General features: G+C 73.0%; 50 protein-coding genes and 1 pseudogene. 18 read left to right on the top strand and 33 right to left on the bottom strand.

Translation table 11 applies throughout. The features are described from left to right. Positions 1 to 167: 167 nt before the first annotated feature. From ACFWP3_RS27750 to ACFWP3_RS27735, 4 genes are read right to left on the bottom strand one after another with little or no spacing between them, the layout of a single operon-like run. Positions 168 to 917 carry a dienelactone hydrolase family protein gene (locus ACFWP3_RS27750; protein WP_384226189.1) on the bottom strand — a complete coding sequence of 250 codons (750 nt, stop codon included), beginning with the start codon at positions 915 to 917 and terminating at the stop codon, positions 168 to 170. An 8-nt stretch (positions 918 to 925) separates the two neighbouring features. Then, positions 926 to 2206, bottom strand: a complete 1281-nt coding sequence (locus tag ACFWP3_RS27745) for a helix-turn-helix domain-containing protein (RefSeq protein ID WP_384226186.1) — start codon at positions 2204 to 2206, stop codon at positions 926 to 928. Continuing rightward, the gene (locus ACFWP3_RS27740) at positions 2107 to 3330 is read right to left on the bottom strand and encodes a hypothetical protein (protein WP_384226184.1); all 1224 of its coding nucleotides are present in this window, start codon (positions 3328 to 3330) and stop codon (positions 2107 to 2109) included. Before ACFWP3_RS27740 ends, ACFWP3_RS27745 begins: the two co-directional genes overlap by 100 nt. A gap of 9 nt (positions 3331 to 3339) precedes the next feature. Continuing rightward, positions 3340 to 3732: a hypothetical protein gene (locus ACFWP3_RS27735; RefSeq protein ID WP_384226182.1), complete on the bottom strand. Its 393-nt coding sequence runs from the start codon at positions 3730 to 3732 to the stop codon at positions 3340 to 3342. A gap of 120 nt (positions 3733 to 3852) precedes the next feature. On the opposite strand from ACFWP3_RS27735, the gene ACFWP3_RS27730 reads away from it, so the two are divergent. Continuing rightward, complete coding sequence (locus tag ACFWP3_RS27730; protein WP_384226181.1) at positions 3853 to 4053, top strand: hypothetical protein; 201 nt, start codon at positions 3853 to 3855, stop codon at positions 4051 to 4053. Between the two features lie 296 nt (positions 4054 to 4349). Here the strand turns inward: ACFWP3_RS27730 and ACFWP3_RS27725 are convergent, their stop codons facing one another. Both ACFWP3_RS27725 and ACFWP3_RS27720 read right to left on the bottom strand, forming a co-directional pair. Continuing rightward, positions 4350 to 4730: a toxin Doc gene (locus ACFWP3_RS27725; RefSeq protein ID WP_384226179.1), complete on the bottom strand. Its 381-nt coding sequence runs from the start codon at positions 4728 to 4730 to the stop codon at positions 4350 to 4352. Positions 4731 to 4732: 2 nt separating this feature from the next. After that, positions 4733 to 4978, bottom strand: coding sequence for an antitoxin MazE7 (locus ACFWP3_RS27720; RefSeq protein ID WP_384226177.1), 246 nt, complete (start codon positions 4976 to 4978; stop codon positions 4733 to 4735). Between the two features lie 149 nt (positions 4979 to 5127). Here ACFWP3_RS27720 and ACFWP3_RS27715 point away from each other — a divergent pair, with 149 nt between their 5' ends. After that, positions 5128 to 5433, top strand: a complete 306-nt coding sequence (locus ACFWP3_RS27715; RefSeq protein ID WP_384226175.1) for a hypothetical protein — start codon at positions 5128 to 5130, stop codon at positions 5431 to 5433. Between the two features lie 48 nt (positions 5434 to 5481). Next, positions 5482 to 5970, top strand: coding sequence for a flavin reductase family protein (locus ACFWP3_RS27710; RefSeq protein ID WP_384226173.1), 489 nt, complete (start codon positions 5482 to 5484; stop codon positions 5968 to 5970). A 36-nt stretch (positions 5971 to 6006) separates the two neighbouring features. On the opposite strand, the gene ACFWP3_RS27705 is transcribed toward ACFWP3_RS27710, so the two are convergent. Further along, the gene (locus ACFWP3_RS27705; RefSeq protein ID WP_384226171.1) at positions 6007 to 7101 is read right to left on the bottom strand and encodes a glutamate--cysteine ligase; all 1095 of its coding nucleotides are present in this window, start codon (positions 7099 to 7101) and stop codon (positions 6007 to 6009) included. An 87-nt stretch (positions 7102 to 7188) separates the two neighbouring features. Here ACFWP3_RS27705 and ACFWP3_RS27700 point away from each other — a divergent pair, with 87 nt between their 5' ends. After that, positions 7189 to 7587 (top strand): hypothetical protein, encoded by a 399-nt coding sequence (locus ACFWP3_RS27700; protein ID WP_384226168.1) that lies wholly within the window; start codon positions 7189 to 7191, stop codon positions 7585 to 7587. A gap of 8 nt (positions 7588 to 7595) precedes the next feature. Here ACFWP3_RS27700 and ACFWP3_RS27695 read toward each other — a convergent pair whose 3' ends face one another. Together ACFWP3_RS27695 and ACFWP3_RS27690 are read right to left on the bottom strand one after the other, a co-directional pair. Next, positions 7596 to 8897 (bottom strand): NAD(P)/FAD-dependent oxidoreductase, encoded by a 1302-nt coding sequence (locus ACFWP3_RS27695; RefSeq protein ID WP_384226166.1) that lies wholly within the window; start codon positions 8895 to 8897, stop codon positions 7596 to 7598. A 121-nt stretch (positions 8898 to 9018) separates the two neighbouring features. Continuing rightward, positions 9019 to 10227, bottom strand: a complete 1209-nt coding sequence (locus ACFWP3_RS27690) for an aromatic acid exporter family protein (protein WP_384226164.1) — start codon at positions 10225 to 10227, stop codon at positions 9019 to 9021. A gap of 106 nt (positions 10228 to 10333) precedes the next feature. On the opposite strand from ACFWP3_RS27690, the gene ACFWP3_RS27685 reads away from it, so the two are divergent. Together ACFWP3_RS27685 and ACFWP3_RS27680 are read left to right on the top strand one after the other, a co-directional pair. Continuing rightward, positions 10334 to 10912: a MepB family protein gene (locus tag ACFWP3_RS27685; RefSeq protein WP_384226196.1), complete on the top strand. Its 579-nt coding sequence runs from the start codon at positions 10334 to 10336 to the stop codon at positions 10910 to 10912. Positions 10913 to 10921: 9 nt separating this feature from the next. Beyond that, positions 10922 to 11821 carry an NAD-dependent protein deacetylase gene (locus ACFWP3_RS27680; RefSeq protein ID WP_384226162.1) on the top strand — a complete coding sequence of 300 codons (900 nt, stop codon included), beginning with the start codon at positions 10922 to 10924 and terminating at the stop codon, positions 11819 to 11821. 262 nt (positions 11822 to 12083) lie between these two features. On the opposite strand, the gene ACFWP3_RS27675 is transcribed toward ACFWP3_RS27680, so the two are convergent. The 5 genes from ACFWP3_RS27675 to ACFWP3_RS27655 form a co-directional block, all read right to left on the bottom strand. Next, on the bottom strand, positions 12084 to 12338 hold the full coding sequence (locus ACFWP3_RS27675; protein WP_384226160.1) for a hypothetical protein: 255 nt from the start codon (positions 12336 to 12338) through the stop codon (positions 12084 to 12086). Then, entirely contained in the window at positions 12335 to 13207 is an 873-nt protein-coding gene (locus tag ACFWP3_RS27670; RefSeq protein ID WP_384226158.1) for an oxaloacetate decarboxylase, read from the bottom strand. The genes ACFWP3_RS27675 and ACFWP3_RS27670 overlap by 4 nt, the downstream gene beginning before the upstream one ends. Positions 13208 to 13427: 220 nt before the next feature. Further along, entirely contained in the window at positions 13428 to 14624 is a 1197-nt protein-coding gene (locus ACFWP3_RS27665; RefSeq protein ID WP_384226155.1) for a nitrate/nitrite transporter, read from the bottom strand. A 386-nt stretch (positions 14625 to 15010) separates the two neighbouring features. Continuing rightward, positions 15011 to 15382, bottom strand: a complete 372-nt coding sequence (locus ACFWP3_RS27660) for an MBL fold metallo-hydrolase (protein WP_384226153.1) — start codon at positions 15380 to 15382, stop codon at positions 15011 to 15013. Then, on the bottom strand, positions 15265 to 15864 hold the full coding sequence (locus tag ACFWP3_RS27655; RefSeq protein ID WP_384226151.1) for an MBL fold metallo-hydrolase: 600 nt from the start codon (positions 15862 to 15864) through the stop codon (positions 15265 to 15267). Before ACFWP3_RS27655 ends, ACFWP3_RS27660 begins: the two co-directional genes overlap by 118 nt. Positions 15865 to 16202: 338 nt before the next feature. On the opposite strand from ACFWP3_RS27655, the gene ACFWP3_RS27650 reads away from it, so the two are divergent. The 5 genes from ACFWP3_RS27650 to ACFWP3_RS27630 are packed head-to-tail and all read left to right on the top strand — an operon-like array spanning position 16203 to position 23731. Continuing rightward, positions 16203 to 17516 (top strand): phenylacetate--CoA ligase family protein, encoded by a 1314-nt coding sequence (locus tag ACFWP3_RS27650; RefSeq protein WP_384226149.1) that lies wholly within the window; start codon positions 16203 to 16205, stop codon positions 17514 to 17516. Next, on the top strand, positions 17513 to 18865 hold the full coding sequence (locus tag ACFWP3_RS27645) for an MFS transporter (protein WP_384226147.1): 1353 nt from the start codon (positions 17513 to 17515) through the stop codon (positions 18863 to 18865). Before ACFWP3_RS27650 ends, ACFWP3_RS27645 begins: the two co-directional genes overlap by 4 nt. Then, positions 18862 to 20007, top strand: coding sequence for a GNAT family N-acetyltransferase (locus ACFWP3_RS27640; RefSeq protein WP_384226144.1), 1146 nt, complete (start codon positions 18862 to 18864; stop codon positions 20005 to 20007). Before ACFWP3_RS27645 ends, ACFWP3_RS27640 begins: the two co-directional genes overlap by 4 nt. Then, positions 20004 to 21152, top strand: a complete 1149-nt coding sequence (locus tag ACFWP3_RS27635; RefSeq protein ID WP_384226142.1) for an acyl-protein synthase — start codon at positions 20004 to 20006, stop codon at positions 21150 to 21152. The genes ACFWP3_RS27640 and ACFWP3_RS27635 overlap by 4 nt, the downstream gene beginning before the upstream one ends. Beyond that, positions 21149 to 23731, top strand: coding sequence for an acyl-CoA reductase (locus ACFWP3_RS27630; RefSeq protein ID WP_384226140.1), 2583 nt, complete (start codon positions 21149 to 21151; stop codon positions 23729 to 23731). Before ACFWP3_RS27635 ends, ACFWP3_RS27630 begins: the two co-directional genes overlap by 4 nt. A 68-nt stretch (positions 23732 to 23799) precedes the next feature. Here ACFWP3_RS27630 and ACFWP3_RS27625 read toward each other — a convergent pair whose 3' ends face one another. From ACFWP3_RS27625 to ACFWP3_RS27615, 3 genes are read right to left on the bottom strand one after another with little or no spacing between them, the layout of a single operon-like run. Beyond that, positions 23800 to 25440: a thiamine pyrophosphate-binding protein gene (locus ACFWP3_RS27625; protein ID WP_384226138.1), complete on the bottom strand. Its 1641-nt coding sequence runs from the start codon at positions 25438 to 25440 to the stop codon at positions 23800 to 23802. A gap of 15 nt (positions 25441 to 25455) precedes the next feature. Further along, a complete protein-coding gene (locus tag ACFWP3_RS27620; protein ID WP_384226194.1) occupies positions 25456 to 26259 on the bottom strand; it encodes a class II aldolase/adducin family protein in 804 nt (267 codons plus the stop codon). Next, the gene (locus ACFWP3_RS27615; protein WP_384226135.1) at positions 26256 to 27749 is read right to left on the bottom strand and encodes a sodium:solute symporter; all 1494 of its coding nucleotides are present in this window, start codon (positions 27747 to 27749) and stop codon (positions 26256 to 26258) included. Before ACFWP3_RS27615 ends, ACFWP3_RS27620 begins: the two co-directional genes overlap by 4 nt. Before the next feature lie 143 nt (positions 27750 to 27892). Between ACFWP3_RS27615 and ACFWP3_RS27610 the strand changes: the two genes are divergently transcribed. After that, on the top strand, positions 27893 to 29632 hold the full coding sequence (locus ACFWP3_RS27610; protein WP_384226133.1) for a helix-turn-helix domain-containing protein: 1740 nt from the start codon (positions 27893 to 27895) through the stop codon (positions 29630 to 29632). Here the strand turns inward: ACFWP3_RS27610 and ACFWP3_RS27605 are convergent. The 15 genes from ACFWP3_RS27605 to ACFWP3_RS27535 all read right to left on the bottom strand — a co-directional run bounded on the left by ACFWP3_RS27605 (position 29607) and on the right by ACFWP3_RS27535 (position 44309). Continuing rightward, on the bottom strand, positions 29607 to 30053 hold the full coding sequence (locus tag ACFWP3_RS27605) for a hypothetical protein (protein WP_384226130.1): 447 nt from the start codon (positions 30051 to 30053) through the stop codon (positions 29607 to 29609). The two genes, ACFWP3_RS27610 and ACFWP3_RS27605, sit on opposite strands and share 26 nt — an antisense overlap. 253 nt (positions 30054 to 30306) lie before the next feature. Then, positions 30307 to 30882 carry a TetR/AcrR family transcriptional regulator gene (locus ACFWP3_RS27600; protein WP_384226128.1) on the bottom strand — a complete coding sequence of 192 codons (576 nt, stop codon included), beginning with the start codon at positions 30880 to 30882 and terminating at the stop codon, positions 30307 to 30309. 147 nt (positions 30883 to 31029) lie between these two features. After that, positions 31030 to 31875, bottom strand: coding sequence for an NAD(P)H-binding protein (locus ACFWP3_RS27595; protein WP_384226126.1), 846 nt, complete (start codon positions 31873 to 31875; stop codon positions 31030 to 31032). Beyond that, positions 31872 to 32297 carry a nuclear transport factor 2 family protein gene (locus ACFWP3_RS27590; protein ID WP_384226124.1) on the bottom strand — a complete coding sequence of 142 codons (426 nt, stop codon included), beginning with the start codon at positions 32295 to 32297 and terminating at the stop codon, positions 31872 to 31874. The genes ACFWP3_RS27595 and ACFWP3_RS27590 overlap by 4 nt, the downstream gene beginning before the upstream one ends. A 193-nt stretch (positions 32298 to 32490) precedes the next feature. Next, a complete protein-coding gene (locus ACFWP3_RS27585; protein ID WP_384226122.1) occupies positions 32491 to 33030 on the bottom strand; it encodes a sulfatase-like hydrolase/transferase in 540 nt (179 codons plus the stop codon). A 105-nt stretch (positions 33031 to 33135) separates the two neighbouring features. Continuing rightward, positions 33136 to 34263 carry an LLM class flavin-dependent oxidoreductase gene (locus ACFWP3_RS27580; RefSeq protein ID WP_384226120.1) on the bottom strand — a complete coding sequence of 376 codons (1128 nt, stop codon included), beginning with the start codon at positions 34261 to 34263 and terminating at the stop codon, positions 33136 to 33138. A gap of 11 nt (positions 34264 to 34274) precedes the next feature. Then, the gene (locus ACFWP3_RS27575; protein WP_384226117.1) at positions 34275 to 35690 is read right to left on the bottom strand and encodes an NtaA/DmoA family FMN-dependent monooxygenase; all 1416 of its coding nucleotides are present in this window, start codon (positions 35688 to 35690) and stop codon (positions 34275 to 34277) included. Positions 35691 to 35713: 23 nt separating this feature from the next. Beyond that, positions 35714 to 36916 carry an LLM class flavin-dependent oxidoreductase gene (locus ACFWP3_RS27570; RefSeq protein WP_384226191.1) on the bottom strand — a complete coding sequence of 401 codons (1203 nt, stop codon included), beginning with the start codon at positions 36914 to 36916 and terminating at the stop codon, positions 35714 to 35716. A 259-nt stretch (positions 36917 to 37175) separates the two neighbouring features. Continuing rightward, complete coding sequence (locus ACFWP3_RS27565; protein ID WP_384226114.1) at positions 37176 to 38015, bottom strand: GNAT family N-acetyltransferase; 840 nt, start codon at positions 38013 to 38015, stop codon at positions 37176 to 37178. 43 nt (positions 38016 to 38058) lie between these two features. Continuing rightward, complete coding sequence (locus ACFWP3_RS27560; protein WP_384226111.1) at positions 38059 to 39459, bottom strand: ATP-binding cassette domain-containing protein; 1401 nt, start codon at positions 39457 to 39459, stop codon at positions 38059 to 38061. Next, positions 39456 to 40463, bottom strand: a complete 1008-nt coding sequence (locus ACFWP3_RS27555; RefSeq protein WP_384226109.1) for an amino acid ABC transporter permease — start codon at positions 40461 to 40463, stop codon at positions 39456 to 39458. The genes ACFWP3_RS27560 and ACFWP3_RS27555 overlap by 4 nt, the downstream gene beginning before the upstream one ends. A 159-nt stretch (positions 40464 to 40622) precedes the next feature. Beyond that, positions 40623 to 41732, bottom strand: coding sequence for an aryl-sulfate sulfotransferase (locus ACFWP3_RS27550; protein ID WP_384226106.1), 1110 nt, complete (start codon positions 41730 to 41732; stop codon positions 40623 to 40625). Positions 41733 to 41758: 26 nt separating this feature from the next. Next, positions 41759 to 42763: an ABC transporter substrate-binding protein gene (locus tag ACFWP3_RS27545; protein WP_384226104.1), complete on the bottom strand. Its 1005-nt coding sequence runs from the start codon at positions 42761 to 42763 to the stop codon at positions 41759 to 41761. Between the two features lie 53 nt (positions 42764 to 42816). Continuing rightward, positions 42817 to 43533, bottom strand: coding sequence for an ABC transporter ATP-binding protein (locus ACFWP3_RS27540; RefSeq protein ID WP_384226102.1), 717 nt, complete (start codon positions 43531 to 43533; stop codon positions 42817 to 42819). Next, positions 43530 to 44309: an ABC transporter permease gene (locus ACFWP3_RS27535; protein ID WP_384226099.1), complete on the bottom strand. Its 780-nt coding sequence runs from the start codon at positions 44307 to 44309 to the stop codon at positions 43530 to 43532. The genes ACFWP3_RS27540 and ACFWP3_RS27535 overlap by 4 nt, the downstream gene beginning before the upstream one ends. A 153-nt stretch (positions 44310 to 44462) precedes the next feature. On the opposite strand from ACFWP3_RS27535, the gene ACFWP3_RS27530 reads away from it, so the two are divergent. Both ACFWP3_RS27530 and ACFWP3_RS27525 read left to right on the top strand, forming a co-directional pair. Beyond that, a complete protein-coding gene (locus ACFWP3_RS27530) occupies positions 44463 to 45032 on the top strand; it encodes a helix-turn-helix domain-containing protein (RefSeq protein WP_384226097.1) in 570 nt (189 codons plus the stop codon). A gap of 210 nt (positions 45033 to 45242) precedes the next feature. Next, positions 45243 to 45821, top strand: coding sequence for a rhodanese-like domain-containing protein (locus tag ACFWP3_RS27525; protein WP_384226095.1), 579 nt, complete (start codon positions 45243 to 45245; stop codon positions 45819 to 45821). Between the two features lie 84 nt (positions 45822 to 45905). Here ACFWP3_RS27525 and ACFWP3_RS27520 read toward each other — a convergent pair whose 3' ends face one another. Beyond that, positions 45906 to 46457: a winged helix-turn-helix domain-containing protein gene (locus ACFWP3_RS27520; RefSeq protein ID WP_384226093.1), complete on the bottom strand. Its 552-nt coding sequence runs from the start codon at positions 46455 to 46457 to the stop codon at positions 45906 to 45908. Between the two features lie 813 nt (positions 46458 to 47270). Here ACFWP3_RS27520 and ACFWP3_RS27515 point away from each other — a divergent pair. The 4 genes and pseudogenes from ACFWP3_RS27515 to ACFWP3_RS27500 all read left to right on the top strand — a co-directional run. Continuing rightward, positions 47271 to 48473, top strand: a complete 1203-nt coding sequence (locus ACFWP3_RS27515; RefSeq protein WP_384226091.1) for an acyl-CoA dehydrogenase — start codon at positions 47271 to 47273, stop codon at positions 48471 to 48473. A 127-nt stretch (positions 48474 to 48600) separates the two neighbouring features. Beyond that, entirely contained in the window at positions 48601 to 49059 is a 459-nt protein-coding gene (locus tag ACFWP3_RS27510) for an RrF2 family transcriptional regulator (RefSeq protein WP_384226089.1), read from the top strand. Positions 49060 to 49226: 167 nt separating this feature from the next. After that, positions 49227 to 49298, top strand: coding sequence for a putative leader peptide (locus ACFWP3_RS27505; RefSeq protein WP_362306379.1), 72 nt, complete (start codon positions 49227 to 49229; stop codon positions 49296 to 49298). 299 nt (positions 49299 to 49597) lie between these two features. Further along, positions 49598 to 49845 (top strand): annotated as a pseudogene (locus tag ACFWP3_RS27500) (sulfate ABC transporter substrate-binding protein); the annotation flags it as partial.

Here is a 49845-nt window from a genome sequence, read left to right as displayed (position 1 = left end):
CCCCTTTTTTTATGCCCCGCCCACCCCCGAGACCTACCCCCCCCCACTCGTCGGCAGCGTCCGCTGGGTATACGAGACAGCCCCCCCCCCCGGAGCATGCCTCGGTCCCGGACCCCCGCGGGGGTCCGGGACCGAGGCATGGAACGGGACGAGCTGAGCCGGTTGCGTCAGCTGCCGACGAGGGTGCGGCCGAGCAGCGGGAGCAGGCGGTCCCAGTGGCGTTGCAGCGCGGCGGGGTTGAAGGCGTCGGTGTCGGACATCGTGAAGCCGTGGACGGTGCCGGGGTAGATCTCGGTCGTGTAGCCGACGCCCGCGGCGTCGAAGGCCTTGTTGAGCTCGGCCAGGGCCTCGGGGGTCAGATCGCCTTCGGCGAGACCGAGGTGGACCTGGGCGGTGAGCTCGGAGACCAGGCGGTGCGGGCTGTCGGGCGCGTCGGTGACGAGGAAGCCGGGGTGGAATCCGGCGACGGCGGCCACCCGGTCGGGGTAGGCCGTTGCGGTGCGCATCGCCAGGGCGGCGCCCAGGCAGTAGCCGATCGTGGCGACCGGTCCCTCGGCGACCTCGGGTTGCGCGGCAAGGAAGCGGAGGTAGGCGTCGGCGTCGCGCAGGACGCGTTCGGTGCTGTGCTCCTGCACCAGGGGCATGAGCCTGGCGAAGAGCGCGGGCCGGGCCTCTGCTCCGATGTGCTCGGGAAGTTCGACCACCGGTGCCGGACCGTGCCGGTAGTAGAGGTTGGGGACGAGCACGTAGTACCCGTGCCCGGCCAGTTCGCGGGCCTTGTCCTCCAACTCGGGCCGCGCTCCGAAGGCGTCCGGGTACAGGAGCACCCCCGGGTGCCGCTCGCCATGGTCGGGGAGGGCGGCGAAGGCGTCGGCCTGGCCGTCCGCGGTGGGAATCTGCAGTGTCTTCGTGGGCAAGATCTTCCTTACGTGGAGTCGCTCAACCGTCCGTCGCACCAACGCTTTCGACGCGAACGAACATTCCTGACCCCGCGCACCAGTTGGACCAGTTGACCACCTGGTTGAGGATGCCGTCCCACGTACGGCCGTTGTCCCGCGACCGGTCCATGTAGTGCGAGAAATTGCCGGTGTACACGTTCCCCCATGTTCGGGCGTACTCGTGGCGGTCCCCTCCCAGCAGCTCCGGCGGCTGGTGGTCGCCCGCCCGTTCCTTCACCCCCGCCCGCGGCCGCTCTGCGCTGCTGGCGGGGCGTGGCGTGGGGCTTCGCGGGGCCGCCGTGCGCATGGCGGTGGTCCCGCGGGGTGCGGTCGTAGGCCGCGCGGAAGCTGCGGCTGAACGACGCGGGGTCGCTGAACCCCCAGCGCGCCCCGACCGCGTGGACCGGCAGGCCGGCGAGCCGCGGGTCGACGAGATCGGCGGAGCAGCGTTCGAGCCGGCGCCGGCGGATGGTCGCGGACACCGTCTCCCCGCGGTCGGCGAAGAGCCGGTGGAGGAGCCGTACGGAGATGTGGTGGCGGGCCGCGACCACCTGCGGCGAGAGGTCCCGGTCCGCGAGGTTGTCGTCGATGAAGGCGTCGATCCGGCCGAGCAGCATGCGGTGCCGGGCCGGAGGCGGCAGGGTGTCCGCGGCGTCGATGTGGTGCGCGAGGAAGGCCGTCGCCAGGTCCGCCGTCATGACGCCGATCCGGCGGCCGTCCGCCTCGCTCAGGTGCTCGGCCTCCTGGACGACGGAGGTCAGGTACCGGGCCAGAACCGCCCCGACGCCCCGGTCCGACACCAGACCGCGCGCGAGCAGCCCGTCCACCCGGGATTCCGGGAGGGCGACCAGGGAGCGCGGCAGGTGCAGGACGATCGCGTCGGACGGTGCCGCACCCGGTCCGCCGACCGGGGCCCGGCTGTGGGAAGGGGTGGACGAACTCCACAGGTTGAAGTCCCCTGCCGACAGGGCGGCTTCGCGGCCCGCCTGGGAGACCTGGAGCGATCCGGTGAGCAGGAGCGTGAGTTCGTACGTCTCCGGGTCTGACCGGCGGATCAGCCGGTCGGTCCGCTCCGAGCTCATCGCGGGAAAGGACATCCTCGCGATCCTGACGTCGTCGAGGGGCAACAGGCCCATGCTGACCCTGAAATCGGCCGGATGGTCGGCCGTCACCCGGGTCGGTCCGGCCCCCTTGCTGACCATGTCGCGCCACCACTCGAACCGGTGCTCGGCAGGCAGGTCCCCCGCGTCGAAAACCGTGAAGCCCATGTGCCCCTCCCCCAAACGGCAGGGATCCACCGTTGGGGGGCGGTTCGGAGGGCGTCCATGCTGCCGGACCGCCGGGTGGCCTGATACGGCACACCCCGGCAGCGGCGAGCGGAAGCGGGGCGTGGGACGGCCCGGCTCGGAGGAGCCCGTGCCGACGCGGAAGCGGACGCGGGCGGGAGGGTGTGCCGGGGGGCGGGTCCGGCGGGGCGATTCGGCGCGTTCGTACTGTTCGGGGTGCGGCCCGTGGCGGGCGTCGTGGCCGCGTCACGGGGTGTCCGCCCGGGCAGCAGGGCGGCGGTGCCCGCGTCGACGACGGTCCTGGGAGCGCCGCCGGGAGACGCGGCCGAGTCGGTCGCCTCCCCGGGGAACGACCAGGCAGGCCGCCACCCGCCGCCGACCGGGACCGCGAGCAGGACCGGCCGGCCCAGCGCCACGCCCGGGCGGGCCGCGGCGGCCACGGCCGCGGCCTGCTCCTCTCCGACCTCGACGGGTGCGAGCTGCAGGTCCGGCTCGTCCACGGCGGCGAAGGACACCGCGGCCCCGGAGCGATCGACGACGATGTCGAGCCGCATCGGCATGAGGACCGAGTCCACCGTGCGCCGCCACGAGAAGACCCGGCGGCCGGTGTCGCCCAGGGCCCACGACGTCACCTGCGCGCCGTCGGCCCACGGGAAGTGGGCTCGCATGAACTCCTCGCCCCCGCGCTGCTGTTCGGCGGGTCCGCCGCCGGCCCGGGCGCCCTCGTCCTGGTCCTCCTCCACGCTCCGGGTTCCGCTCAGCGGCTTGAGGCCCGGCCAGGAGAACTCGGTGTACCCCTGGCCCGAGGCGACCACCACGGCCTCGGGCACCGGGTCGGTCCTGCGCTCCACGCCGGTGACGGGGATGCCCGCTCCCCACAGTGCCCGGGCGGCCTGCTCGGCCCGGGCGCGCTGCTCGCCGGAGAGGGCGTCGGCCGGCGGAGCCGGGGGCGCCGTGGACCCCGTACCGAGCTGCGAGCCGAGGGCCACGGCGAGGACGGCGCAGAGTCCGGTGACGGCCAAGAGGACGCGGCGCGGTTTCCGGCGCCCGGCGGGCGGTGGGGCCGCCTGGGCGCCGGGGGTTGCGAGGAGGAGGGGCCGGCTCATGCCCGCGCCTCAGCAGAGGGTGACCGGGGGGACCTGGTAGCGCGTCCCGCCGGAGTCCATGAAGCCGACGACCGCCGAGCAGTCGCCGTAGTAGGAGGTGCCCCAGGTGAAGTAGCGGGTGGTTCCCTTGGATTGGGTGAAGGCACCTTGGTCCATCCAGGTACCGCCGCGGTTGTAGTGCCCGAACCGGGCGGTGATGGTGGAACCACCGGTCTTCTCGTACGAGTTGCTCACCTGGGCCCGGTCGGCGGCGTCGCGGTTGGCGAGCTGGGTGCAGAGCACGCCGTTGCTCAGCCTGGTGCAGGCGACGGTGCGGGCCTGGGCCGGGGCGGCGAGGCCGACGGTGGTCAGGGCGAGGGCAACGCCGACGAGGGCAGGGGCGATCCTTGGCAGGGGGCGCACGCCCCGGGGCCGGCATCACCCGAACACCACGATGCGTAGCGCTGGTGATGCGTGGCGTGACTCCGCGTGCCAGCGTGGTCGGGAGGAATCCACACCCCCACGCATCGAGGAGTGGCCGTCATGGGCGGTATGAAGGACAAGCGCCAGGAGCCGGGCAAGGGCCGCGAGGAGCAACGGCGTCCGCAGGCGCCCGGCCAGGACCCGGTCCACCCCGAGCCCGGCACGCCCTCCCGCAGCGGCAAGAGCCCCGAGGAGATCAAGCGGCCCCGCGAGGACGACCCGCTCCGCGACGAGCGCGACCTGCGCGACGACGACTTCTGACCCGCAGCGCACGCCGACACCCCCGTACGCAGAGCCCGGCCGGGCCCGTAGTCACCCGGCCGGGCTCTGTCCTGCCGCGTTCACCCACCCCCCGCGGCGGGCACCGCCATCTGCATGCTTTACAGTTCAACCACCACCCGTGGTACGCCTGCGGCCAAGCAGCCGTACCACGGGTCCAGCACACCACGGCCGCCGAAACGCCCCCGTACGGCGGCCCTTCGAGGGGGCTGGCGCCCCACCCCGTGCGCGCCAGCCCCCACCCATTCCGCGGGGTGCGTGGCGCGGCCGCGCCCCGGTCAGGCGTCGGGCGTCATCGCGCGCAGCCGGTCGGCCACGCCGTACACGGTCAGGCGCAGGGCCCGGATGTCCGTGATGAGGGCACGCCAGGGTGCGAAGGCGGTGTCCACCTCCTTGCCGGAGGCCCTGATGTAGGCGACGGCGACGCCGTAGCCGAAGTACTCGTTCCTGGCCGGCAGCGGCCGTACGAGAACGAGCTGCTCCAGCAGCGCGGCCGCCCGCCAGTACGCGTCGGGTTCGTCGGTCTCGAGCGCCGGGGTGTTCACGCGATGCCGGGCGACCGCGGCGACGAGACCCGAGTAGTCCAGGACCCCCAGCTCCCGGCCCAGGATTTCCTCCTGGCGGTCGAGGAGCCAGCGGAGGTCGATGTGCAGATCCAAGATCAGGCCGCCCGGTGCGTCTTCGCGGACGCGGGCAGCCCGCCGAACTCGGCGTCGAAGGCCTCGGCGATGCCCGGCCGGCTGACGGCTTCACGGAACGCGGCGGTGGCCCGGCCGAGGGCGAGCTGGTTCTCCTCCTCGATGGCCAGCTCCGCGAGATACGCCCGCACGCTCTTGCCGCGAGCGGCGGCGAGGGTGGCGAAGCGGTCCCGGGTCTCCGAGTCGATCTTTACGGTCGTGTCTGCCATGCCCTGAGTATGCACCCATGAATACCTACGTGAATACCCCGCGAAAACCCGGGTACGGGAGTGGACGGCGCCGTGCGCGAGCGCCCCAGGGGCGCGCGAGGGCCGGCGCGGGCACACTGGCAGGACGACGAGTGCAGCAGGGAGGCCGGATGAGCTGGGCATCGTGGACCACCCCCGGGATCTTCGCCGGACGAAACGGGGTACAGACCGGCGATTCGGGGCCCGTCCTGACCGGCGAACTCGCCGTTCACACCACCTGGACCGAGGCCGATGGCCTGGCGCACATCACCGTGCAGTACAGCGGCGCGTCCGACTGGCTCCCGCTCGCGGGAAGCCCCGTCCCCTGCGCCAGCGAGACCGCGAGCCGCGCCCTGCACGACGCGGTCATCGACTCCATCCGCGCGGGAGCCCTCCTCCCCCTGGAGGCCGACACCCCTGCCCCGCCCGCTCCCTGATCCGGCTGTCCGGCAGAGGTGGAGAGGCACGGAGGGCAGGAGCCTGTCGTGGGAGAGCTGGATGCGTTCACCGGGGTGATCGACTATCCGATGTACGTCGTGACGGCGGCGGCCGGGGACGAGCAGGCCGGGTGCCTGGTCGGCTTCGCCTCCCAGTGCTCGATCGACCCGCCCCGCTTCATGGTGTGGCTCTCCAAGGCCAACCGTACATACCGGATCGCACGGCAGGCGTCGCACCTGGCGGTGCACGCGCTGCGGAAGGACCAGAAGGGGACGGCGGCGCTCTTCGGGAAGCAGACGGGCGACGACCTCGACAAGTTCGAGCGCATCGCGTGGCGCCGGCCGGCGCACGGGACCGCGCCGGTGCTGGAGGACGCGGGCGCCTGGTTCGTGGGCCGGATCGAAGAGCTGCTCGACGGCGGAGACCACGTCGGATTCCTGCTCTCACCCGTGGAGGAGGGCCCGGCCGGTCCCGCACGGCCGGCGCTGCTGTTCTTCAGCGACGTCCAGGACTTCACACCCGGCCACCCGGCCTGATGCGCCGCGCCGCCACGGGGGCCGCCCGGGCGCGGCTCACGGCGCGGTGGCCTCGGCGGTGACGAGGTCGGCGAGGGCCGGGAGGCCGCCGTCGGCGAACGCGCGGCGCTGGCGGTCGGCCGGCGTGCCCCGGCGCAGGAGGCGGTGCACGAGCGAGTTCACTTCGCGGAGGTCGCCGGACTCCTCCAGCGCGGGGCCGATGTGCCGCAAGAGCGTGCACAGCACGTCCCCGCTGCTGCGGGGCCGGCCGTCCAGGCCCAGCAGCGTGCTGCTCAGCCCATCGCGGGCCGCGTGCCAGGTGGCGGCTTGCAGGATCTCGGGCTGCCAGGGGACGGGGTCCACACCCGCCCGCTCCTCGGCCATCGCGGTGACGACGAGGGCGCGGACGATGGCGGCGAGCATGACGGCCTCGTCCGCTTCGAGCTGCACGTCGCAGCAGCGCACCTCGATGGTGGGGTAGCGCTCGGACAGCCTCGCCTGCCAGTACAGCTGCCCCCGGTCGGCGATCACCCCCGATGCCAGCAGCGCGTCGGCCCGCGCCTCGTAGTCCGCGAGTCCCGCGAACCGCGGCAGGGGCCCGCTCACCGGCCAGCGGCCGAAGATGATCGTGCGCCAGCTGGCGAAGCCGGTGACCCGGCCGTCCCACAGGGGCGAATTCGCGGACATCGCCAGCAGGGCCGGAAGCCAGACGCGCAGCCGGTTCAGGACCGCCACTCCGGTCTCCCGGTCGGGAACGCCGACGTGGACGTGCATCCCGCAGATCAGCTGCTCGTCGACCAGCAGCCGGGCCTCGCCCCGCATCCTCAGGTACCGGGGCCTGCCGGTGACGGGTACGGGGACGGCGTCCCGCAGCGGCGCGGCGCCCGAGGCCGCGATCCGGCAGCCGTTCGCCTGGGCCGCGGACGCGACCGCGTGCCGCAGCCGGAGGAGATGGCCCCCCACCTCCTCCAGGGCCTCGCACACCGGGGTGGCCACCTCGATCTGCGCCTGGAGCAGCTCGTCCTGGACCTCCTGCGCGTCGGCGATCGGCGCCAGGCCGGCCGTGGCCCGCACGTCCTCCACGAGCGGCACGGGGAGCAGCGTCACCGGGTCTACCAGCAAGTACTCTTCCTCGACCCCAACAGTGACCATGCCGGACGGCTACCCGGAACCGGCGTGATCATCCGGGAAGCGGGGCCGGGGTTCTACGCTGGTACCAGGAACTTCAGGGAGGCCCGCATGGCGGCCCACCACCGGTATCACGTGGATCAGGACGGGCATTCGATCACCGTCCTGAGCGATGTCCGGCGCCGCCGCGCCGACGTGCTGGTCGACGGGAAGACCGTCGCGTCCGTGCGGGTACCCCGCCACGGGGCAGCCGTCCTGCGGGGCGAGCTGCCCGGTGATTTGCCGGACCCTCCGAAGCCGTTCCTCATCCGCGTGAGCCACGCCTACGACGCCGGCGACGTTCCCCCGTGTGCGCTGGAAACGGACGGCATGCGCTACCTCATGCCGTCCGTCCCCCTCACGCGGCAGGAAGAGCGGCCTGCCGAACCCACGCCGCCGGCCCGTACACCCGGCGAACTGCTCAGGCGGTGGAAGAACCGCATCGACCGGGCCGTCCGGCGGGAACACTGACCACGAGGCTAGGGCGCGGTCGGCGCGGCCGCCCTGCGATGCCTGATGTTGACGGCCGAAGCCTTGGCCAGGGCCAGGGGGTTCAGGAAGCGCAGCGGACCGATCAGGCGGGAGCCGAACCGGTGCACGTGCCGCGCCACCGACGCATCGCGCGCCGCCGCCGAGAACACCAGCCGTTCCATGGGGTTGAACGGACGGGCCTTGGCGTAGTCGGCGGCCAGGTACTGGTGGCCGCGCAGCTGCCGCCGGTGTCTGCGCCCGTACGCCACGAGAGCCCTGTCGAGGTCGCCGCGACCGGTCGCGGCCGTGGCGACCGCCTCCGCCAGCCATTGCGCGGACTCCAGGGCCCACCCGCATCCCACTCCCCACAGGGGATCGCCGGTCAGGGCGGCGTCGCCGATGAGCGCGACGCCCGGGGCGGTCGGCTTGCGGCTGTGGAGCGGGTAGTCGACCGTACCGATGATCTTCGTGATGCGCTCGGCGGAGTCGATGGGCGGGGCCTCGGGCAGGGCGCGGACGAACTCGAAGAAGCTGCGCTCCAGGTCCTCCCGGAAGGCGGGCAGCCGCTTCTTGCTGGGGAGCACCGCGAGGACGGTCACGCCGTCGTCGTTGGGAAACGCGTAGGCCATGTCGGGTTCGAGGAACCAGGTCTGGCCGATCCCGCCGTGCAGCGGAAGGCCGCGGAAGTGCGCGAGGTAGCCGAACCGGGCGTTCTCGTACTGCCGGGCGGGCACCCCGGCGAACTTCGCCACGGCGGAGTCCTTGCCGTCGGCGCCCACCACCAGGCGGGCCCGGATCTCGCGCCCGCCCTGCGAGGTCGACGCGCGCACGCCCAGGGTTCGCCCGGATTCCCGTACCAGTCCGGTCACTTGGTGACCGAGGAGCAGGTCGACGCCGGGGGTCTGGGCCGCCTTCGACCTGATCAGCGGGTCGAGGACGCTGCGCCGGATGTTGTACGCGTACGGCAGCTCGGGGCCGCCCGGCGCGGCCCTCGGCTGGATCCATCCCCAACGGGTGTACCAGCGGGCCTCGTTGCGGACGGCTCCGGCTTTCTCCAGGGCGGGGACGAGGCCGAGCTCGTCCAGCACCGGGTAGGCGTTGGCCGTGATGGAGTGGGTGCACAGCACCTTGTACGCTTCCGGGTCCGAGCGGCGTTCCAGCAGTGCGACGCGGACGCCGCGTCGAGCGAGCAGGATCGCGGCGGCGCTGCCGGCGAGGCTGGCTCCGCTGATGACGACGTCGTAGTCGTAGACGCGTCCCGAACTCCCGCCCGCGCTCGTGTCCGTGTCCGTGCTCTCGGGCTTGGTCATGTGCCGATCGCCCCCTTCGGATCGTGGTGCCGTTCGTGGGAGTGGTGCGGTGCTGGTGCGGTGCCCCCTGATGTCAGGCACATGACGAATTGTAGAGAGCCGTGGACCGGGTGACGGGTGATCAGGCCGCCGTGCGCTTGCCGGAGGGGCGGCGCATGCGGTCACGCAGGCGGCCGGCGCGCCGGCTGCGGGTGTGGTGGTCCAGTTCCTCCAGCAGGCGCTGGGAGCGTTTGTCCACGCCCAGTTCGTCGAGGACCCGGTCGATCTCCGCGAGCAGCGCGCCGTGCAACTGCCACTGGGCCGGGTCGGCGCCCACGTCGGCGAGCAGCAGGTCCGCGAGCCGGTCCCGGTTGGCCCGGGCCACGGCCAGCTCCCCCGCCAGACGGGCCTCGGCCTCTTCGGCGTTGGCGCTGACCTGCGCGGTGATCAGCTGGGCGAAGCTCTCGACGGCGACGGCCGTGTGCGTGAGCACCTGGCGCAGCGCGAGGGTGGTCTCCGGCGCGAGGAGCGGGCCGTCGGGGCGCGCCTTGGCCAGGTCCGTCAACGTCCGGCAGGCCACGCGGAGCACCACCGCGCAGATCTCCAGGGTGTCCAGGCCCGTCCGGAGCACGAGCCGGAAGAGCAGGCCCTCCTTGACCCGGGGATTGAGGCGGAGGCTGTCCTCGGCCTGCCGCAGGGCCGCGTCGACCTCCACGATGTCGTTGTCGAGCCGCCGCGCCTCGTCCAGCCGGGCGGCGGCCTGCTCCACCCTGCCGGTGGCGAGGGACTCCTCGCCGAGGTGGTTCAGGAGCCCGCTGATGCGCGCGGCAAGGTCGGTGATCGCGATGCCGGCCGGGCCGACCCAGACGGGCGGCGCGACGAGCAGGTTGACCAGCAGCCCGACCGCCGCACCGATCAGCGTCTCCAGGACGCGGTCCCAGGCGGTGTCCGCGACCTGGGTGACGCCGAGGACGAGCATCGCGCTGATCGCGACCTCGGGCACGAACTCGTCGACGCGGACCAGGTGGCCCACCACCAGGGAGGCCAGGATGAGCAGGCCGAGGCTCCACCACGTCAGGCCCACCAGCACGCTGAAGCCGATCGCGATCAGGACGCCGACGACGACGGAGTTGACCCTCCGGATGCCGGTGGTCAACGTCGAGTAGAGGGTTACCTGGACGACGAGCAGGGCGGTCAGCGGTGCGGTCAGCGGGTTGGGCTCGCTGCTGAGGCGGAGCGCGATGACGTAACTGATGACGGCCGCCGCGGTGGACCGCAGGGCCTGAACGGCGACGGGCTCGCGACGGCGGCGGGCGATACGGGCGACGAGGGCACTGATCATTTCCGGCATGCCTGCCCGCATTCCCAGGCGGAGCCGGGTGACACGGCGCGGACGGCATTCGACATCTCGCCAAATAGTTCACCCGTTCGATATCTGGCAGGATGTGGGGATGGCGATGGAACGCGAGCGCAGTACCGGATTCGGAACCGCGGATCCGGGGGCCTGGGCACCCGGGCGGACCGGGATTCCCGGCGATCTGCTGCGGGCCAGGACGCTGGTGTACGACCCGAGTGGTTTCGTCTGCTCGCAGCCGGTGCCCGAGGCGGAGGGCGCCGAGTACGGGGCGTGCGCGTTCACCTTGGACGGCCTCGCGGTCAGGTTCCGGGTGGCCAAGACGACCCCGACGAAGGTCGGGCAGTTCGTGACGGTGTGGAAGAGGTCGGCGGACGGGCCGATCCAGCCGTTCGACGCGGCGGATCCCGTCGATCTGTTCGTCATCAGCGCCTGCCAGGGCGAAGGGTCCGGGCAGTTCGTGTTCCCGCGGGACGTGCTCCGCGACTGGGGCATCGTGTCGACGAACGGCTCCGGCGGGAAGCGGGCGTTCCGCGTCTATCCGCCTTGGGTGACCACCACGAACCGCCAAGCCCGCAGCACCCAGACCTGGCAGACGGAGCACTGGCTCCGGCTTCCCGCAGACGGGCCCGTCGACCTTCCGCGCGCGCTCGCGCTCTATCACCCCCGTGCCGTTCCGTAGGCTGGACGCATGCGGATGCGCCCCACCCTGAGCTGGACGCCCACCGGGGACCTGCGGCCCGGTAGTACGGATCCGGCGCCGGTCGCCGAGGCGCTGCGGGGTGGTGGGGTGCTGGTGCTCAGTGGGGCGGGGATGTCCACCGAGTCGGGGATCCCCGACTACCGGGGTGAGGGCGGGAGCCTGAGGCGGCACACGCCGATGACCTACCAGGAGTTCACCGCCAGTGCCCGGGCCCGGCGCCGGTACTGGGCGCGCAGTCACCTCGGTTGGCGGACGTTCGGCCGGGCCCTGCCCAATGCCGGGCACCGGGCCGTGGCGGCCTTCGGGCGGCACGGGCTGCTCTCGGGTGTGATCACCCAGAACGTCGACGGGCTGCATCAGGCCGCCGGCAGCGAGGGCGTGGTGGAGCTGCACGGGGGCCTGGACCGGGCCGTCTGCCTCTCCTGCGGGACCTCCGGATCGCGCCGTGAACTCGCCCGGCGGCTCGAGGAGGCCAACGAGGGCTTCGAACCGGTGGCCGCCGGGCTGAACCCCGACGGTGACGCCGACCTCACCGACGAGCAGGTCCGGGACTTTCGCGTCGTGCCCTGCTCGGCCTGCGGCGGCGTCCTCAAGCCGGACGTGGTGTTCTTCGGCGAGGCCGTTCCGCCGCGGCGGGTCGAGCAGTGCCGCGAACTGGTCGCCGGGGCGGCCTCCCTGCTGGTCCTCGGCTCCTCGCTGACGGTGATGTCCGGGCTCCGATTCGTCCGTCTGGCGGCCCAGGCCGGAAAGCCCGTGATGATCGTCAACCGGGACGTGACCCGCGGCGACCAGCACGCCGTGACCCGGGTCGCGCTCCCCCTGGGGGCGACCCTCACCGGCCTCGCCGACCTGCTGGAGATCCCCCTCGACGGCCAGCCGCCCGCCTGACGCCCGGAAGCCCCGACGCCGTGCGGTCGGGGCTTTCCGGGTGCTCGTTCAGCGGGCGTGGTGGTGGGTGTGGCGGTGGGTGCGCAGGATCCGGTACCGGGGGGCCGCGAGCGCCTCGGCCGGGGCGGCGCCGGGGCCGGGGGCCGGGCTTTCGAGTCGGACCGCACGTTTCGGCTGGCATTCCCCGCAGATGACCGGGCCCTCGCGACGGACGTCCGGCCCGCACGGCGCCCCACGAAGGCGCCGCGCGGGCCGGACCGGCTCAGTCCTCCTCGCCCTCCAGGTGCGCCGCTTCGAGGAGTGCGGCGAGCACGTCCGTGGCGCTGCCCTCGTGATCGCTGCCCGCGGTCCCGCTTCCGCTCTGGAGGTTGGCCGTCCGGTCGACCTCGAATACGGAGTCGGCGTGCGAGTTGTCGATGACGGTGATCAGGCTCCCGCTCGCGGCGGCCGGCGCCGCGCCGCCCCCGAGGACGGCGACCGCGAGGAAGGCGGCGGCCCGGATGCGCGCGCCGGTCATACGCCCACGCTCTCGCGCGCTCCGGGCACCGGGTGGTGGCGCGTGATGTTCTTGGCCAGCAGCTGGGTGGACTCCCCGACCCCGACCTCCTCGCCCCCTTCGGCCTCCGGCAGCCGCCCGTCGGCGAGCCTCAGCTCGGCCAGCGCCGTGTCCATGGCCTTGTGCGCGGCGAACAGGCACGGCGTGCTGTAGATGGCCACGTCGACACCGAGGTCGGTCAGCTCGCTCAGGGACAGCCGGGGCGACTTGCCGCCGGCGATCTGGTTGAACAGCAGCGGCTTGCCGCCGACCGCCTCGCGGATCCGCTCGATCCACTCCACGCTGCGCACCCCGTCGACCAGTACGACGTCGGCGTCCGTTGCCGCCAGGGCCTGCGCCCGGTGGACGATGTCGGCCTCCTCCGTCGCGTCGGTACGGGCGACGACGACCAGGTCCTTGCGAGTGGCCAGCACCATGTCCAGCTTCTCCAGGTACTCCGCCAGCGGCAGCACCTGCTTCCCGTCCGCGTGCCCGCACCGCCGCGGCCGCTTCTGGTCTTCGAGGATGACGCCGGAGGCACCCATCCGCTCCAGGCCTTCCACCACGTGACAGGCCACCTCGGGGTCGACGTACCCGTCGTCGATGTCGACGAGGAGGTGGTGGCGGGGGAAGGCGCCGCGCAGCCGCTGGACGAAGGCCACCATGTCGGGCCAGGCGATGAAGCCGATGTCCGGCAGCCCGTAGTAGGAGGCCGCGAAGCCGAACCCGGAGACGAACATCCCGTCGTAGTGCTGGGCCGCCACGGAGGCGGAGTACATGTCGTACACCCCGATCAGCGGGGTGGTGCCCGGCTTCGCGATCTGTTCCCGCAGCTTGTTGCCGTAAGTCATCGTTCGGTTCCTCCGAGGGTCGCATCGGCACAGGGAAGGGCTAGGGCCGCCGCGACACGACGGCCCTTTGCGCGATGTGGATCTTTCCTTGGTGAAGTCCAGACTCTTCACTTGTGAAGCCTTTACTCACCCCAACGGCGCAGCCCGTTCACCACAGAAACGTCACTGGTCGCCCGACTGACCGACAGCCTGAGCCCTCTTGGCCCAAGCCGCTCGGCGGCTACGCGCCGACGCCGTCCGGCCGTACGGTGCGCATCCGGCCGTACGCGTACACGCAGCCCGCCAGAGCCAGGTCCGACAGGAGCATGAAGCCGATCGAGTAGGAGTCCTTGGCGCTGTACACGGCGCCCATGACCAGGGGTGGTACGAAACCGCCGAGGCCTCCCACCGCGCCGACGATGCCGGTGACGCTGCCCACCTGGGCCTGCGGCGTCACCTGCGCCACCAGGGCGAAGACGCTGCCGCTCGCGGTGCCGAGCCCTGCCGCGATGCACAGGAAGCAGATGGTTCCGACGGGATCCAGGGCGGGGTCGAACGCCTGGACGATGGCGAGGAGGGCGACGAAGCCGAGGGCCGCGGCCGTGACCAGGGCCGGGTGGACGCGGTCGGCCAGCCAGCCGCCGAAGGGGCGGGCGATCACGGTCAGGAGGGCGAATCCGGCCGCCTTGGTGCCGGCGTCGGTCGGCGAGAGCCCGTACCAGGTCTTCAAGTACGTGGGCAGGTACACCCCGAAGGCGACGATGCCGCCGAAGCCGATCGCGTACAGGGCGGACAGCTCCCAGGTCACCCGCAGCCGGCCGGCCCGGCCGAGCCGTACGGGCAGCGACTCGGCGGGCACCGGGCGGTCGGGCCGGTCCCTGAGCAGGAGGGCCGCGAGCACGGCGAACACGGCGAGCGCGCCGGCCACGACGAGGAACGGCAGGGTCTCGCCGTGCCGGGCGATCCGCGGGGTGAAGTAGCCCGAGAGCGCGACACCGCCCATCCCCATGCCGAAGACGCCCAGTCCGAAGCCGCGCCGGGCGGGCGGGAACCAGGAGTTGACCAGCGGGACCCCGATGGCGAAGGTGGTCCCCGCCAGGCCGAGCACGAAGCCGACGGCCAGCGTCGCGGGATACGAGTGGCGTGCCGGGATCAGCAGCAGCACCGGCACGATGGTGAGCGCGGAGACCAGCGGGAACATCAGGCGGGCGCCGTAGCGGTCGGTGAGCGCGCCCACCGGGACGCGGCCGACGGAGCCGACGATCACGGGCACCGCCACCAGCAGGGACTGCTCCAGCGAGCTCAGCCCGAGGCGGTCCCGGTAGTCGCTGCCCAGCGGCGCGATCAGGTCCCAGGCCCAGAAAGTGAGCGTGAACCCGACCGTCGCCACGAACAGGTTGCGGTAGGCGGCGGGCGAAGGTCTCTCGGTGGCTGCCACGCCCTCACGCTACGGAGCGCCGCCCTGACCGGCGCGACGGGCTGCGCTGTTCGGCGCAGTGCGCCGGGCGGGCCGCCGCGGTCGCGCGACCCCGCCCGTGCGGGCCCGGTGCGCGGCTACGCCGGTGGCTCCAGGGCGGCGCGCGCCCGGTCGAGGAAAACGGCGTGGGCGGCGGCGAACTCCGCGCCGGGGCCGGGGCCGGGCCTTGACGAGGGCCGGGACCGGGGCCGGGGCCAGGTCCGGGGCCAGGGCCGAGGCCGGGGCCAGGTCCGGGGCCGGGACCGTGGCCAGCGGGAAATGCCTGCTCGACGCGGTCCTCAGGCTCTCGACGTGAGGTGAGGTGAGGTGACGGGCGGGCCGGGGGGCGGGGCCGGGGGCGGGCCGGGTCAGCGGCGGTCGTCCCCGACGAAACGCACGGTCCCGTCCCCACCGCGCCGGAAGAGGCCCGCGGTCGGGGCGGGGAAGTGCGTGCCGATGACGAGCGTTCCGGTGTCGGCGTAGCGCTCGACGAACGCGCGCCGGGTCGCCGCCGCGAGCACCGCGTCGACGTCGGCCATGCCGGGCAGGTCGGGTTCGATGAACTGCACGGGGTGGTGCACCAGGTCGCCGGTGATCACCGCGCGCTCCTCCCCCGACTCGACTACGACGGCGACCTGGCCCGGGGTGTGGCCCGGAGCCGCCTCGAGGCGGACGCCTTCGCACACCCGGTGGTCGGTTTCGACGAGGTCGAGGAGACCTGCGTCGACCAGGGGCCACATCGTGTCGCGCAGACCCGCTTCGGCGCCCGCTTCGCCGGCCCAGTGGTTCCATTCCGTGCGCGTGACCAGGTGCGGGCGCGCGGGAACGTCGGCACCCACTCCCCGTCCACCAGGCGCGTGTTCCACCCGATGTGGTCGAAGTGGAGGTGGGTGCAGACGACGGTGTCGATCGACTCCGCCGGGTAGCCGAGGGCGGCGAGGTCGTCGAGCCACGTGGTGTCCAGCATGCGGAGCATCGGCACGGAGGGGCGGGAGTTGCCCACGCAGGTGTCGACCAGGATCCGGCGCGCGCCGGTGTCCACGACCAGGGCGTGGACCGAGATCACGACGGTCCCGTCGGCCCTGCTGAAGTCCGGAGCCGGCCAGGGGTACCGCTTCAGGAGCGCGGTGTCCTCCGTCCGCAGGGCCGTCGTGAGGGAGGCGCGCACCTCCGCCTCCAGCACCTTGTGAACCACCGTCGAACCGATGGGCCACGCCGTCACGCGAGCCTCCACTCCCCCAGTCGCGAATCGAACAATATTGACGATCGGCGCTGCGGCGCAATGAACTCCCGTACGAGTGGGGCGCGATTCCGGGGCGCGCCGTGGGCAAGATCCATAAATCCTGCCGGACATTGCCGCGCTGGCCGGAAATACTTGCTCAATTTGGTGATATGCGCACTGATGTTTCATCATCATGACTGCGCGTCACCTTCTGGCGTGCGTCGAGCAGGCGGGGGCGCCGGGGGGTCCCCCGTTCGCACCGGTCGGGCCCGCAGGCGAGTGTTCGCCGCACCCCGCCGTGACTCCCGTCCCCGTTCCCGTCACCTAGGCAAAGGCCCATGTCCGCCCAGCAACTCTCGGACCTCATACGTTTCGCCCGGCACAACTCGCCGTTCTACCGGGACCTCTACGCATCCCTGCCACCGCGGACCGACCGGCTCACCGACCTGCCGGTGGTCGACCAGAAAGCCTTCTGGGCGGCCAATTCCCTTCACGACAGCCGCGTGTTGACCGGCCCGCTCAGCGAGGCCACGGTCTACAAGACCGGCGGCACCACCGGGTCCCCCAAGTTCTCCGTCTACACGCGCGACGAGTGGCGCACCTTCGTCACGGCCTTCGGCCAGGGACTCGTGGACACGGGCCTGCGCCCGGGGCACCGCGTCGCCGACCTGTTCTACGCCGGGGAGCTGTACGCCAGCTTCCTCTTCCTCCTCGACTCGCTCGCCCACGCCCCCGTGGACAACGTCCGCCTGCCCATTGGCGGCGCCGCGCCGCTCGAGTCGACCATCCCCACGCTGCGCGACCTCTCGGCCCAGATCCTCACCGGTACGCCCACGACCCTGTGCCGGCTTGCCGAGCAGGCCCTCTCCTGCGCCGTCCGGCTCGACTCGGTGGAGTTGCTCCTCTTCGGCGGCGAGGCGCTCTTCGACGACCAACGGCGCCTGCTGACCACCGCGTTCCCCCGCGCCGAGGTGCGTTCCGTCGGATACGCCAGCGTCGACGCGGGCCTGCTCGGCCGCCCCGTGCCCGGCCCCGACGCCCGGGTGCACCGGGCCTTCACCCCGTACGCGGTCGTCGAGATCCTCGACGACTGCACCGACGAGCCCGTCACCGAACCGGGGCGGCCCGGCCGGGTCGTGGTCACCAGCCTCTTCCGGCGCCTGATGCCGATCATCCGGTACCCCGCGGGTGACCGGGCCGAGTGGACCGGGACCGGTCCCGGCCACTTCCGGATCCTCGGCCGCGCCGAGGAGGGCGTACGGGTGGGCCCCGTCTCCCTCTACACCCAGGACGCCCAGGACGCCGTGGCCGCGGCCGACACCGCCGGGCACGTGGCCGGCATGCAGCTCGTCGTGCGCCGCTGGGACGGCCGCGACGGGCTGGTCCTGCGGCTGGCGGAGGCCCCCGGCGACGGTGCCTCGGGCAGGGCCGCGGAGGGGAGAGAAGCGGAGGGGAGGCAAGCGGAGGGCCGGGAGGCGCTGGCCCGGGCCGTGGTCAGGGAGTTGGAGACCGTACGGCCGCTGTATCCGGACAGTGTGCGCGCCGGGTTCGTGCACCCCATGTCCGTGGAGTGGGCGCGCCACCGCGACCTCGCCGTCAACCCGCGCTCGGGCAAGCTGGTCCGGGTCCTCGACGAGAGGCCGACCGCATGACCGCCGCTCCCGTCGACGCGCCTGAGACCGGCGCCGGTGCCAAGCCCGACGGCCGGCGTGCTCCGCTGGTCCTGCGCAACCGCGCCTTCGGCGCCGTGTGGCTCGGCCAGGTCCTCACCCAAGCCGCCGTACGCATGTTCCAGGTCGGCGTGTCCTGGTGGATCGTCGCCTACGCCGTCCACGACGCCCGCGGGTTGGCCTCCGGGCTGTTCATGGCGGCCTGCACCCTGCCCGCCGTGGCGCTGGCGCCCGTCGTGGCCGGGGCCGTCGCCCGGTTCGCGCACCGTTCGGTGCTGCGGACCTCCGCCGCCCTGGCCGGGGGCGCCGCGGCCGCCCTCGCGGTGTGGGCGTACGGCGGTGGGCTGCCGCTCGCCACCGTGTACGCCGCCGGGCTGGCCCTGGCGACCTGCCAGGCGTTCTTCGACCCGTGTCTGACCACCTCGGTGCCCGAACTCGTCGACGACGCCGACATCGAGACGGCCACCGGCTTCGAGCTGTCCACCCAGTCCCTGGCCGGACTCGGCGGGGCGCTGCTCGGCGCCCTGACCGTCGACCGGGCCGGCGTGGCCGGGCTGGCCGCCGGCTGCGCGGCCGCCTATCTCGCCGCCGCCCTCCTCGTCGCGAGCGCCCGCTTCCGCACCGCCACGGCCGATGGAACCGCCGTGGCCGACGCGACCGATGCCACCGACGCGACCGGCTCGACGACCGACACCGCCCGGGCAGCGGCCGGGCCGCAGCGGCGCACGCTCCGCCGCATCCTCGGCGAACTCCCCTACGTGCGCCGGATCCTGGTCTGCTTCACCGCGGCGAACCTCTTCACCACCGCCGTGTTCGTCGTCATCCCCCTCTACACCCGCTCGGTCCTCCAGGGCGGCGGCGGCACGGTGGCGCTGCTGGAGGCCTCCCTGGGCACCGGTGCGCTCGTCGGCGCCTTCACCGGCACCCGCGTGCCGGGGCGGCCCACGGTCGCCGGTGCCTACTGCCTGGGTCTCATGGCCCTCGCCCTGGCGGTGCCCGGGCTGATCGCGGACCGGCCGGCCGTCGCGGGCAGCCTGTTCGTGGCCGGCTGGTGTGCCGGGGCGGTCAGCGTCCGCTTCGTGGCCCTCTTCCAGCGGCTGGTGCCGACGGCCGACAAGCCCGGCTTCTTCGCCGTGATGCAGGCCGTACTGGGCGCCTCGCTGCCGGTGGCCTCGCTGGTGTTCGGCACCGCCGGTGACTTCCTGTCGCCCCAGACGCTGTGCCTGGTGCAGGGGATCGGCCTGGTCCCGGCCGCCTGCGCGCTGGCCCTGCTCGGATCCCCCGCGGTGGATGCGGGCCGGCCCGCCGAACCCGTCGGGGGCGCCCGGTGAACCCCGTCATCACGCCGGCCGCCAGCGCGGACATCGCCGAACTGCGCCAGCTGTACTACGCGGTCTACGGGCCGCACTACCCGGTGGCCCTCGGCACCGACCCGGCCGAGATGGCCCGGCTCATGGCGGACCCGCACTCGCTGTGGCTCGTCGGCCGCTGCGCCGCCACCGGCGCCCTGACCGGGTCCGCCGCCATCCACGGCGAGCCGGGCAGCCGCATCGGCCGCCTGGAGGGCATCGCCGTGCATCCCGGGCACCGTTCGGCGGGTCTGGCCGCGGCCCTGACCGAGGCGCTGTGCGCCGGGATGCTGGACACCGGGCGGCTGGATTCGGTGTACGCGACCGTGCGCACCGTCAGTGCCGGTCCGCAGCGGGTCGTCGCCCGCAACGGCTTCCGCCCGCTGGGCATCCTGCCCAACGCGGTGGATCTCCGCAGCCGCGAGAGCCTCGCGCTCTACGCGCGTCACTCCGCGGGTGTGCTCGACCGCCGGATCCCCGTCACCGAAGTGCCCGCCCCGCTGCTGCCGTTGCTGCGCACCGCCGAGGCCGCGCTCGGCATCGGCTACCCCGGGGTCCGGGCCGCCGTCGGTCCGCTCCCGGTGCCCGCGCCGCAAGGGGCCGTAGAACGGCTGGAGTTGATCGAGGCACCCGCGTTCGTACGCCGCCGCTTCCGCGAGCAGTTCCCCGGCGCCGGGGGCTGGTTCTACCCGCTGCACACGCCGAACGTGCTGCTCACCCCCGAGGACGGCCGGTTCGAGGTGTACGCCTACCTCAACCGGGCCGGCGGATACGGCTGCCTGCTGACGGCCCACCCCGACCCGGCCGCGGCGGCCGCGTACCTCGAACCGGTCACGCGCGCCCTGGCCCGCGCGGGCGCCGGCTACGTCGAGGCCCTGGTGCCGCTCGCCCACCAGGAGGCCCTCTCGGCCTTCCTGGCCCGGGGGTTCGTCGCCGGGGCCCTCTACCCGGCGATGCGCGCGGACGGCGACGGCTTCCACGACTACGCCGTCCTGTCCCGTTCCAGCGAGCGCATCGACTTCCGCGGCGTCGCCGTCGAACCGCCGCTCCAGCCCTATCTGGACTGCTACGTGTCGGCCTGGGCGTCGACACACCTGCCCACATCATCCGAGGTTGCCCCATGAACCCCCATCTCGCGCCGGTCTCCGTACCCGACCCGGCCCTCCTGCCGCACGTACAACAGCTGTGCGACGTGACCGACCCGTACGCCTTCGGCCCCGCGCAGGACGAGCTGTTCGCCGCCGCCATGGCGGAGACCAACGCCTGGCACGCCGAACGCTCCCCGTTCTTCCGCTCCCTGTACGAGGCCGCTCCCCCGGCCGAGCCGTACCGCGCGCCGCTGGTCCACGCGAACTTCTTCAAGCGGCACGAGGTGCTCTCCATCCCGCGCGAGGACGTGGAGCTGCACCTGACCTCCTCCGGCACCACCGGCCAGAAGTCGCAGATGTTCTTCGACGGGTGGACCATCCGCTCCGCCCAGCGCATGGTCGCGCGGATCTTCGAGCGCAACGGCTGGATCACCCCCGACCAGGAGGTCAACTACCTCCTGTACAGCTACGAGCCGTCCCCCTCGCTGAACCTCGGGACCGCCTTCACCGACAACTACCTGTGTGATTTCGCCCCGGCGCGCAGCGTCGAGTACGCGCTGCGCAACACCGGCGGCGACCACGAGTTCGACCCCTTCGGCTGCGTCGCCGCGCTGCGCCGCTTCGAGCGGGAGGACGCCCCGGTCCGCATCCTCGGCTTCCCGGCCTTCCTCTTCTTCACGCTGGAGCGGATGCGGTCCATGGGGCTGCCTCCGCTGCGGCTGCCCGAGGGCTCCCTCGTCGTGCTCGGCGGCGGCTGGAAGGGGCACGCCGACCGGCGGATCGAGAAGGAGGAGCTGTACGCCCGCGTCACCGAGCAGCTCGGCATCCCGGGCGAGCGGATCCGGGACACCTTCGGGTCGGTGGAGCACTGCATCCCGTACATCGAATGCGACCACCACCGGCTGCACGCGCCCGTCTGGTCGCGGGTGACCATCCGCTCCACCCGCACGCTGGAGCCGCTGCCGTACGGGGAGCGGGGCTATCTGCACCTGGTGTCGCCGTACATCACCTCGGTGCCGGCGCAGAGCGTGGTCATGGGCGACCTCGCCTCCCTCCAGCCGGGCGACGCCTGCGGGTGCGAGCTCCGGACCCCCTGGTTCACCGTCCACGGCCGTGCCGGGGTGAGCCGCAACCGCAGCTGCGCGGTGGCCGCAGCGGAACTGATGAAGGGCATGGCGTGACCGTGACGGAGACCAAGGCCGCGGCCGAGGCCGCGTACGAGCAGCACGACGGCGACGGCGCGGGGGCCGCGCACCACTACTGGCAGGGCGCCTTCATCGGCGACGGGGAGGCCGGGCGCCGTCTCGCGGACCTGCCCGCCGCCGTCGAGGCCGCGCTGGCCGAGGGGCTGGAGACCGAGACCGTCCTGGCCGCCTGCGACGCCCTCGCCGCCGCCCTGTGCGACCCGGCCCACCCGGTGCACGCCCGGCTCGCTCCGCACCTGCCCGAGGGCGAGGACCCGGCGGTCCTGGCCGAGCTCGGCGGGCTCCTCGGGCGGCGGGAGCTGACCCGCAAGCTGCGCCGCGAGCTCGGCGGTGCGACGCCGGGCCGGCTGAACCGGGCCGATCCGCGCGAGACGGTGTACGAGGCGTGGGCTCCCGTGGGCATGGTCGCCCACATCGCCCCGGGCAACGCCGCGACGGTCGCACCGCTGAGCATCGTCGAGGGCCTGCTCGCCGGCAACGTCAACGTCCTCAAGACCAGCGGCGCCGACACCCTCCTCACGCAGCACCTGATGGCCGAGCTCGCCGCCCTGGACCCGAGCGGTGCACTGGCGGCGCGGATCGTCGTCCTGCGCTTCCCGTCGTCCCGGCAGGAGTGGCTGCGCCTGATGTGCGCGCCCGCGGACGCCGTCGCCGTCTGGGGCGGGGAAGGGGCCGTCGAAGGGGTGGCGGCGCATGTGCCGGCGGGCTGCCGGCTGGTGGAGTGGGGGCACCGGATCTCCTTCGCGTACCTGACGGGCGACGCCTGGTCGGACGCCGGCACGCTCGACGCCCTCGCGGACGACGTCTGCCTGCACGAGCAGCAGGCGTGTTCCAGTCCCCAGGTGGTCTACCTCGACACCGAGGACGAAGCCGAGGTGTTCGCCTTCGCCGGGCGTTTCGCCGCCGTTCTCGCGGCCCGGCCGCCCGCCGTGGCCGCCGCCGCGTCGGGCGGGGCGGGCGAGCCGGATCCCGCCGAGGCGGCCGAGCTGACCACCACCGAGCTAATGGCCCGGCTGGAGGAACACCTGGGCCTGAGCCGGGTGTTCGCGGCTCCCGACGGTTCGTGGCGGGTGATGGCCGACACCCGGTCCCCGCTGACCGCCTCGCCGCTGCACCGCAGCGTGTGGGTCAAGCCGCTGCCGCGCGAGCGGCTGGTCGCCACCCTGCGCCCGATGCGCCGCTATCTGCAGACGGCGGGCATCGCGGGCAGCACGACCGACATCGCCGAGCTGTCCCACACCGCCCTGGCCGCGGGCGTCACCCGCGTCACGCCGGTCGGCGCGATGCTGGACAGCTACACGGGCGAGCCGCACGACGGGGTCTACGCCCTGCAGCGCTACAGCCGCCGGGTCTCGGTCCAGGCCGACCCGGACCGCTTCGCCACCACCGCCTGCCTGGACGACCTGGCCCGGCCCGTGGTCCTGCCGCGGCCCGCGGGCCCGCTGCTGGGCAAGGAGGAGGTGCAGGAGCTGGGTTCGCGGGTGGCGCGGGCCGATGCCGAGCTGTACTTCCGCAGCGGCGGAAGCACCGGCTCACCCGCGCTGTCGATCTTCAGCTACGACGACTACGACACCCAGATGCACGCCGCCGCCCGCGGCCTGCTCGCCGCCGGCTACGACCCGGTCGGGGACCGCACCGCCAACCTCTTCTACTGCGGCGGCATGTACGGCAGTTTCATCAGCTTCTTCTCCGTGCTGGAACGGCTCGGCGGGGTGCAGCTGCCGCTGTCCGCGGGGCCCGACCACCGCGCCACGGCACAGGCCCTGATCGACCACGGGGCGGACACCCTCTTCGGGATGCCGTCGTACCTGTGGCAGCTGCTGCACGCGGAGGCGGATGCGCTGCGCGCCTACGGAGGCCTGCGCAAGGTGTTCTACGGCGGCGAGCACTTCACGCAGGAGCAGCAGCGCACCCTGAAGGAGGCGTTCGGCATCGAGGCGGTCCGCTCGATCACCTACGGCAGCACCGATCTCGGGCCGCTCGGCTACCAGTGCGCCGAGAGCTCCGGCGGCGTCCACCACCTGCATGCCGACCTGCACACCATGGAGATCGTGGACCCGGCAGAGGACCGGCCGGTGGCCCCGGGCGAGACGGGCCGGCTGGTGTTCACCACGCACGCCCGGCGCGGCCAGCAGCTGGGCCGGTACGTGATAGGCGACCTCGGCCGGGAGGTCCCGGGCCGCTGCCCCTGCGGCCGGACGGCTCCCCGCTTCGAGCTGAGGGGACGCACCGGTGACGTGATGCGGGTGGCGACGTACTTCCTGAACCACCGCCGCTTCCTGGCCCTGGCCGAGGAACAGGGCGGCCACCGCGGCGAGTTGCAGATCCGGCTCGACGGTACGGACGCGCGCGAGCGGCTGACCGTACGGGTGGAGCGGGGTGCGGCGACGGACGCGGTACGGCTGAGGGAGGTCTTCCTGTCCGGCTACCCGGAGCTCCGCTCGGCGGTTGCGGAGCAGCTGCTGGAGCTGGTGGTCGAGGCGGTCGACGGCGCGTCCCTCGACCGCAGCCCGACCAGCGGCAAGCTGCTGGCCGTGGTCGACGCACGCCGTTAGGCGGCTGCCGGGCGAGGGACGGCCGGGTGCGGCCCGGCCCCTCGCCCCGGCGGCGGCTGCGGTGCGGCTCAGGGGGCCGGGGCCGGCTCGGTGTGCGTGGGGGCGAACATGCGGAGCAGGGCCGGGAGGACCAGAACGTTCGGGCCGGGGGCGGCCAGGGTCGCGGCCAGATCGTGCTCCAGGTCCTCGGGGGTGGTCAGGGAGGCCGGGACGGCGAAGGATTCGGCCAGCCGGACGAAGTCCGGGCGGGTGAGTTCGGTCGCGGTGGCCTCGCCGAAGGTGTGCGTCATGTAGTCGCGCAGGATGCCGTAGCCGCCGTCGTCGACGATCAGCCAGGTGACGTTCAGGCCGAGTTGGCGGGCGGTGGCCAGCTCGGCGATCGAGTACATCGCCCCGCCGTCCCCGGAGACCGCGAGCACCGGCCGGTCCGGGCAGGCCGCCGCGGCGCCGATCGCCGCGGGGAATCCGTAGCCGAGGCCGCCGGCGCCCTGGGCGGAGTGCATGGCGTTCGGCGTACGGGCGTCGAAGGCCGACCAGGCCCAGTAGCCGAGGATCGTCATGTCGAAGAAGACCGGGGCGTCGTCGGGCAGGGCGCGCCGCAGCGAGGCCAGCAGTCCGCGTTCCAGTTTCAGCTCCTGTGCGTCGAGCCGCGCGGCGACCCGCTCGAGGAGGCCGGCCGCCGTCTTCTCGGCGCGGCCGTCCGGTTCCCTGGCCGGGACGGAGTCGACCAGTGCGGCCAGGGCCGGTCCGGCGTCGGCGTGGATCCCAAAGGCGGGGTGGTTGGACTCCAGCTTGCCGAGGTCCGCCTCGATCTGGATGAGGCGGCCGCGCGGGGCGAACGTGTGGTAGTTGCTGGAGAGTTCGCCCAGCCCGGAGCCGACGACGAGCAGGACGTCGGCCTCCTCCAGCAGGTCGGTGGCGTGGCGGTCCTCCAGCCAGGACTGGAGCGAGAGGGGGTGCTCCCAGGGGAAGGCGCCCTTGGCCCCGAAGGTGGTGGCGACCGGGGCGCGCAGCAGCTCGGCGAGGTGCAGCAGTTCACCGGACGCACCCGAGCGGATCACCCCGCCGCCCGCCAGGATGACCGGGCGCTCGGCCTCCGCCAGCAGCAGGGCCGCCTCGGCGATCAGCTCGGGCCGCGGGGGCAGCGGGCGGGGCTCGGCGTGCAGGCCGGTCACCGGGGGGACGGTGGTCGGTGCGAGGAGTACGTCCTGCGGGATCTCCACCCAGACCGGGCCGTAGGGCACGGTGAGCGCGGACTCCCAGGCTGCGGCCAGGGCGGAGGGGATCTGCGAGGCGGTGCGGGCGGTGTGCACGGTCTTGACGATGTCGCGGAAGCTGGCCTGCTGGTCGACGAGTTCGTGCAGGTAGCCGTGCCGGCCGCCGCCCAGGCCTGCCGAGGGGATCTGGCTGGAGACGGCGAGTACGGGGACGGAGGCGGCGGCCGCCTCCTGGAGGGCGGCGAGCGAGGTGAGGGCGCCCGGGCCGGTGGAGAGGAACAGCGGGGCGACGGTGCCGGCGGTGCGGGCGTAGCCGTCGGCGGCGAAGCCGGCGTTGTTCTCGACGCGCAGCCCCACGTAGCGCAGCCGGGAGCGGCGCAGGGCGTCGAAGAGGCCGAGGGCGTGCTGGCCGGGGAGGCCGAACACGCAGGCGGCGCCGAGGGCGGTGAGGGATTCGACGACGAGGTCGCCGCCGTTGCGGACGTGGTTCACGAGGATCGGCGTCTTTCAGTTGGCGTGGTCGGGGGCGATGCGCTCGACGAGGCGGAGCAGGGCGGCCCAGGCCAGGTCGTACGCCCCGGCGTCCTGGAAGTCGGAGCCGTGCTCCTCTCCGGAGAGCTGGCGGGCGGTCAGTTCACAGACCTCGGGGGCGGGGATCAGCAGCGGGGCCCCGCCGGCCATGGCCGTGGTCTGGATCTGGCAGGCCTGCTCCAGGTAGTGCATGCGCAGGAAGGCCTGGGCGGGGCTGGTGCCCACGGTCAGCAGTCCGTGGTTGCGCAGGATCATCGCGGGGTGCTCGCCGAGGTCGGCGACCAGGCGCTGCTGTTCGTCGAGGTTGAGGGCGACGCCCTCGTAGTCGTGGTAGCCCAGCCGGTTGTGGAACTCCATCGACATCTGGTTCAGCGGGAGCAGCCCGCCGGCCTGGGCGGCGACGGCGCAGCCCGCGCGGGTGTGGGTGTGCAGGACGCAGTGGGCGTCCTCGCGGGCGCGGTGGATCGCGCTGTGGATGACGAAGCCGGCCGGATTCACGGGGTGCGGGCCCGGCTCGACGGGGTGGCCGGACAGGTCGATCTTCACGAGGTTGGAGGCGGTGATCTCCTCGAAGAGCAGACCGTACGGGTTGATGAGGAAGTGCTGTTCGGGGCCGGGGAGGCGGGCCGAGATGTGGGTGAAGACCAGGTCCGTCATCTTGAAGTGCGCGACCAGGCGGTAGACTGCGGCGAGTTCGCGGCGCAGCGCGCGTTCGGTGGTGTCCATGGGCTCTTCCGTCGTCCGTCGTCCGTCGTATGTCGTCCGCCGGGGGCCGGTCAGTGCTCGGATACCGCGGCGGCGGGGGTGGCGGTGGCGGGCGGGGCGGCGTCGGCGGTGTCCTGACCGGCCAGGCGGCGGCGCCACCGTTCCAGGATCCCGGCGTCCGTGGGCCGGGTGGCGAGGCTGACCGCGAGGTAGGCGGCGAGGCTGACGGCGAGGCCGTAGTAGATGGGCTCGTTGGCCAGGACGCCCTTGGCGGCCATCAGGGTGATCACGGTGAGGCCGCCCGCGGCCATCGCGGCCAGTGCGCCCTGGAGGTTGCCGCGCCGCCACAGCAGGCCGCCGAGGATGGGTACGAGGAGGCCGCCGACGAGCAGGTTGTAGGCGACGGTCAGGGCCGCGAGGACGTCGTCGAGCAGGCAGGCGATGACGATCGATACGACGCCCAGGGCCACGATGGTCACGCGGTTGGAGCGGACCTCGTCGTGGTCGTCGGCCAGTGCCGGGGCCGGGCGTCCGCCCAGGGTGCGCAGCCGGGCCCAGATGTCGTTGTTGGCCACCGTCGCCGATGCGATCAGGGCGCCGCTGGCGGTGGACATCATCGCGGACAGGGCGGCCGCGAGGACCAGGCCCCTGACGCCGGTCGGCAGCAGGTTCTTGACGATGGTCGCGAAGGCGCTGTCGGCGCTCTCCAGCGTCGGGTAGAGGGTCTTGGCGGCCATCCCGATGAAGGCGCCGGCCAGGGCGTAGACCAGGCAGTACACGCCGGCGACGGTGCCGCCGTAGGAGGCGACCTTGTCGGTGCGGGCGGTGAAGATGCGCTGCCAGATGTCCTGGCCGATCAGCATGCCGAAGGTATAGATCAGCACGAAGGTGAAGATGGTCTCCCCGCCGATCGAGGTGAAGGAGAAGTAGTCGTCCGGGAGCTTGTCCTTCATCTCGGCGAAGCCGCCGGCCTTGACCACCGCGATCGGCAGCAGCAGGACCAGTACGCCGATGCTCTTCACCACGAACTGCACCATGTCGGTGAGGGTGATGGACCACATGCCGCCCATGGCCGAGTAGCCGACGACGATGGAGCCGCCGATCACGACGGCCGCCCAGCGCGGCACGTCGAACAGCACGTCGAAGACGGTTGCGTAGGCGATGGTGGAGGTGACGACCAGCATCAGCGTGTAGATCCACATCACCAGCCCGGAGATCATGCTCGCGGCGTCGCCGTAGCGCAGCGAGAGCATCTCGGCGACGGTGTAGACCTTGAGCCGGGCTATGCGGGCGGAGAAGAAGACGCTCAGGGCGAGCAGGCCCAGGCCGATGGCGAACACCATCCAGGCGCCCGAGAGGCCGTGGGTGTAGCCGAGGCGCACACCGCCGATGGTGGAGGCGCCGCCGAGGACGACGGCCGCCATGGTGCCGGTGTACATGACGGGGCCGAGACGGCGGCCGGCGACGAGGAAGTCGCTCTTGGACGCGGCGCGCCTCTTGCCCCACCATCCGACGCCGACGATGCCCAGCAGGTATCCGGTCATCACCAGGTAATCGATCGTCATGAGGGGCCCTCCGGTGGGGCGGCGGCAGGTGCCGGTAAGGCGGGGATAAGGGTGACGCTATGCGGGCCGCGGACTCCGAGGAAGAGCAGATTTCATCCAATGAGATGGTGAAGAATGGATGAACCATCCAACGGACGGACGAGATGACCACGCCCCACGCCCCCGCGCCCGGCTCCCCCGCCCTGCCCCTCGCCACGCTGCTCGCCGACCCCGAACTGGGTCTGGAACAGATCGCCGGCCCCGTCGACGACCGGCTGATCGGCACCGCCGGCACGACCGAGGTCGAGGATCCCGCGCCCTACCTGATCGGCGGCGAACTGCTCATGACGGCCGGTGTGCGCCTCCCCCACACCGCCGAGGGCATCGACGCGTACGTACGGGGCGTGGTCGGGGCGGGCGCCGCCGCGCTCGGGTTCGGTGTGGCGCCGGTGTACGACGAAGTGCCGCCGGAGCTGGTCCGCGCCTGCGAGCGGCACGCCCTGCCCCTGCTGCGCATCCCGGTCGCCACCCCGTTCGTCGCGATCGGCCGCTCCCTCTACGGCGCGATGGCCGAGGCCCGTACGCGTGACCTGCGGCAGATCTCCCGGGCCCAGTCCGGACTGGCCTCCGCCGCGGCCCGCCCGGACGCGATGCCCGCCGTCCTGCACCAGCTCTCGACCCATCTGGCCGCCTGGACCGTACTGATCGACGCGCACGGCCGGGAGCTGTTCAGCGCCGGGCCCCGGCCCGAACCGGCCGTCCGGCAGCAGCTGCTCGACCTGGCCGTGCGCACCATGGGCCGCTCCCGGCGGACCGGGGCGGGCCGCGCCCAGCGGCCTCCGACCGCCGCCGCCGAGCACCACGCGGGCAGCCGCCTCACCGTGCACACGCTTCCCGGCGGGGACGGCGGCGCCGGGCCGCTGGTCGTCGGCATCGCCGCCGCCGCACCGCCCACGGTCGTCCACCGCTCGGTGACGGGCGTCGCGACCGTCCTGCTCTCCCTGCTCACCAGCCCGCGGCACGCCCTGGGTACGGATACCGCCGGCGCGGGCGCGCTGGTGCGGCTGATGCTCGGAGCGTCGCCCGCCTCCGTCGCCCCGGCCCTGCTGCCGGCCGACGCTCCGCCGGGCGGGCGGTGGGTCGTGGTCCACGGGCTCCGCACCGGGCCGAAGGCCGGCCGTACGGTCCCCTCCGACGGCGACCCGGTGCAACTGGCAGCCCTCGGTACCGCCCTGGGCACCTCCTACCTCGACCTGGACGGCGACGCACTGCGCGCTCTGGTTCCCGGGGGACGCGGGGGCGGGGCCGGGGCCGATGCGGTGTTGGACCTGGAGGAGGCGGAGGCCGAAGCCGCTGCGCGGCTGGGGTGGACCCTGGGCTTCAGCGCGCCCGTGGCCACCGTCGACCTGCCCGTCGCCGACACGCAGGCCGAACGTGCGCTGCGGCGCGCGCTCGCCACGCGCGCGCCCGTCGTCCACCACCGCACGGAGGAGCAGAGCGTCCACGGCATCGTGAACGCCGCCGACGCGACCGCGCTGGCCCGCAGCCGGTTCGCCCCGCTGGACGCCGCGGCCTCGCCCGGACCCGCCGTCCTGCTGGAAACCCTGCGCACCTGGCTCGCCCTGCAAGGCAGTTGGGACCAGACGGCCTCAGCGCTCCAGGTGCACCGCAACACCGTGCGCCACCGCATCGGCCGCGTGGCCGAGCTGCTGGGCACCGATCTGCAGGACCCGGACGTCCGGATGGAGCTGTGGTTCGCCTTGCGCTGGCTGCCGGGCGAGCACCCGGCAGGCGGTGGGCGCGCGGCAGGCGGTGGGCGCGCGGACGGCGGTGGAGGCGCGGACGGCGGTACGGACGCGGACGGCGGCCGTCAGACGGTCACTTGGACTCCAGGTCGCTCTTGATCATGGCCATCGCGGACGCCAGCCGACTGAGGCCCTTCTGCACCTCGCGGATGCCCTCGCCGGCCTGCTGCTGGTCGTTCTTGCCGGTCCCGGCGACGCACTCGTTGCCTCCGTGCTCGAAGGCCGCCAGGGCCTCCGTCCAGAAGTCCTTCGCGTTGTCGCTCGGCACGGGGTCGAGCTTCTTGGCCTTCGCCACCGCTGCCACGAGCTCCTCGCAGGCGGGGCCCTGGACGTCCATCGGGCGCATGCTCACCTCGTTGACCCGGCCCGAGGTGTCGGTGAGCGCCCGCATGCTGCTCTCACCCCCTGATGACCACCAGTCCTCCAGCTTCTCGGCCGGGGTCGAGCTGCACCCCGTGAGCAACGCGCTGGCGACCACGGCCGTGGTCGCGGCAGTGAGTAGGCGGATACGCATACGCATGGAACCCCCCTTGTACGGTCGTGCCGATGCTGCCAGGAACCACCGGGCCGGGAGGGGCGAACGCCGAAACTCCGGAACCACCGCGCTCGCCGGACCGGGCCGGGGCCGGTCGGTCGGCGGGCGCTGCCGGCGGCGGGCCCGGCGTGGTGGTGCCTCGGGGTGCTCAGCCGGCGGCGGCCTGCCTGGGATCATGCGGTCCCCGGTGGCGATCAGGTACCAGGCCCGCTTGGTCCGCCAGGCGGGTCGGCCCCGTTCAGCCGGCGCCGAGGACGTTGTCGATGTACGCCGCGAGCGAGGCCCGCAGGCCGTCGGGGTCCATCCCCTGCTCGTCGATCAGGTGGGCCACGAGGTCGGCGCGGATGGCGGCCAGCAGGGCGTGGGCGGTGAAGTCGGCGTCGTGGACGGCGGGCATCTCCTCGAGTGCGGTACGGAGGATGCCGTGCCACCAGCCGTAGTGCTCGGCCTGGTAGGGGCTGCTGAGCCCGGCGTCCTCGGCGGCGGACATCAGGTTGCGGTTCTCGATCTTGAAGCGCAGGGAGGTGTCGAGGAGGTTCAGCACCCGCTGCCGGGGCGAGGATCCGGCCGCGTCCTGTGCCTCCCGCACGGCCTGGTGGAGGGGTTCGAGGCGGGAGGCGATCACGGCACCGATCAGCCCGGCCCGGTCGCCGAAGCGGCGGAAGAGGGTGCCCTTGCCCACGCCCGCCGCCGCGGCGATCTCGTCCATCGACACGCTCTGGGGGCTGCTGCTGGCGGCGAAGAGCGCGTCGGCCGCGGCCAGGACGGCTTCTCGGTTGCGCAGGGCGTCCGCGCGTTCCGTGCGCTGAGCCACAGGTCCTCCTTGGCGGCCTCGGGCGGCCGGTCCGTGCCGGACCGGGCTTGTGCTGTCGAACCGTTCGACGATACGCGCTGCCACCCTACGAGGGCTCCCGGGGAGGGTGCCCGGGCGGCGGGGCGCGGGGCGGGGCGCGGCCGCCGGTCAGCGCACCGCGGGCAGTTCCCGTTCGGCGAAGGCGCGGAAGGTGTGCGGCGGGCGCCCGGTGATCCGCCGGACGGTGTCCGAGGTGCGGTCCTCGGCCCCGTCGGCGATGGCGCGGTCCATCGCGGCCAGCATGGTGGCGAACTCCAGCGGGATCTCGGTCGCCCACCGGTCGCGCAGCTCCTCGAAGGTCAGGTGCCGGTGCACGACGGGCCGGCCGGTGACCTCGGCGATGATCGCGGCGGCCTCCTCGTAGCTCAGCGCTTCCGGCCCGGTCAGGATCAGGTCGGTGTTGGGCGCCTGTTCGTCGGTCAGGGCGCGTACGGCGACGGCGGCGATGTCCTGCGCGTCGACGAAGCCGACCCGGCCGTCCCCCGTGGCGGTCCGGATGGCGCCCTCGTCACGGATGCTGCGGGCGTGCGGGCCGCCGGCGAAGTTCTGCATGAACCACGAGGGCCGCAGCACCGCCCACTGCTCGAACAGGCCGGGCAGGGCCTGGTGGACCTGCCCCACGGCCGGGCCGCCGGCGGGGATCGCCGACGAGCTGAGCAGTACCGCCCGGACCACGCCCGCCGCGCAGGCCTGGCGGAGGAAGGGGAGCATGGCGTCGGCCGGGTCGGAGGAGCCGATGGGCGGGACGAGGTACACGCGGTCGACCCCGTCCAGTGCCGCACCCCAGGTCGCGGGCTCGTTCCAGTCGAAACGGACGGCTTCGGCGCCGTCCACCGGGGTGGCGCTGCGACCGCCCGCCTTGACGCGGCGGCCTTCGGCTACGAGGCCTGCGGTGACGCGGCGCCCGGTGGTGCCGGTGGCTCCGATGACCAGCGTGGCCTTCAGGTCGCTCATCGCCCGGCTCCCGCGAAGTCGATGCCCGGCTCCTGGGCGGCGAGCGGGTTCCAGTAGTCGCGGTAGGAGGTGATGAGCCCGTCCTCGACGGTGACCACGGCGATGTAGGTCATGTCGAAGGGGCTGCCGGTCCGCACCAGGCGGCCGACCCCGCGCATCTCGACGACGACCGTCTCGGGGGCGGTGGTCTGGTGGACCGTCACCTCCGGGAAGTCGTGGAGGTCGATGTGGTCGGGGTAGAGGCGCATGTAGTCGGAGATGGCCTGCCGCCCTTCCAGGCGCCCGGGCCGGCCCGGGGGCGCGAAGGGGAACTCCAGGACCCCGTCCTCGTGCCACAGGGCCGTCCAGGCGGGGATGTCCTTCGCCAGCAGCAGCCGCAGGCCGTGGCGGTAGAGCTCCGCGGGCGTCATGGGGGTTGTCATGTTCGAGCCTCCGCTCCCATAAACGGACCACCGGTCCGCATGACACGAAGCATACGGACCGCCGGTCCGCTTAGCAAGGACGCGCACTCGCAGGCAGACACCCCTGCCCCAAGCGCCTCAAAGCCTGAAGACCCGATGAGCCGGGCTCCGGACCGCCTCATCGGAGGCCAAGACGGCTCCCCTTATCTGCCACCTACAGCTCGACCTGCCACGGCGCGTCGATGTATCCGTAGAACTCCTCGAAACCGCGGGAGTTGGGGTGGCTGGGCTGGTCGCCCTCCTGCGGCCCGAAGCCCCACTTGCCGATCACCGCGGTCCGGTAGCCGCGGGCGCGCAGCACTTCGGCGAAGGTGGTGTCCCCGGCCTTCAGTGCGCCGGCGACGCCGTTGGGGTTGGCGCGGACGGCGGAGTGGCCGGTGTGCAGGCCGGTCAGCAGCGAGCAGCGGGACGGGGCGCAGACCGCGGCCGTCGAGTAGGCGTCGGTGAACCGCAGGCCCTCGGCGGCGAGCCGGTCGATCCGCGGCGTGGTGATCAGCTGCTGGCCGTAGGCCCCGAGGTCGCCGTAGCCGAGGTCGTCGGCGAGGATCACGACGAAGTTGGGAGTCGCCGGTGCGGCGGCGGCCGCCGTGGCCTGCGCTGCCCCGGCCGCCGCCTGGGCCTGCGGTGCGGTGGGTAGCGCGGCCAGGCCTACGGCGGCCGCGGACCCTGCGAGGAAGTGGCGACGGGTGGGCATCGGGGGGCCTTGGCTCTCGCGGATGGAGTTCGATCATGCGGAGAGCACTGCCCGATGGCCATGCACGGGGCATGAAGAGCGTGTGACAACGCCCGGTCCGGCGCGTCAGCGGCGCTGCCACTCCTCGGCCAGCAGCCGGTAGGAGCGGACCCGGTCCGCATGGCCGTGGGTGATGGTGGTGATCAGCAACTCGTCTGCTCCGGTCGCCTCTTGGAGCCGTTCCAGGTGATCGGCGACGGTCCGCGCCGAGCCGACGAACTGGGTGTCCACCCGGTCGGCGACGAGTTCCCGGTCCGCCTCCGTCCAGGGCAGCGCGCGTGCCTCGTCGGGTGTGGGAAAGGGGATGGCGCCCTCGGCGGTACGGATGCTGCGCACCCACGGCGCGTATCCGGTGGCCAGTTCGCGGGCGGTCGCGTCGTCCTCGGCGACGACGACGTCGGCGGACACCGTCACGTACGGCCGGTCCAGCTCCGCGGACGGTTTGAAGGCGGCCCGGTAGCCTTCCGCCGCCTCCAGCACCGAGGCGGGGCTGACGTGGTAGTTCGCCGCGAACCGCAGCCCGTTGCGGCCCGCGGTCTCCGCGCTGACGCCACCGCTGCTGCCCAGGATCCACACCTGTACGTCGGCACCCTCGCCCGGGACGGCGTGTGCCTCCAGGCCCTCCGGGGAGCGGTAGTCGCCCCGGAGCAGAGCGAGGACGTCGTCGACCTGCTCGGCGTAGTCCTGCGGCTGGGCGCCGGGCAGGTTCAGCAGCCTCTGCTGGAGTGCGATGCGGGGATGGCGCAGCAGGTGCTCGAAGGAGAACCGGGGCGGGATGCGCAGCCCGTTGGGGGTGTATCCGTCCACGACGGGGGTGCCGGGCGCGGCCGGTTCGCCGGAGCGCGGCTGCGGCCGGCCGGCCGAGCGGCCCAGGCCCAGGTCGAGACGGCCGGGGTGCAGGGCGTCGATCAGGCCGAACTCCTCGACCGTGGACAGCGCGGTGCGGTGCCCGAGCTGGACGGCGCCGGAGCCGATCCGGATGGTCGTGGTCGCGGAGGCCGTCAGCGCGAGGACGACCGCCGGGGAGGTTCCGGCGACCCCCGGATTGAGGTGGTGCTCGGCGAACCAGTAGCGGGTGTAGCCGAAGGCCTCCGTCTGCCGGGCGAGGTCGATGCTGTGGTGCAGGGCCTCGGCGGCGGTGGAGCCGGACGGGACCGGGACGAGGTCGAGGACCCCGAGGGGGATGCCGGACATGCGGGGGCTCCTTACAGGTCGGGAGAGGCGGGCTCGGGGATCCCGGCGCGCGGCGCCGGGCCGTTCGGCGGCCGGGCGGGGCCGGGCACGGAGAGCCCGAGGTGGTCGCGCAGGGTGGTGCCCTCGTACTCGGTGCGGAAGACGCCGCGCTCCTGGAGCAGCGGGACGACGGTGTCCGCGAATCCGTCCAGGCCGCCGGGCGTGATGTGCGGGACGAGGATGAACCCGTCGGCCGCGTCGGCCTGCACCAGGCCGTTGATCGACTCGGCGACCGTGGCGGCGGAGCCGACGAAGGTCTGGCCGGAGGTGGTCGCGATGACGAGTTCGCGGATCGACAGCTTCTTGGCCTCGGCGAGCTCGCGCCACTGGCGGGCGGTGTCGAGCGGGTCGCGGAACTGGCGGACGCCGGCCCGGCCGAGGGCGATGGTGTTCTCCCCGACCACCGGGTCGACGGCGGGCAGCGGGCCGTCCGGGTCGTAGGCGGACAGGTCCCGGTTCCAGACGTGTTCCAGGTACTTGATCGCGGTCTGTCCGCTGACCTGGAGGCGGCGGACCTCGTGCGCGATCTCGTGGGCCTCGGCGTCGGTGTCGCCGAGTACGAAGGTGGCCGCGGGCAGGATCTTCAGCTGGTCGGGGGTCCGCCCGTACGCGGGAAGGCGGCGCTTGACGTCGGAGTAGAACGCCCGCCCCTCGTCGAGCGTCCCGTACCGGCCGAAGATCGCGTCGGCACTGGAGGCGGCGAACTCACGGCCCTCGTCGGAGTCCCCGGCCTGGAAGATCACGGGCCGGCCCTGCGGGCTGCGCGGCACGTTGAAGTGCCCTTCGATGTCGAAGTGCTGCCCCTGGTGGGCGAAGGCCCCGGGCCGCGCGTCCCGCAGGAACACGCCCGACTCGGGGTCGGCGAGGATCTCGGAGCCGTCCCACGAGTCGAACAGCTCCGTCGCGGTGGCCAGGAACTCCCGCGCACGGGAGTAGCGGTCCTCCCGGGGCAGGAACCCGCCGCGCCGGAAGTTCTCGCCGGTGAAAGCGTCCCAGGAGGTGACGACGTTCCAGGCGGCCCGGCCCTCGGACAGGTGGTCCAGCGAGGCGAACTGGCGGGCCACCTCATACGGTTCGTTGAAGGTCGAGTTGATCGTTCCGGTCAGCCCGAGGCGTTCGGTGACGGCCGCCAGGGCGGCGAGCACCGTGAAGGTGTCGGGACGGCCGACGACGTCCAAGTCGTAGATCTTTCCGCCCTGTTCGCGCAGTCGCAGCCCCTCGGCGAGGAACAGGAAGTCGAACTTGGCGCGTTCGGCGGTCCGCGCGAAGTGGACGAACGAGTCGAAGTCGATGTGGCTGCCCGCCGCCGGGTCGCTCCACACGGTGGTGTTGTTGACTCCGGGGAAGTGGGCCGCGAGATGGATCTGCTTGAGCGGCTCGCTGCTCATGTTGGGTCCTTCCGGGTCCGGGATCAGGCGGCGGAGTGGTCGGCGGCGCGGTCGGCCGACCGTGCGGCGTAGCGGCCGGCCGGGCGCTCCAGGCCCAGCAGTCCGCGCAGGGTGTCCGCCTCGTAGGCGCGGCGGAACACCCCGCGCCGCTGGAGCTCCGGCACCAGCCCCCGGGTGATCGCGGGCAGGTCGTGGGCGAGTGCGCCCGGCCGCAGCCGGAAGCCCGACAGGCCGGCCGTCCGCCAGTCCTGGAGCAGGTCCGCCAGTTGCGCGGAGGTCCCGGTGAAGATCGCCGCGTCACTGGCGTACGGGGCGCCCGCGAGCGCGTCGAGGCGTTCCTTGCGCGCTGCGGCCGCCGGGGCGTCCTCGTCCAGGAAGACGGTGAGGTCCGCGAAGAGGTGCAGCGGCTGCGCCCGCTCGTCGGCCCCGGCCGATTCCCGGGCCCGGCGGATCTCCCCGGCCGCGGCGCGGACCGCTTCGGCGTCGCGCGCGGCGATGTACCCGACATCCGCGGACCGGGCGACGAGGCCGTGGGCGGCGCTGCGGTCGCCGGGGGCACCGGCGGTGTACGCCGCGGTGACCAGGGGCTGTCCCTGCGGCGGGCGGGGGGTGATCGACGGTCCCCTGACGCTGAAGTGACGGCCCTCGAAGTCGATGTAGTGCAGCTTGTCGCGGTCGACGAACCGGCCCGTGGCCACGTCCCGGATCTCGGCGTCGTCGCCCCAACTGTCCCACAGCCGCCGGATCACCTCGACGTGGTCGGCTGCCTCCTCATGGGCCTCCGCATCGGAGAGCGGGGCCGCCCGGCGGCCGAAGTGCCGCTCCTCGTACTCCAGTTGGGACACCTGGATGCGCAACCCCGCACGGCCGCGGCTGACGTGGTCGAGAGTGGCGATCGCCTTGGATATGTGGAAGGGCTCGGTGTGGGTGGCCGTCACGGCGGGGACCAGGCCGATGTGCCGGGTCAGCGGTGCGACGCGGGCGGCGGTGAGCACCGCGTCGAGCCTCCCCCGGACCTGGTCCGTGCGCCCGTCGGGCCCTTCGGCCGAGGACGACTGGACGGAGAGGGCGTCCTCGAAGGTGACGAAGTCGAGCAGTCCGGCTTCGGCCACGGCCACGGCGGCGGCCCAGTGCCGGGCCGTGAACAGCTCCCCGGGCCGCGCACCCGGCTCGCGCCAGGCGGCGGGGTGCCAGCCGGCGCCGTCGAGGGCGACGGCCAGGTGCAGGGAGTCGGAAGACTCCGATGTGAATGTGAATGTGAATGTGGATGCGGATGCGGATGCGGATGCTGAAGCGGGCGGGAATGCGGGCGGGGATGTGGACACGTCGAATTACGCCTTCCTGATCGGCCGTACGAAAAGGAGGCCGATGTGCGTCGCGAATGTGAGGGCGCAGGAGAGGGGGCGGGGAAGGGAGAAGAGGCCCGTCGCCAATGTCTCCTCGAAACGCTACGCCCGATAGTGGTGCCATACAAGGACCGAAATATTAAGAGCAGTTGGCAGCGGTATTGCCGGGCGCCCGGACGGCCAGGAAGGACGGACGGCTGCGCAGGGTGAAGCCGATCGACTCGTACAGCCGGATCGCCGTCGTGTTGCTCGCGGCGGTGTGCAGGAACGGGACGTCGCCGCGCTCCCGGATGCCCGCGGCGACGGCGCGGACCAGCCGGGTGGCCAGTCCCCTGCCCTGGTGGTCGGGATGGGTGCACACCGCGCTGATCTCGGTCCAGCCGGGCGGCCGCAGCCGCTCGCCGGCCATCGCGATCAGCCGGCCCCGGTGCCGGATGCCGAGGTACGTGCCCAGCTCGACGGTCCGGGCGAGGAACGGGCCGGGCTTCGTGAGCTCGATCAGGGCGAGGATCTCGGGTACGTCGCGGGGGCCGAGCCAGACCGCCTCGGGAGCGGGTTCGGCACGCAGCGCGGTGTCGACCAGCTGGACGCCGTGGAGCGACGCGACGGTCTCCCAATCGGCGGGCGGGGTCAGCCCGCCCGCCAGCCCGGCGGTCCCGCCGTCGCCGATCAGCCCGTGCAGCTCGGCCCAGGAGTCCGGGTCGGCCGGGTCCGCGAGGGCGGCGAACGGCGAGACGTCCGACGGGTAGCGGGCGGCGCCGGCGGCTGAGGGGCCCGTCCCGGTCCGGGCCGTCCGCTCGGCGAAGGAGGCGTGCGGGCCGGACAGCGAGGCCCAGACGGGGTTGTCGAGGATGTGCGGGGACACCACGGTGCCCGGGCCCGCGCCCGCACCCGCACTCGTACTCGTACTCGTACTCCTCCTCGTGCCTGTACGCGGGCTCAGGCTCGCCGTCGTACCGGAAGTGGTGTTCGTGCTCATGGGGCGGGCTCTCCGTCCGTGGCGCGGCCCGGGGGCCGGGGATTCAGGAGTTGGTCACCGGCAGGCCCGGCGGGTCGACCTCCGAGGTGGTGACGGCCTCGTTGGACAGGTTCCAGGCATCGAGCAGCTGCGCGTACTGGCCGTTCTTGACCAGGTGGTTGATCGCCTCCGCCACCGGCTTGGCGAGCCCGCTGTCCTTCTTCGCGGTCGCGGCGATCAGGCCCTGGAGCGACTCGCCGGCACCGGAGAAGGAGCCCGCGTTGCGGGTCGGCGCGTTGCTGCTCGCCGTCTGGGTGATGTGGTAGGCGATGGACGGGTTCGGGCCGAAGCTGAGGTCGATCTTCTTGCCGCTCAGGGCCAGGTAGGTGCTGTTGGCGTCGGGGAAGTACTTGACGGTGATGTCCTTGCCCTCGGCCTGGAGCTTCTTCTGCCACTCCAGCAGGATCTTCTCCTGGTTGGTGCCCGAGCTGACCGCGACCGTCTTGCCCGCGAGGTTGCGGTAGTCGCCGCCGAAGTTCCAGGGGTTGTCCTTCAACGTCTCGAAGGCCAGGTTGTCCTGCCGGTAGGAGGCGAACTCGTACTTCTTCTTGCGCTCCTCCGTGACGGTGACGTTCGTGAAGGCCACGTCCACCTTGCCGCTGTCGATGCCGACGAAGAGGTTCTCCCAGGTGGAGTTCTTCACCACCGGCTTGAGCCCGAGCGCGGCGGCCACCAGCCGGCCGAGGTCCGGCTCCGCCCCGGTCAGGGTCTTCTGGTCGGTGCCGACGTACGCCAGCGGCGGGAAGCCGGCGGGCAGCGCGCCCACGCCGATGACGAGCTCGCCGCGTTCGCGGACGGCGGCGGGCAGCTGCGCCCGCAGGGCCTCCACGGCGGGGACGGTCAGCTCGGTCTGCCCGGCGGCGCCGTTGGACACGGCGCCGACGGTGACCGTGTCCCCGCCCGCCCCCGCCACGCGCTGCTGCTGGCCTCCGGACAGCTGCCGCGGATAGGCGCCGGTCCGGTCGCCGAGCCCGACGCGCTCCAGGAGTTCGCGCGCCCTGGCCCTGGCCTGCGGGCGCGGCATGCTACCGGTGGCGACCGGGGCCGCCGCGACGTTGTCGAGCACTGTCAGGTGCGGGAAGAGGTTGAAGTTCTGGAAGACGAAGCCGATCCGCCCGCGCTGGGCGAGGATCGCGCGCTCGCTCAGCTCCTTCAGCCGCCCGCCGTGCCGCTGTACGCCGATCAGCTCGCCGCCCACGCTGACGTAGCCGGACTCGGGCTTCTCCAGGTGGTTGACGACCCGCAGCAGGGTGGACTTGCCGGAGCCGGAGGGGCCCAGGATCGCGGTGACCGTGCCCGGCCGGAGGGTGAGGCTCACCCCGTCCAGCACCTGCTGCCGGCCGTACCACTTGTGCACGTCGTGGACCTCGATCGCGGCGGCCCGCGTGGGCGTGGCGGTGGTCATCGCGCCGTCTCCTTCCGGAAGCGGTCCCGGAGATCGCGCAGGCCCGTCCGGGCCCGCTGCAGAGGGGTGGGCGGCAGGGTGCGCAGCGCGCCGCGGGCGTAGTACCGCTCGACGTAGAACTGGACGACCGAGAGGACGCTGGTGAGGACCACGTACCAGAAGGTGGCCACCATCAGCAGCGGCACCACGTCGCCGGAGTAGGTGCTGCCGAGGCTCTGCACGGTGCCGAACAGGTCGAGCAGCGATACGTAGAAGACCAGCGAGGTGGCCTTGACCAGCCCGACCAGCTGGTTGACGTAGGCGGGGACGATGGAGCGCAGCGCCTGGGGAAAGACGATCCGGGCGAACTGGTACCGCTTGGGCAGTCCCAGCGCGGCCGCCGCCTCGTGCTGGCCCTGGTCGACGGAGAGCAGCCCCGCCCGGACCACTTCGGCCGCGTACGCCGCTTCGCACAGGCTCAGTCCGACGACCGCGACAACTATGTCGGTGGCCAGCCGCGACTCGTCGAAGGTGAAGAAGGCGGGGCCGAAGGGCACCCCGATGCTCAGGGTGGGGTAGAGGGCGCTGAGGTTGTAGAGGAACAGCAGGACCACGATCAGCGGCACCGAGCGCAGCAGCCAGATGTACGTCCAGCTCACCGACCGCAGTACGGGGTTCGCGGAGAGCCTGCCGAGGGCGAGCAGGATGCCGCCCGCGAGGCCGAGGACGGCGCTGTACGCGGCGACCTGGAGGGTGATGAGCAGGCCCTCGAGGATGGCCGGGCGGACGAACCAGTACGCGAACCGGTCCCACTGGTAGAAGGGGTTGGTCAGCAGCCCGTGGGCGGCCTGGGAGAGCAGCACCAGCACGATGACGGTGCCGATCCACCGTCCGGGCCGGCGGAGCCGGAGGACCCGCTCCGCCGGCGTCGGCGGTCCCGGGGGCGCGGTGTGGACGAGTGATTCGGTGGTCAAGGGCACTCCAGCAGCATTCGATAAATCGAAGAATCGAAAAGCAGCCGTCATGCCGGTCAGAAGAGGCCGCTGATGTCGTTATCTGCGGCGTAAGCTAGGCAGCCCGGAGAAGGGCTGTCAACGGTCCTGATATCGATATCCGCGGAAGCGTGCGGCAATTTCATCCGCCGTACACACAACGCCTTCCGGTGAAATGAAACGGGCTGTCGTTCACAGCCAGGGGAGCTGGTCGGCGGAGTACCGGTGGGCGCGGAAGACGGAGTTCTGGGCGCCGGCCGAGGACTCCAGGCCCACCCCCTCGCCGAACGACCGGAACTGCGGGACCACGAACTCCCAGACCACGTCACCGCCGGGGGTCACCTCGAAGAGCCGCCCGAAGGAGCCCTCGGCGATGAAGGTGTTGCCGTTGGGAAGCCGCTGCGCGCTGGACATGTACGGGCTGTAGAAGTTCTGCGGCGGGTTGTCTTCGTACGACCACACCTCCTTGCCCGTGCGCGGGTCGAGCTCCAGCACCCGCGAGTACGGCAACGAAGTGGTGTCGCGGTAGGTGCCGTTGTCGAAGACGAGGATGTTCCCGCCCGCCAGCTCGTGCGGATGGTGCTGCTGCGCGAGGACGTCGGGGCCGATGTGCCAGAGCACCGAGCCGTCGGTGCGGTCGACGGCCACGGCGGAGGACGCGCTGCGGAAGCCCACCACGATCGAGCCGTCGGCGCGTTCGTTGACGGTGTTGGCCATGGGCCAGTGCTCGCGGGCGAAGTGCCGGTTGAGCGGGAACTCCTCGGGGTCGAGGTGGTCGATGGCGGCCCAGCGCCATACCTCCTCCCCGTCCCAGGTCAGCTCGTACACGACGTCCCCGTAGATCACCCCGCCCGGTGCCTCGGAGCCGGGGATGCCGCCGCGGATCCGGGCGGCGTCGGCCGGGTTCAGCGGTTCGACGACGGTGATGATGAGGTTGCCGTTGCGCAGCAGCGAGGCGTCGTGGTGGTGGAAGGGGTGTCTGACCTCGCGGATCACCGTGGAGTCGGGGGCCAGTTCCTGGAAGATGCCGCCGTGGTAGACGTCCCAGATGGGGAAGAGGGTCGGGCTGGTGGTGTCCTTGGCCGCGTAGAAGAGGTTGCCGCCCGGGAGGAGCTGGGCCTGGCGGCCGGGCGGGTGCGGCGAGTTCCAGGTGTGGACGGGCCGGCCCTCGATGTCGACGAGGTGGATCTCGCCGGCGCTGGTGATGGGCGTGTAGAGGGTGTAGCCGCCGTAACTGCGGGCGGGGTCATGGGCGATGAGACCGACGCCGCGGCGGCGCAGGGTGTTCTGGTCGACGGTCACGGGGGATCTCCTGTACGGGGTGTGGCTCAGCGGACGGTGACGGCGGCCGGGTCGACGGCCGTCAGGGGTGCGGGGTGCAGATGGCCCAGCAGCGCCGCGCGGTCGGCGGAGCCGGGCAGGCCCTGGGCGGCCTTCGCCCAGCCGGCCTCCTGCTCCAACTGGGCCAGCAGCTCGGGCGAGAGGGTCGCGCCGTACTCGTAGCGGGGCTGGAAGGCGTCCACGTATCCGGCCTGGAGGGCGCCCTTGGACTGGGCGAGCACGGCCTTGCGCGCGGCGGCCTGGTCGGTGGCGATCTCGCGCTGGGCCTTCAGCAGTGCCCGGAGGACGGCCGTGATCGTCTCCTCGGTCGCCTTCGGGCCCGCGACGAGCAGGGTCCGGGCCGTGTAGCCGGCGAAGGGGAGCTCGGCGTAGCGGTCGCCCAGGGTGGTGCGGGCGGAGTCGTAGAAGCTGGGGAAGGTGACCCCGGCGTCGATGTCGCCCCGGGCCAGCGCCGAAGTGACCTGGTTCGGGGCGAGGTTCACGACGGTGATGTCCGCGGCCGTCAGCTGGACGGAGGCGAGCATCCGCGACAGGGCGTACTCGACGTTCGTGCCCTGCGGGACTCCGACCTTGCGGCCCTTCAGCGCGGCGAAGCCGCTGATCCGCCGGTCGGTGCGGGTCAGCAGGCGCCAGTCGGAGAACCGGGACAGGTCGGCGACGATCCGCACCTCGCGCCCGCCCAGCGCGGCCGTGACCGCGGGCAGGTCGCCCACGACACCGAGCTGGGCCTGACCGCCGAGCACGGCGTTCAGCGCGTCCCGCCCGCTGGGCTGGGTCGTCACGGTGGCGTCGATGCCCTCGGCGGACCACAGTCCGCGCTCCTGCGCCACGTAGACGGGCGCCCCGCCGAGGTGGTCGGAACCGGCGAGGGAGACGGCGGAACGGCCGCCGCCCGCCGGGCCGGAGCCGCCGGGGCCGCCGGCGCAGGCCGAGGTGAGCGCGCAGAGCAGGGCCGCCGTCAACAGGGCGACCACTGCACGGGGTCTGAGCATGGAGAGTCCTTCCGGGGACGGAGGTTCGGGCAGAGATGGGGGTGAGAAGGGCTTCAGCCGGAGCCGAGGTGGCGGGCGATCAGTGAGCGCAGGTCCGGGTCGGGCGCCCCGGCGGGCACGGCGTGGTCGGCCAGCACCCGCCCGGGGCTCCCGCCGAGGACGACGACCCGCTCGGCGAGGGCCAGCGCCTCGTCGATGTCGTGCGTGACGAACAGGACGGTGGTTCCGCGGCGCTGCCACAGCTCCCGCAGCAGGGTCTGCATCCGGGTCCGGGTCAGGGCGTCGAGCGCCCCGAACGGCTCGTCCATCAGCAGCACTTCGGGTTCGGCGGCCAGGGCGCGGGCCAGCGCGACGCGTTGCTGCATGCCTCCGGACAGCTGCGCCGGGTACTTCTCGGCGCCGTCCGCGAGCCCCACCTCGGCCAGTGCCGCGAGGGCGCGGCGGCGGCGTTCGGGACGGGGCAGGCTCAGGCGCTTGAGGGCGAACTCGACGTTGCCGCGGGCGGTGCGCCAGGGGAAGAGCGCGTAGTGCTGGAAGACCACGCCCCGTTCCGGGCCGGGCCCGCGCACCGGAGCCGAACCCGCCGTCACCCGCCCTTCGGTGGGCTGTACGAACCCGGCCACCGCGTTGAGGACGGTGGACTTGCCGCACCCGCTGGGCCCGAGCAGCGCCGTGAACGAGCCGGCCGGGAGCTTCAGATCGGTGCGCTCCAGCACCTGGGCGCCCCCGTAGCGGACCGACAGCCCCTCCAGTCGTACTCCCAGGCTCATGAGGCGCTCCAGTGCACGAACCGGCGGCCGACCGCGGCCAGTACGAGGTCGACGGCCACGCCGAGCAGCCCGAGCACGAGCAGCCCGGCGAACATCCGGTCCACGCGCAGGAACTGGCCGTCGACCTGGAGCCGGTACGCCAACCCTCTGTCCGCGCCGCCCAGTTCCGCCGCCACCAGGGCGAGCAGCGCCACCGAGGCCCCGTACCTCAACGCGGCGAGCACCGCGGGTGCGGCGGCGGGCAGCAGCACCTCGGTGAACCGCCGGTGCAGCGGCGCCCCCAGCGACCTGGCCGCCCGCAGGTGGGACACCGGCACCCGGGACACCCCGTCGTGGACGTACAGCCAGACGGCGAGCAGGACGGCGTACGCGATGAGCAGCCGCTTGGAGGTCTCCCCGATGCCGAACCAGGCGGTCGCGAGCGGGACCAGCGCGATGGCCGGTATGGGCCGCAGGAAGGAGACCACCGGCGTGACGGCGGCGGACAGTCTCGGCAGATAGCCGGTGGCGAAGCCGAGCGCGCTGCCGACGAGGGCGCCCAGTGCGAAACCCTGCCCGGCACGGGCCAGGCTGGCACCGAGGTCGGCGGCCAGGAGGCCGCTGCGGGCACTGTCCACGAGCGCGGTCGCGGTCTCGCCGGGCGTGGGCAGCAGCCCCGGGGCCACCGCACCGGCCCAGGCGAGCAGGGACCACAGCGCGAGCACGGCACCTGCCGCGGCCAGGGCCGGGCCGAGCCGGCTGAGGGCCCGGCCGGGCGGTGAATGGGTGGCGTGCACGGGGCGGCTCCTCGGTCGGTTCCTCGGTCGGTTCCTCGGTCGTCGATAAGTGAGGTCAATAATTGACCAGGCTTATGACGGCGGTGTTGCGGCAGTGCGAAACCTCTCCGGAGCCCTCCGGACGCCGTTCGGTGATGAGGTACGTTCGCCTGCGTGTCTCGACCCGAACCCACGCCAGAGGCGATCGAGGTCGGACGGGTGATCCGGAGCTGCCGCAAACAGCGCGGCGTCTCGATGGCCGTCCTCGCCACCCGCTCCGGGCTCTCCCAGCCGTTCCTCAGCCAGCTCGAACGCGGCCTCGCCACGCCCAGCCTCAGCTCGATCTACCGGATCGCGGAAGCGCTGGACGTCACCCCGGGCACCTTCCTGCGGCCGCCCGCGCGACCGGGTGCGGTCAGCCACGAGAGCGACCCGCAGGTGATCCGCGTGAACGAGGCCACCGGGCAGATCGCCCAAGTGCTCATCCCCGGCGGGCGCAGCACGCTGATGGAGGCCTACGAGCACCACTTCGAGCCCGGCCAGGGCGAGCGCGGCTGGTTCGAGCACCCCGGCGAGGACTTCCTGTACGTACTGGAGGGCGAGATCGTCCTCGAGGTCGAGGGCGAGGAACCGCTGACGCTCCGCGCCGGGCAGAGCGCACACCACCGGGGCGAGGTCCCGCACCGATGTCGCCTGGCGGGCCCGGCCGCCGCACGCACGCTGCTGGTCATCGCGAACGCCTAGGCCGACGCATGACCGGTGACGGGTGACGCGTGGCGTGTGACAGGTGGCGCCACGCGCCGCTGCCGTTCGCACCTAAGCCGGCCCCGCCTCCCTAGCTCCCCACCTCCCGGCCTCCGCCGCCGCCCGTCAGCGGCAGGCCCGGCCGGTACGCCTCCCGCGCGCTCCCACTCCCACTCCCCCCCACCACCACTGCCGAGGATCTGATCCGCCATGAGTGACTCCGTCGCCGCACTGAGCGTCAGCGAGGCCCGGTCCCGCCTCCACGAGCTGACCGTCGTCGATGTCCGTACCCCGGCCGAGTTCGCCTCCGGGCACCTGCCGGACGCCGTCAACATCCCGCTCGACCGCGTCGCGCGGGCGCTGCCGGAGCTGCGGCAAGCCGCCGGGCGGGGGCCGCTCCTGCTGGTGTGCGCCTCGGGCGCCCGCTCGGACAACGCCGTCGGGACGCTGGCCTCGCACGGCATCTCCGCCTCGACCCTGACCGGCGGCACCACGGCCTGGGCCGCCGCGGGTCACGGGCTCCGGTACCCGGACGGCCGGCCGCGGGCCGTGTGGGCCATGGAGCGCCAGGTCCGCTTCACCGCGGGCGGCATCGTGCTGCTGGGCCTGGCCCTGGGCCAGTTCGTCCATCCGGCGTTCGCGCTGCTGTCCGCCGGGGTCGCGGCCGGCCTGATGTTCTCCGCGCTCACCAACACCTGCGGCATGGCGGTCGTACTCGGCCGGCTGCCGTTCAACCAGCGACCCGGGACCGCTCCCGCGGGCACGGCGAGCGCGGGGACGCAGGGCTGACGAAGCACCCCGCCACGCTCGGCGTGGCGGAGTGGCGGAGTACCGGGGCATCCAGTACTGGGGGTGCTCTCGGCGGGCCGGGGGCTACTGGGAGTCGGGTACGTACTTGTAGCCGACGCGGCGCACGGTGGAGATCCGGTTGCGGTGGGCGGGGCCGAGCTTGCGGCGCAGCCGGGCCACGTGAACGTCGACGGTACGGCCGTCGCCGATGTGCCCGTAACCCCAGATGCCCGAGATGAGGGAATCGCGCGTGTGCACCGTGTACGGGTTGCTCACGAGGTGGGCCAGGAGGTCGAACTCCAGGTACGTGAGGTCCAGTTCGCGCCCGTCGACCTCGACGAGCCGGCGTTCGCGGTCGACGCGTATGGCGTCGTCGGACCGGTCGGGTTCGGCGCGCGGTGCCGGTTCCGGTCCGCGGGCCGGGAGCGCCACGGGTTCGAGGGGATGGATCTCGGGGCGCACTCCGTGCGCTTCCATCAGGGCCACGGGGTCGACGTGCGCCGGCAGGAACACGAGGTAGCCGACGCGGCCGCCGTCGGCCCGGTCGGCGAAGACGGCCGGCGGGCGCTCGCCGACGAGCTGGAGACGGGGGGCCGGGGAACGGCGGGCGGCGGGTGCGGGAACTGCGGTGGTCACGATGAGCCCCTTCGGCTGCTCGGAGTGAGGTACGGATGCCGGGTTTTCGGCCACGACGGGTCAGGGGATCTCCGTGACGGTCTCGACCGGGAAGGTCGGAGCGCCGCGCGCCGGGCGGACCCGTACGGCCCGGAGGGGCCGGGGTCGCGAAAGGCGCGGCCTACAGCGGGAAGCGACGGCCGGAACGCCGGCGCACGTCGAGGAAATGCCCTGTCGAAGAAGCCCTAGAAGGGTCGGCAGACGGCGCTGGCGACGAGACGGAAGTCAACGTGCCTGCGGCGTACGAGCAACGGCTGCGACGGGGACATGGACATATCGTGAAGTGCGGTGCGGGCGCTCGTCAATACTTCCCTACTGATTGCATAGGAAATGGCCGGGAGCAGAGGCCCGCCCACCGGGTGGACCCGGGGATCCACCCAAGCCCCGAAGGTCCGCCCACTGACCTCCCGTCGGGTCAACTTCCCTAACTGCCACACCCCCTGACGAGTGATCCGGCGCGGCCCCCGCCACCACGGGCCGGACCGGCGGCCCTTGAAGACACCGTCTTTCATTTCAAGACCGCGCTGTCCGGCATTCGGTCACGCTCTTGCCGGGACGGTCGCTACGGGCGAGTATCCCTATCAATCCGATGGGAAAGGTGGGGATCCGGTGAAGTGCCGCCCGCCCAGACACTGATGCCGTCGACACGCCCCCGGCCGACGCCACCCGACAACGTTCCGGAGTAGTCGACATGACCACCGCCACCACCCCTGGCACCGCCGCCCGCCCAGCCCCCGCGCCACGCGCCGGCACCCGGACCTGTCGGTGACACCCGTGCCGACGACACCGGGCATCACCGCCCTCCGGCCCGCCGACGCACAGCGCCGCAGGCTCCTGCGCACCGCTCGCGATGTGGCGGAGGACCTCGCCGCCGACGCCATCGCCCGCGACCTGGCCGGCGCCCCGCCCGCCGACGAGACGGCCAGGCTGCGCGAGGCCGGACTGCTGGCAGCCCTCACCCCGCCCGGGGCCGACCGCGGGGCGGACTGGCGTACCGCGTGCGCCGTCATACGGGAGATCGCCGCGGCGGACAGCTCCGTCGGCGACGTCCTCGCGCGCCACTACGTCCACGCGTGGAGCGGACGCTTCTACGCTCCCCACCACCACGCGGCCGCCCTCGAAGAGGAGTCGGTGCGCGAGCAGTGGCTGTGGACCGGCGCGGTCCGCGCCCCCGCACCCCACGACGACACCGAGGGGCTCGACCTCGTGCTGCGCCGGCGCAGCACCGGCTACGCGCTGAACGGGTACCGGTCCGTGGACACGGCGGTGGCCGTCGCCGACCAGATCGTGGTGGACGCCGTCTGCGCCGCGACCGGCGACGTCCTGGTCGTACGGATCCCGCCCGGCGCACGGGGCGTGAGCGTCGAACCCGCCCGCGACCGCCTCGGGCAGCGCGTCGCCGGCGCGGGCGAGGTCGGCTTCGACCGGGTCGCGGTCACACCCGCGCAGGTGCTCGGCCGCCGGCCGCACGACGAGGAGGCGACCGCACCCTTCACCGCGCTCGCCGAGCCGGCGCTCCGGCTCGCCCTGTGTCACGTCGGCCTCGGCATCGCCGAGGGCGCCCTCACCGAAGCGCGCGACCTGAGCCGGGGCGGCCGCGCCCACCGGCCGCCCGGCGAGGACCCGGACCTGCTGCTGACGTACGGGGAACTCGCATCTGCCGCCCAGACGGCCACCGCCGTGGTCGACCGGGCGACGGAGGTGATGGCCCGGGCCCTCGACACGGGTGCGCACCTCGACCCCGAGGAGCCCGCGGGCGTCGCCGCCCTGGTCGCCACGGCCGAGACCGTCACGTCGAAGGCCGCCCTGCACATCACCACCCGGGTGCTGGAACTCGCCGACGCGCCCGGCCTGGACCGGTTCTGGCGCAACGCGCGCGTCCTGACCGCCCACCGCCCCGTCGCGCACCGCCTGCGCTCCATCGGCGAGCACTACCTCAACGGCTCCCACCGCGCGGTGGCCGCGGCCCTCCACTGACGCGGGGCACGGCCCGGGGCGCGGATGCACGACCCGGGCCGGGGGCTGCCGGACACCCGCACCCGTCCGGCAGCCCCCGGCCCACCCGCGAAGGACGCGCGCCGGAGCCGTACGGGATAATGGCCGTATGCGGATCTCAGCCAGGGCGGACTATGCGGTACGTGCCGCGCTACAGCTTGCCGCCGCACAGGACGACGGGCCCCTGAAGGCCGAAGCGATCGCCGACGCCCAGGACATTCCGCACAAGTTCCTCGAGGGCATCCTGAACGACATGCGCCGGGGCGGTCTCGTCCTCAGCCAGCGCGGCGGCAACGGCGGCTACCGGCTGGCCAAGCCGGCCGAGTCCATCAGCATCGCGGACGTCATCCGCGTCGTGGACGGACCGCTCGTCTCGGTGCGCGGGGTCCGCCCGCCGGACCTGTCCTACACCGGCCCCGCCCAGTCGCTGCTCCCCCTGTGGGTCGCGCTCCGGGCCAACGTGCGCGAGATCCTCGACGGTGTGACCCTCGCCGACGTGGCGGCGTCCGAGCTGCCCGCGGACGTCTCCGCGCTGACCGACACGCCCGGCGCCTGGACCAATCCCTGACCCCTGCCCCACCTGTGCTTTCTCATATCCCGAGATTGCGGCGTCCATCATGTGGTCAACCCCTTGGGGCGAGTCTCAGCCTCTGCCAATATGCCTACCAACCAGGTAGGAAAACTAGGAATTCGGGGAGGGGCGGGGCCGTGCACACGCTGCACCACACAAACCGGATGCTTCCCCTGACGTCCCGCCGGCACATCGACCTGGTCCGTACGTCCAGCGCCATCTGTCAGCCCGCCTGACACCTCCGCGGGGCCGGGCTCCACGCGCAGCGCACCGCCGGGCGCGTACCGCCCCGTTCACCGTCGGCCGGGCGAACCCTCGGCCGACCGTTTCGCCCGCGTTCCGTCCAGCGCGCCGGTGCGGGCTCGACGTCCGCACCCCAGGCCCCCGAGCCCCCGGCACCCGAGCCCCCGGCACCCGTACGCCGCCGACCGTGATCCCGCCGTCGACGGCCGGAAACGGGTCCCGTGTGCCCCGATGGCCCTGCCTCGCTCATCGCCGTACCTCTCCGAACACCATCCCGTGAAAGGACACCTCCGTGTCTGCCGCAAGACCGCTCAGCACCCTGCGCACCATCGCCGTCGTCGCGACCCTTCCCCTGCTGCTCACCGCCTGCGGCTACGGCTCCGAAGCGAAGAAGGAAGACGACAAAAGGAAGGTCGCGGCCGCCGGCGGCAAGAAGCTGTCGGCCTCCGAGGTCCGGATCGGGTACTTCCCGAACCTGACGCACGCCACCGCGCTGGTCGGCCTCCAGGAGGGCCTGATCCAGAAGGAACTGGGCGCCAC

The organism is Streptomyces sp. NPDC058525 (assembly GCF_042719495.1).
Taxonomy (GTDB): Bacteria; Actinomycetota; Actinomycetes; order Streptomycetales; family Streptomycetaceae; genus Streptomyces.
Note: the sequence above shows the minus strand (reverse complement) of the source record. Positions and strands in the feature narration are given on the sequence as shown.

Coding starts and splice junctions, on each gene's coding strand:
- ACFWP3_RS27555 (WP_384226109.1), bottom strand. CDS start 40,463: ATGACGGCTGCTTTTCGATTCTTCGATTTATCGAATGCTGCTGGAGTG.
- ACFWP3_RS27715 (WP_384226175.1), top strand. CDS start 5,128: ATGAGCTGGGCATCGTGGACCACCCCCGGGATCTTCGCCGGACGAAAC.
- ACFWP3_RS27510 (WP_384226089.1), top strand. CDS start 48,601: ATGCGGATCTCAGCCAGGGCGGACTATGCGGTACGTGCCGCGCTACAG.
- ACFWP3_RS27605 (WP_384226130.1), bottom strand. CDS start 30,053: ATGCGTATGCGTATCCGCCTACTCACTGCCGCGACCACGGCCGTGGTC.
- ACFWP3_RS27560 (WP_384226111.1), bottom strand. CDS start 39,459: ATGACCACCGCCACGCCCACGCGGGCCGCCGCGATCGAGGTCCACGAC.
- ACFWP3_RS27740 (WP_384226184.1), bottom strand. CDS start 3,330: ATGAGCCGGCCCCTCCTCCTCGCAACCCCCGGCGCCCAGGCGGCCCCA.
- ACFWP3_RS27700 (WP_384226168.1), top strand. CDS start 7,189: ATGGCGGCCCACCACCGGTATCACGTGGATCAGGACGGGCATTCGATC.
- ACFWP3_RS27705 (WP_384226171.1), bottom strand. CDS start 7,101: ATGGTCACTGTTGGGGTCGAGGAAGAGTACTTGCTGGTAGACCCGGTG.
- ACFWP3_RS27540 (WP_384226102.1), bottom strand. CDS start 43,533: ATGAGCCTGGGAGTACGACTGGAGGGGCTGTCGGTCCGCTACGGGGGC.
- ACFWP3_RS27650 (WP_384226149.1), top strand. CDS start 16,203: ATGTCCGCCCAGCAACTCTCGGACCTCATACGTTTCGCCCGGCACAAC.
- ACFWP3_RS27675 (WP_384226160.1), bottom strand. CDS start 12,338: ATGACCGGCGCGCGCATCCGGGCCGCCGCCTTCCTCGCGGTCGCCGTC.
- ACFWP3_RS27645 (WP_384226147.1), top strand. CDS start 17,513: ATGACCGCCGCTCCCGTCGACGCGCCTGAGACCGGCGCCGGTGCCAAG.
- ACFWP3_RS27595 (WP_384226126.1), bottom strand. CDS start 31,875: ATGAGCGACCTGAAGGCCACGCTGGTCATCGGAGCCACCGGCACCACC.
- ACFWP3_RS27685 (WP_384226196.1), top strand. CDS start 10,334: ATGGAACGCGAGCGCAGTACCGGATTCGGAACCGCGGATCCGGGGGCC.
- ACFWP3_RS27610 (WP_384226133.1), top strand. CDS start 27,893: ATGACCACGCCCCACGCCCCCGCGCCCGGCTCCCCCGCCCTGCCCCTC.
- ACFWP3_RS27720 (WP_384226177.1), bottom strand. CDS start 4,978: ATGGCAGACACGACCGTAAAGATCGACTCGGAGACCCGGGACCGCTTC.
- ACFWP3_RS27660 (WP_384226153.1), bottom strand. CDS start 15,382: ATGTGGCCCCTGGTCGACGCAGGTCTCCTCGACCTCGTCGAAACCGAC.
- ACFWP3_RS27690 (WP_384226164.1), bottom strand. CDS start 10,227: ATGCCGGAAATGATCAGTGCCCTCGTCGCCCGTATCGCCCGCCGCCGT.
- ACFWP3_RS27545 (WP_384226104.1), bottom strand. CDS start 42,763: ATGCTCAGACCCCGTGCAGTGGTCGCCCTGTTGACGGCGGCCCTGCTC.
- ACFWP3_RS27590 (WP_384226124.1), bottom strand. CDS start 32,297: ATGACAACCCCCATGACGCCCGCGGAGCTCTACCGCCACGGCCTGCGG.
- ACFWP3_RS27635 (WP_384226142.1), top strand. CDS start 20,004: ATGAACCCCCATCTCGCGCCGGTCTCCGTACCCGACCCGGCCCTCCTG.
- ACFWP3_RS27575 (WP_384226117.1), bottom strand. CDS start 35,690: ATGAGCAGCGAGCCGCTCAAGCAGATCCATCTCGCGGCCCACTTCCCC.
- ACFWP3_RS27670 (WP_384226158.1), bottom strand. CDS start 13,207: ATGACTTACGGCAACAAGCTGCGGGAACAGATCGCGAAGCCGGGCACC.
- ACFWP3_RS27730 (WP_384226181.1), top strand. CDS start 3,853: ATGGGCGGTATGAAGGACAAGCGCCAGGAGCCGGGCAAGGGCCGCGAG.
- ACFWP3_RS27565 (WP_384226114.1), bottom strand. CDS start 38,015: ATGAGCACGAACACCACTTCCGGTACGACGGCGAGCCTGAGCCCGCGT.
- ACFWP3_RS27615 (WP_384226135.1), bottom strand. CDS start 27,749: ATGACGATCGATTACCTGGTGATGACCGGATACCTGCTGGGCATCGTC.
- ACFWP3_RS27525 (WP_384226095.1), top strand. CDS start 45,243: ATGAGTGACTCCGTCGCCGCACTGAGCGTCAGCGAGGCCCGGTCCCGC.
- ACFWP3_RS27695 (WP_384226166.1), bottom strand. CDS start 8,897: ATGACCAAGCCCGAGAGCACGGACACGGACACGAGCGCGGGCGGGAGT.
- ACFWP3_RS27585 (WP_384226122.1), bottom strand. CDS start 33,030: ATGCCCACCCGTCGCCACTTCCTCGCAGGGTCCGCGGCCGCCGTAGGC.
- ACFWP3_RS27745 (WP_384226186.1), bottom strand. CDS start 2,206: ATGGGCTTCACGGTTTTCGACGCGGGGGACCTGCCTGCCGAGCACCGG.
- ACFWP3_RS27580 (WP_384226120.1), bottom strand. CDS start 34,263: ATGTCCGGCATCCCCCTCGGGGTCCTCGACCTCGTCCCGGTCCCGTCC.
- ACFWP3_RS27680 (WP_384226162.1), top strand. CDS start 10,922: ATGCGGATGCGCCCCACCCTGAGCTGGACGCCCACCGGGGACCTGCGG.